The organism is Methanobrevibacter woesei (assembly GCF_003111605.1).
GTDB classification, from domain to species: Archaea; Methanobacteriota; Methanobacteria; order Methanobacteriales; family Methanobacteriaceae; genus Methanocatella; species Methanocatella woesei.
On record NZ_MZGU01000003.1, the window covers coordinates 1 to 57,671 of the forward strand.

Annotated in this window: 56 protein-coding genes and 1 rRNA gene (1 of these 57 running past the window's edge); 8 read left to right on the plus strand and 49 right to left on the minus strand. The window is 29.2% G+C overall.

Annotated elements, in window-relative coordinates; all coding sequences use genetic code 11:
• From MBBWO_RS01420 to MBBWO_RS01440, 6 genes are all read right to left on the minus strand, one after another.
• Nucleotides 1-114 (minus strand): 16S ribosomal RNA (locus MBBWO_RS01420); the annotation flags it as partial.
• Between the two features lie 108 nt (nt 115-222).
• Complete coding sequence (locus tag MBBWO_RS08070) at nt 223-402, minus strand: hypothetical protein (RefSeq protein WP_133241500.1); 180 nt, start codon at nt 400-402, stop codon at nt 223-225.
• 350 nt (nt 403-752) lie between these two features.
• Entirely contained in the window at nt 753-1,793 is a 1,041-nt protein-coding gene (locus tag MBBWO_RS01425) for a TIGR01177 family methyltransferase (protein WP_116669112.1), read from the minus strand.
• A gap of 9 nt (nt 1,794-1,802) precedes the next feature.
• Complete coding sequence (locus MBBWO_RS01430; RefSeq protein WP_116669113.1) at nt 1,803-3,002, minus strand: geranylgeranyl reductase family protein; 1,200 nt, start codon at nt 3,000-3,002, stop codon at nt 1,803-1,805.
• 18 nt (nt 3,003-3,020) lie between these two features.
• Nucleotides 3,021-4,232 carry a PH domain-containing protein gene (locus MBBWO_RS01435; protein ID WP_116669114.1) on the minus strand — a complete coding sequence of 404 codons (1,212 nt, stop codon included), beginning with the start codon at nt 4,230-4,232 and terminating at the stop codon, nt 3,021-3,023.
• Nucleotides 4,233-4,379: 147 nt separating this feature from the next.
• On the minus strand, nt 4,380-5,660 hold the full coding sequence (locus MBBWO_RS01440) for a proteasome-activating nucleotidase (protein WP_116669115.1): 1,281 nt from the start codon (nt 5,658-5,660) through the stop codon (nt 4,380-4,382).
• A gap of 225 nt (nt 5,661-5,885) precedes the next feature.
• Here MBBWO_RS01440 and MBBWO_RS01445 point away from each other — a divergent pair, with 225 nt between their 5' ends.
• Nucleotides 5,886-6,371: a multiprotein bridging factor aMBF1 gene (locus MBBWO_RS01445; protein WP_116669116.1), complete on the plus strand. Its 486-nt coding sequence runs from the start codon at nt 5,886-5,888 to the stop codon at nt 6,369-6,371.
• On the opposite strand, the gene MBBWO_RS01450 is transcribed toward MBBWO_RS01445, so the two are convergent.
• From MBBWO_RS01450 to nikR, 9 genes are all read right to left on the minus strand, one after another.
• Complete coding sequence (locus MBBWO_RS01450; protein WP_116669117.1) at nt 6,372-6,806, minus strand: DUF356 domain-containing protein; 435 nt, start codon at nt 6,804-6,806, stop codon at nt 6,372-6,374.
• Nucleotides 6,807-6,846: 40 nt separating this feature from the next.
• On the minus strand, nt 6,847-8,067 hold the full coding sequence (locus MBBWO_RS01455) for a hypothetical protein (RefSeq protein ID WP_116669286.1): 1,221 nt from the start codon (nt 8,065-8,067) through the stop codon (nt 6,847-6,849).
• Between the two features lie 48 nt (nt 8,068-8,115).
• Nucleotides 8,116-8,550, minus strand: a complete 435-nt coding sequence (locus tag MBBWO_RS01460; protein ID WP_116669118.1) for a hypothetical protein — start codon at nt 8,548-8,550, stop codon at nt 8,116-8,118.
• 169 nt (nt 8,551-8,719) lie between these two features.
• The gene (locus MBBWO_RS01465; protein ID WP_116669119.1) at nt 8,720-10,162 is read right to left on the minus strand and encodes a Mur ligase family protein; all 1,443 of its coding nucleotides are present in this window, start codon (nt 10,160-10,162) and stop codon (nt 8,720-8,722) included.
• Nucleotides 10,163-10,194: 32 nt separating this feature from the next.
• Complete coding sequence (locus MBBWO_RS01470) at nt 10,195-11,277, minus strand: glycosyltransferase family 4 protein (protein WP_116669120.1); 1,083 nt, start codon at nt 11,275-11,277, stop codon at nt 10,195-10,197.
• 88 nt (nt 11,278-11,365) lie between these two features.
• Nucleotides 11,366-12,472, minus strand: a complete 1,107-nt coding sequence (locus tag MBBWO_RS01475) for an ATP-grasp domain-containing protein (protein ID WP_116669121.1) — start codon at nt 12,470-12,472, stop codon at nt 11,366-11,368.
• Nucleotides 12,469-12,954: a hydrogenase maturation peptidase HycI gene (gene hycI / locus MBBWO_RS01480; RefSeq protein ID WP_243408449.1), complete on the minus strand. Its 486-nt coding sequence runs from the start codon at nt 12,952-12,954 to the stop codon at nt 12,469-12,471. The genes MBBWO_RS01475 and hycI overlap by 4 nt, the downstream gene beginning before the upstream one ends.
• The gene (locus MBBWO_RS01485) at nt 12,951-13,742 is read right to left on the minus strand and encodes a 50S ribosomal protein L11 methyltransferase (protein ID WP_116669122.1); all 792 of its coding nucleotides are present in this window, start codon (nt 13,740-13,742) and stop codon (nt 12,951-12,953) included. Before MBBWO_RS01485 ends, hycI begins: the two co-directional genes overlap by 4 nt.
• Before the next feature lie 11 nt (nt 13,743-13,753).
• Nucleotides 13,754-14,212, minus strand: a complete 459-nt coding sequence (gene nikR, locus MBBWO_RS01490; protein ID WP_116669123.1) for a nickel-responsive transcriptional regulator NikR — start codon at nt 14,210-14,212, stop codon at nt 13,754-13,756.
• Nucleotides 14,213-14,351: 139 nt separating this feature from the next.
• Between nikR and MBBWO_RS01495 the strand changes: the two genes are divergently transcribed.
• Nucleotides 14,352-15,140 carry an alpha/beta fold hydrolase gene (locus tag MBBWO_RS01495; protein WP_116669124.1) on the plus strand — a complete coding sequence of 263 codons (789 nt, stop codon included), beginning with the start codon at nt 14,352-14,354 and terminating at the stop codon, nt 15,138-15,140.
• On the opposite strand, the gene MBBWO_RS01500 is transcribed toward MBBWO_RS01495, so the two are convergent.
• From MBBWO_RS01500 to MBBWO_RS01525, 6 genes are all read right to left on the minus strand, one after another.
• Complete coding sequence (locus MBBWO_RS01500; protein WP_116669125.1) at nt 15,126-15,593, minus strand: hypothetical protein; 468 nt, start codon at nt 15,591-15,593, stop codon at nt 15,126-15,128. The two genes, MBBWO_RS01495 and MBBWO_RS01500, sit on opposite strands and share 15 nt — an antisense overlap.
• A 168-nt stretch (nt 15,594-15,761) precedes the next feature.
• The gene (locus MBBWO_RS01505) at nt 15,762-17,249 is read right to left on the minus strand and encodes a glutamate synthase-related protein (RefSeq protein WP_116669126.1); all 1,488 of its coding nucleotides are present in this window, start codon (nt 17,247-17,249) and stop codon (nt 15,762-15,764) included.
• Nucleotides 17,250-17,268: 19 nt separating this feature from the next.
• Nucleotides 17,269-17,943 carry a GltB/FmdC/FwdC-like GXGXG domain-containing protein gene (locus MBBWO_RS01510; RefSeq protein ID WP_116669288.1) on the minus strand — a complete coding sequence of 225 codons (675 nt, stop codon included), beginning with the start codon at nt 17,941-17,943 and terminating at the stop codon, nt 17,269-17,271.
• A 17-nt stretch (nt 17,944-17,960) separates the two neighbouring features.
• Nucleotides 17,961-18,878 (minus strand): class II glutamine amidotransferase domain-containing protein, encoded by a 918-nt coding sequence (locus MBBWO_RS01515; RefSeq protein ID WP_116669127.1) that lies wholly within the window; start codon nt 18,876-18,878, stop codon nt 17,961-17,963.
• Nucleotides 18,866-19,453 carry a pyridoxal 5'-phosphate synthase glutaminase subunit PdxT gene (pdxT, locus tag MBBWO_RS01520; RefSeq protein WP_116669128.1) on the minus strand — a complete coding sequence of 196 codons (588 nt, stop codon included), beginning with the start codon at nt 19,451-19,453 and terminating at the stop codon, nt 18,866-18,868. The genes MBBWO_RS01515 and pdxT overlap by 13 nt, the downstream gene beginning before the upstream one ends.
• Before the next feature lie 272 nt (nt 19,454-19,725).
• Nucleotides 19,726-20,196 (minus strand): HEAT repeat domain-containing protein, encoded by a 471-nt coding sequence (locus MBBWO_RS01525; protein WP_116669129.1) that lies wholly within the window; start codon nt 20,194-20,196, stop codon nt 19,726-19,728.
• A 138-nt stretch (nt 20,197-20,334) separates the two neighbouring features.
• Here MBBWO_RS01525 and aksF point away from each other — a divergent pair, with 138 nt between their 5' ends.
• Both aksF and MBBWO_RS01535 read left to right on the plus strand, forming a co-directional pair.
• Nucleotides 20,335-21,336, plus strand: a complete 1,002-nt coding sequence (gene aksF / locus MBBWO_RS01530) for a homoisocitrate dehydrogenase (protein WP_116669130.1) — start codon at nt 20,335-20,337, stop codon at nt 21,334-21,336.
• Nucleotides 21,337-22,818 (plus strand): class I adenylate-forming enzyme family protein, encoded by a 1,482-nt coding sequence (locus MBBWO_RS01535; RefSeq protein WP_116669131.1) that lies wholly within the window; start codon nt 21,337-21,339, stop codon nt 22,816-22,818.
• 2 nt (nt 22,819-22,820) lie between these two features.
• On the opposite strand, the gene MBBWO_RS01540 is transcribed toward MBBWO_RS01535, so the two are convergent.
• Entirely contained in the window at nt 22,821-26,897 is a 4,077-nt protein-coding gene (locus MBBWO_RS01540; RefSeq protein WP_116669132.1) for a UvrD-helicase domain-containing protein, read from the minus strand.
• 124 nt (nt 26,898-27,021) lie between these two features.
• A complete protein-coding gene (gene argB, locus MBBWO_RS01545; RefSeq protein WP_116669133.1) occupies nt 27,022-27,903 on the minus strand; it encodes an acetylglutamate kinase in 882 nt (293 codons plus the stop codon).
• Between the two features lie 142 nt (nt 27,904-28,045).
• Here argB and MBBWO_RS01550 point away from each other — a divergent pair, with 142 nt between their 5' ends.
• Together MBBWO_RS01550 and MBBWO_RS01555 are read left to right on the plus strand one after the other, a co-directional pair.
• Nucleotides 28,046-29,410, plus strand: coding sequence for an MATE family efflux transporter (locus MBBWO_RS01550; RefSeq protein ID WP_116669134.1), 1,365 nt, complete (start codon nt 28,046-28,048; stop codon nt 29,408-29,410).
• Between the two features lie 121 nt (nt 29,411-29,531).
• Nucleotides 29,532-30,140: a DedA family protein gene (locus MBBWO_RS01555; RefSeq protein WP_165807911.1), complete on the plus strand. Its 609-nt coding sequence runs from the start codon at nt 29,532-29,534 to the stop codon at nt 30,138-30,140.
• Nucleotides 30,141-30,143: 3 nt separating this feature from the next.
• On the opposite strand, the gene MBBWO_RS01560 is transcribed toward MBBWO_RS01555, so the two are convergent.
• The 12 genes from MBBWO_RS01560 to thsA form a co-directional block, all read right to left on the minus strand.
• On the minus strand, nt 30,144-31,166 hold the full coding sequence (locus MBBWO_RS01560; protein WP_116669136.1) for an alcohol dehydrogenase catalytic domain-containing protein: 1,023 nt from the start codon (nt 31,164-31,166) through the stop codon (nt 30,144-30,146).
• A complete protein-coding gene (locus tag MBBWO_RS01565; RefSeq protein ID WP_116669137.1) occupies nt 31,167-31,874 on the minus strand; it encodes an IspD/TarI family cytidylyltransferase in 708 nt (235 codons plus the stop codon).
• A 12-nt stretch (nt 31,875-31,886) separates the two neighbouring features.
• Nucleotides 31,887-32,510 (minus strand): class I SAM-dependent methyltransferase, encoded by a 624-nt coding sequence (locus MBBWO_RS01570; protein ID WP_116669138.1) that lies wholly within the window; start codon nt 32,508-32,510, stop codon nt 31,887-31,889.
• A gap of 443 nt (nt 32,511-32,953) precedes the next feature.
• On the minus strand, nt 32,954-34,174 hold the full coding sequence (argJ, locus tag MBBWO_RS01575; protein ID WP_116669139.1) for a bifunctional ornithine acetyltransferase/N-acetylglutamate synthase: 1,221 nt from the start codon (nt 34,172-34,174) through the stop codon (nt 32,954-32,956).
• 31 nt (nt 34,175-34,205) lie between these two features.
• Nucleotides 34,206-34,442 (minus strand): hypothetical protein, encoded by a 237-nt coding sequence (locus MBBWO_RS01580; protein ID WP_116669140.1) that lies wholly within the window; start codon nt 34,440-34,442, stop codon nt 34,206-34,208.
• Nucleotides 34,443-34,521: 79 nt separating this feature from the next.
• Nucleotides 34,522-35,724 (minus strand): hypothetical protein, encoded by a 1,203-nt coding sequence (locus MBBWO_RS01585; RefSeq protein WP_116669141.1) that lies wholly within the window; start codon nt 35,722-35,724, stop codon nt 34,522-34,524.
• The gene (locus tag MBBWO_RS01590) at nt 35,717-36,742 is read right to left on the minus strand and encodes an NYN domain-containing protein (RefSeq protein ID WP_116669142.1); all 1,026 of its coding nucleotides are present in this window, start codon (nt 36,740-36,742) and stop codon (nt 35,717-35,719) included. The genes MBBWO_RS01585 and MBBWO_RS01590 overlap by 8 nt, the downstream gene beginning before the upstream one ends.
• Before the next feature lie 145 nt (nt 36,743-36,887).
• The gene (locus MBBWO_RS01595; protein WP_116669143.1) at nt 36,888-37,631 is read right to left on the minus strand and encodes a metallophosphoesterase family protein; all 744 of its coding nucleotides are present in this window, start codon (nt 37,629-37,631) and stop codon (nt 36,888-36,890) included.
• A 6-nt stretch (nt 37,632-37,637) separates the two neighbouring features.
• Nucleotides 37,638-37,988: a nascent polypeptide-associated complex protein gene (locus MBBWO_RS01600; RefSeq protein WP_116669144.1), complete on the minus strand. Its 351-nt coding sequence runs from the start codon at nt 37,986-37,988 to the stop codon at nt 37,638-37,640.
• 130 nt (nt 37,989-38,118) lie between these two features.
• Nucleotides 38,119-41,640, minus strand: coding sequence for a C1 family peptidase (locus MBBWO_RS01605; RefSeq protein ID WP_116669145.1), 3,522 nt, complete (start codon nt 41,638-41,640; stop codon nt 38,119-38,121).
• A gap of 179 nt (nt 41,641-41,819) precedes the next feature.
• Nucleotides 41,820-42,587 (minus strand): DUF4013 domain-containing protein, encoded by a 768-nt coding sequence (locus tag MBBWO_RS01610; protein ID WP_116669146.1) that lies wholly within the window; start codon nt 42,585-42,587, stop codon nt 41,820-41,822.
• A gap of 175 nt (nt 42,588-42,762) precedes the next feature.
• Entirely contained in the window at nt 42,763-44,376 is a 1,614-nt protein-coding gene (gene thsA, locus MBBWO_RS01615) for a thermosome subunit alpha (RefSeq protein WP_116669147.1), read from the minus strand.
• 243 nt (nt 44,377-44,619) lie between these two features.
• Here thsA and MBBWO_RS01620 point away from each other — a divergent pair, with 243 nt between their 5' ends.
• Nucleotides 44,620-45,237: a cyclase family protein gene (locus MBBWO_RS01620; protein WP_116669148.1), complete on the plus strand. Its 618-nt coding sequence runs from the start codon at nt 44,620-44,622 to the stop codon at nt 45,235-45,237.
• 8 nt (nt 45,238-45,245) lie between these two features.
• On the opposite strand, the gene MBBWO_RS01625 is transcribed toward MBBWO_RS01620, so the two are convergent.
• From MBBWO_RS01625 to MBBWO_RS01675, 11 genes are all read right to left on the minus strand, one after another.
• On the minus strand, nt 45,246-46,082 hold the full coding sequence (locus MBBWO_RS01625) for a coiled-coil domain-containing protein (protein ID WP_116669149.1): 837 nt from the start codon (nt 46,080-46,082) through the stop codon (nt 45,246-45,248).
• A gap of 213 nt (nt 46,083-46,295) precedes the next feature.
• Nucleotides 46,296-47,345, minus strand: coding sequence for an aspartate-semialdehyde dehydrogenase (gene asd, locus MBBWO_RS01630; protein WP_116669150.1), 1,050 nt, complete (start codon nt 47,343-47,345; stop codon nt 46,296-46,298).
• Between the two features lie 9 nt (nt 47,346-47,354).
• Nucleotides 47,355-48,176 carry a 4-hydroxy-tetrahydrodipicolinate reductase gene (dapB, locus tag MBBWO_RS01635; RefSeq protein ID WP_116669151.1) on the minus strand — a complete coding sequence of 274 codons (822 nt, stop codon included), beginning with the start codon at nt 48,174-48,176 and terminating at the stop codon, nt 47,355-47,357.
• Nucleotides 48,177-48,188: 12 nt separating this feature from the next.
• Nucleotides 48,189-49,082 carry a 4-hydroxy-tetrahydrodipicolinate synthase gene (dapA, locus tag MBBWO_RS01640; protein WP_116669152.1) on the minus strand — a complete coding sequence of 298 codons (894 nt, stop codon included), beginning with the start codon at nt 49,080-49,082 and terminating at the stop codon, nt 48,189-48,191.
• On the minus strand, nt 49,079-50,299 hold the full coding sequence (locus MBBWO_RS01645; RefSeq protein WP_116669153.1) for an aspartate kinase: 1,221 nt from the start codon (nt 50,297-50,299) through the stop codon (nt 49,079-49,081). The genes dapA and MBBWO_RS01645 overlap by 4 nt, the downstream gene beginning before the upstream one ends.
• 179 nt (nt 50,300-50,478) lie before the next feature.
• A complete protein-coding gene (locus MBBWO_RS01650) occupies nt 50,479-50,676 on the minus strand; it encodes a 30S ribosomal protein S17e (protein ID WP_116669154.1) in 198 nt (65 codons plus the stop codon).
• Nucleotides 50,663-51,001: a chorismate mutase gene (locus tag MBBWO_RS01655; protein WP_116669155.1), complete on the minus strand. Its 339-nt coding sequence runs from the start codon at nt 50,999-51,001 to the stop codon at nt 50,663-50,665. The genes MBBWO_RS01650 and MBBWO_RS01655 overlap by 14 nt, the downstream gene beginning before the upstream one ends.
• A 177-nt stretch (nt 51,002-51,178) precedes the next feature.
• Nucleotides 51,179-52,045, minus strand: a complete 867-nt coding sequence (locus MBBWO_RS01660; protein ID WP_116669156.1) for a shikimate kinase — start codon at nt 52,043-52,045, stop codon at nt 51,179-51,181.
• An 8-nt stretch (nt 52,046-52,053) separates the two neighbouring features.
• Nucleotides 52,054-53,133 carry a glycosyltransferase gene (locus MBBWO_RS01665; RefSeq protein WP_116669157.1) on the minus strand — a complete coding sequence of 360 codons (1,080 nt, stop codon included), beginning with the start codon at nt 53,131-53,133 and terminating at the stop codon, nt 52,054-52,056.
• Nucleotides 53,134-53,142: 9 nt separating this feature from the next.
• Nucleotides 53,143-54,210, minus strand: a complete 1,068-nt coding sequence (gene cbiD / locus MBBWO_RS01670; protein WP_116669158.1) for a cobalt-precorrin-5B (C(1))-methyltransferase CbiD — start codon at nt 54,208-54,210, stop codon at nt 53,143-53,145.
• 58 nt (nt 54,211-54,268) lie between these two features.
• Nucleotides 54,269-54,529: a thioredoxin family protein gene (locus MBBWO_RS01675; protein ID WP_116669159.1), complete on the minus strand. Its 261-nt coding sequence runs from the start codon at nt 54,527-54,529 to the stop codon at nt 54,269-54,271.
• Nucleotides 54,530-54,739: 210 nt separating this feature from the next.
• Between MBBWO_RS01675 and MBBWO_RS01680 the strand changes: the two genes are divergently transcribed.
• Nucleotides 54,740-56,809, plus strand: coding sequence for a DEAD/DEAH box helicase (locus tag MBBWO_RS01680; RefSeq protein WP_116669160.1), 2,070 nt, complete (start codon nt 54,740-54,742; stop codon nt 56,807-56,809).
• Between the two features lie 17 nt (nt 56,810-56,826).
• Here the strand turns inward: MBBWO_RS01680 and MBBWO_RS01685 are convergent, their stop codons facing one another.
• The 3 genes in view from MBBWO_RS01685 to MBBWO_RS01695 are tightly spaced (at most 30 nt apart) and all read right to left on the minus strand, a layout consistent with a single transcriptional unit that may run on beyond the window.
• Nucleotides 56,827-57,309: a DUF308 domain-containing protein gene (locus MBBWO_RS01685; RefSeq protein WP_116669161.1), complete on the minus strand. Its 483-nt coding sequence runs from the start codon at nt 57,307-57,309 to the stop codon at nt 56,827-56,829.
• Between the two features lie 30 nt (nt 57,310-57,339).
• Nucleotides 57,340-57,642 carry a DUF2098 domain-containing protein gene (locus tag MBBWO_RS01690; protein ID WP_116669162.1) on the minus strand — a complete coding sequence of 101 codons (303 nt, stop codon included), beginning with the start codon at nt 57,640-57,642 and terminating at the stop codon, nt 57,340-57,342.
• 18 nt (nt 57,643-57,660) lie between these two features.
• Nucleotides 57,661-57,671 carry the final stretch of a PRC-barrel domain-containing protein gene (locus MBBWO_RS01695; RefSeq protein ID WP_116669163.1) on the minus strand. Its footprint extends 223 nt past the window's final position, so 11 of the gene's 234 nt are visible here — the last part of the coding sequence; the start codon falls outside the window, past its right edge; it ends in the stop codon at nt 57,661-57,663.

Sequence of the window (57,671 nt, forward strand, 5' to 3'; positions counted from 1 at the left end):
AAGGGTAGGTTATCCACGTGTTACTGAGCCGTACGCCACGAATCTAAATTCGTTCAACTTGCATGGCTTAATCGAATCCCAATAGCAGTAGCATCTGCCAGGATCAAACAGAATTGAAAAAAGCAGATTTACATACTAATGAAGTACAAAAACTACATAAAGTAATAGACAGGATAATGCACAAAATTTGTTAACAAAAATTGTAACCAAATTTCACCACATCTACAAAACCAACATCATACCTGAAAAAATCAAGTACTCATAAAAACATGCATTATAAAAGATATATTCAGTAATGAAAATATCTGTATAATCATAATTAACTATAGCTACATGCGGAAAAGCAACCATCATAGCCAAAATTGCATAACACAATAAGCTTAGGTCATCGCCATATAACACATAGCACATCTAATAGTGAGGGAAGTTTTATACACAAATTCATTTTAAAAATATTGCAAAAATATTTTAATAAAACTAATAGCTAATTATATTTTAATAAAGCATGAATTAAAAATAATCAATCACTATCTATAAAAAATAGTAAAAAAGAAATGAAGTTAGGATAATAATTTAATGTAAATAATTTTTTAAAAGAAAATTCTAACTTTAACAACAAAAAAATAAAATTAATCTTATTATAAATATCTGGCAACAATAAAACTTGAAATTACAAAATCATATATAAAGTTATCTATTTACTTATATAACTCTAAAAAAAATAGTGAAAAATAAAAAAAAGAATAAAAAAATTAGTCTTTCTTCTTTATAACTGAAATTACTCTTGTTAAACTTCTATGCATTTTAATATGATACTGTTCCATTAGTTGAAAACCAACTTCATCAATCATCGGTTGGAGATCAACATAATGAGGACTTGCCATGCATAAAAAAGCATCATCCTTCATATTACTGTAAATTGAATGGAAAAATTCATTGAAGATTTCATCCCCATCAATATCTCCAGTTGATGTTGAAATCCCATATGGTGGATCAGTTACTACAGAATCAACTTTCTCATACATTTTAAGCTCGCGAACATCAACATTAAAAGTTCTATAATTTTCAATTCCACAGTACTCTAAATTAATAGCTGTCCCATTTTTCATTTTCCAATTAACATCAGAACCTGCAACTTTACATCCTATAAGACCTGCTTCAATTAGTATTCCTCCAGTACCACAAAATGGATCCAATACTAAATCTCCTTCACAAACACGTGATAAATTTACCATACATCTTGCTAATTTTGGACTCATGGATCCTGGGTAAAAGAAAGGTCTTTTATGAGGTTTAATCTCTTCAAAATGTTTTTTATTTAATTTAAATCTTTCAATAGCTAAAAATATATTATCCTGATATGCAACCAATCTTACCAAGGAATTTGGATTTTCTAATTTAACTTTAATATCAGTATCATTAACATTAGATAAAATAAGTGACCCTACTTCCCTTTCACAGCCTACAGTGTCAATATCAGAGCTAAATCTTTTCAATCTAACAGCAAAGTTATCTTTAATATACTCTTGCCAGTTTACTTTTAGGATTTCCTCTTCAAGAGATTCATATTTAAACTTAGATATAACTTCATGTACTTCATGAGTGTATCCCAATCTTCTAACGAATAGCTTATAATATTTTTCTAAATTTTCATCTGAGATATCTCTAAGTATAACTAAACCTTCAGTTATTATATCTAAAGTTCCTTCAATATTTTCACACTCAATAACTGCTTTTAATTCAGCAATTGGTAATTTAGGATGTTCCTGAGACTGTATAAATAGTAATTCCATAAATTCACCTTAAAATCCAAAAATTTTTGATACTTTCTTAATAAAAAAACTAGGAATTATCTTAAATAATAATCCTCTTTTAATAATTTCTTTTACAAGTACTGACTGATTATCCATATCTCCATATTTTGAGATTAACTGTTCACAATTATTTTCTTTCAATTTAATGAAGAAGTAATCTAAATCTTCATTAGAAAATATATTTAAAGTTTTTTGAACTTTAAATTGATATTTCAATTCCTTAAGATATTTTTTATAAAATTTTTTAGGATACTCCTTTAATAAATCTATATTATCCTGATTAATAGCTTTTATAATAATATCAGAAGCAATTTTACATGCATCAAAGCCTAAAATTAAACCTCCACCAGTTGTAGGCTTTATTTCACAGGCTGCATCACCTACCAAAATCCCTCTTTTTTCAACTAATTTATGATTTTGACTAAAAATAGGGATTGCTCCTTTATATTTTTCTAATAGTGAAATATCTTTATTTTTAAAGTTATTTTCTAAAAATGAATTAAGTATTTGATTTTGCTGTTTATAATCATGATTTGAAAATAATCCTATTCTAAATAGATTATCTTCTGTAGGAATAATCCATAAAAACCCCGGAAAAATATCTTGATGAACATAAGTATCTACATAATCACTAAAATCTTCATTATTTGCTTGCCTATAACTGTTAATAGCTTCATCTGAAATTTTAACAAGCAACTGAGATGCATTAAATGTTTCAGGTGCATTTCCAAAAGATTTTGATACTTCAGATTTATAACCATCTGCACCAACAACAATTTTAGAAGATATTCTCTCATTATTGGCAAAAGTTATGATTCCATTATCTAAATCAACACCAGTAACTTTTTGATTTATAAATTGAACACCATTGTTAATAGCCCTTTTAAAAAGAAATTGATCATATGCAACACGATCTATTACATATGCAGCATCTTCTTCTTTTTGAACTTTTAAAATATTATTATCTGTATGTAAATAGGCTCCTTTAACTTTATTTATAATCAGTTCTTCAGGAATTTCATTAAAATTTATAATTGCCCTATTTACAATCCCTGCACATTGAAGAGGATAACCTATATTCTTCTTTTTATCAATAATGCAGATTTTTAAATTGTTATTAGAAGATAAATAATATGCTAAAGTAGACCCAATTGGTCCAGCACCTACAATAGCTATATCAAAATCCATGTTATACCTCAAGAAAAATTATTTTTTAAATTTATCAAAATGTCTTTGAACAATAGTGTTTCTATCATCAAAAGATTTATTTTTAGATTCTTTTTTAGAAAAATCATCCCTATTTTCTTCTAAATAATAATCCATTTCATCATAATCATTATAATAGGGTTCTGAATCTTCATATTCCTGATTATTATATTCCTCACTATAAGAGCTGGAATCATCATAATTATCATTATAACCTTCAAATTTATAAGAACCATCAAGATGCTTCATTGCACTATCAATATTCCTCTCTAAGTTATTATCTCCATCATAATACTCATAATCATATTTTTTATATTTTTTATGAGAGTTATTTTGATAATTTAAATCTTCAGGATAGTACTCATAATTATTTTGACCTTTTGAGTGATTTTGTTCCTTGTAATAATCATTAGCAGAAGAATATCCTCTTTCATATTTATTATCATATTGAGGTTCTTCATAATAATTTTCAGAATATTGGCGTTCATCATAATAATTATCTGGAATCTCTTCATTCATGTAAGGCCTGTATTCATCAGCATTATAACCTTCCTCTTCAAAAAGATTTCTGGGAGGATTATTCCTTTTATTGAACCTGGATTTATGTTTTTTAGAGGATTTTCTAAGGTTTCTAGGAGGCTGTTCTCCATATTGATTATTAAAATCATTGAATCCCCTATCATTAAATCTGAATCTGTTCATCTCATCAAATAGAATTTCTTCAACTTCACCAGGAGATGAAATATTGGCTATTTCCATTTGATTATTATCATATGCACTGAAAATACTTACAGTTCCAATATTTAAAAGCCTTTCAATAATATTTTGAGAAGTGTTGATATCCTGAATAGTATTATAGGGCATATAACTTTTTTTTGTGTTTAATAAACCTTTTTTAACAATGATTCTTCTATCAGTCAAGGTATAAGAAATAGAATACCATGAAAGCAGTTGCCATATAATATACAAAATAAGTATAAAAATAATTACAAAAAGTGCAATGGCAGTGTAATGGGTTAAACCAACATTAATATAAGAAATTAAGTAAACCTGCATATTTCCAATGTAAGAAATTACTGGAGATGCAACTGATAAAATAATAATTAATAAAATAATACCTAAAATAGCTTTTTTACAGCCTAAAATCATATTAGGTCTTGTTTCATAGATAATCCTTTCATTAGCTATTTTATCATTTTTATTAAACAACATAATTGTATATATTAGTTAACTTTATAATAAAGTTTTATGAAAAAAAGTAAATTTGAAAAATAAGCCTCAGCTCGCCCATCATTCATCACATATCAGAGCTCATAGGGTTCATCATTGGCTTATTTTATAGTATAAATATTTATTAACTTATCCAAACATTACCCCAGCTTCTTCTGGGAAGTTATCTTGATTTGAATCAACAACTTTATCAACAGCGTCCATAAAGTCAGCAACAGTTACTTTATCACGTTTTTCACGGATTGCAAACATACCTGCTTCAGTACAAACTGCTTTCAAATCAGCTCCAGAGAGACCGTCAGTTAATGAAGATAGTACATCAAGATCTGCTTCTTCATCTAAAGCCATTTTTTCTGTATGGATTTTTAAGATTTCTTTTCTTCCTTCATCATTAGGTAATGGAACTTCAATAAACCTGTCAAAACGTCCTGGTCTTAAAAGTGCAGGATCTAAAATATCTGGCCTATTAGTAGCACCGATAATTCCAATATCACCACGAGATTCAAATCCATCAAGTTCGGCTAATAGCTGCATTAAAGTTCTTTGAACTTCTCTATCTCCACTGGTTGAACTTTTAAGTCTTTTAGCTGCAACTGCATCAAGTTCATCAATGAATATAATAGCTGGTGCCTTTTCTTTTGCAAGCTCAAATACTTCACGAACAAGCCTTGCACCTTCACCAATATATTTTTTAACAAATTCAGATGCCACAATTTTAATAAAAGTAGCATTAGTTTCATTTGCTACAGCTTTAGCTAATAAAGTTTTACCAGTTCCTGGAGGTCCATATAATAAGATACCTTTTGGAGGGTCAATACCTATTTTTTCAAATAATTCTGGTTCTTTAAGAGGTAACTCTACAGTTTCTTTTACCTCTACAATTTGATCTTCAAGACCTCCAATGGTCTCATAAGTAACATCAGGTTTTGTTTCAATTTCCATACCTGAAACATTTTTATCTTTCTCTGATGGTAAAATTTCAACAATACCAAATGTTTGTTGATTTAAAGCAACCCTTGAACCTGGTACTAACAATTTTTCATCTAAAAATTTAGAGTATTTAACTAAAAAGCTTGGACCAGTGCTGCTTTTAACTGTCATTCTATTATCATCAAGGATTTCAGTAATAGTAGCTAATACAAGTGGAGGAGATCTAAATCTTTCTACTTCAGCTCTTAAAGATTTTGCTTCTCTTTCTAACCTAATTTTTTCATTTTCAATTAGAACTTTATCTTTTTCTAATTTTCTAACCTTCCACATTAGGTTACTTTTAGTACGAGCATTTTCATCTTTTAATGAGCTAATCTCGTCCCTCATTGAATCAATTTCATCAATTAAATCTTTTTTAGAAGAATTTTCCAAATTATTCTCTAAAATTTGGTTTTCTTCTACATCAATGTTATCTTCCATATAATCATCTCGAAATAATGATTTACAATAAATTTATTTAATTCAACTTTAATAACCATTAGTTATTTTAACTATTTAAAGTTATTTATTTTAATCATAACAAACAAAATACAAAATAAGTTATAAGTGAACCTTATAATAAATATTATGGTAACCTTTAAATGCCAAATTTAAATAATAATATCTAATAAAATATTTATTAACAAATTATAAAAAATGATTCATATGGAATGCGAAATTTGTGGAAAACCCGTTTCAGACAACCCAAAAAGAACAAAAATCGATGGTTCTGTAATGATAGTTTGTAATGAGTGTGCCAAATTCGGTAGAATTCAAAAAGCACCTCCTAAATCAAAATTTATAAAAACTAATAAAAAAGGTAAAAAACAACAGAATACCAAAAAACGTAACACAAGAGAAGAACCAACTGAAGAACTAATTGAAAACTACAACACAACAATTAGAAACAAAAGAGAATCTAAAAATTGGTCTAGAGAACAGTTAGGGCAAGCAATAAATGAAAAAGTATCTGTAATAACACGTATCGAATCTGGAAAAATGATTCCTGATATAAAATTAACTAAAAAACTAGAAAAAGCTTTAGATTTAACATTACTTGAAAAAACTGGAGAAATAGACTTAACTCAATTCCAAGGAAGTGATTCTGGAAAATTAACCCTTGGAAGCATAGTAAAAATTAAGAAAAAATAGCTATTTATGTGAATAGCTATTTAATTTTTTATTATCAATAACTTTAACTTCACCTTTTGTTTTATAATCCTTCATACCACTATTTTTTGCTTTGTGAGAATAATAACCTGAAAAATCAGGAGCTCTCTCTAATTTAAGTTTTAATTTATCATAAGCATCATATTCATCACTTACAATAACAACATGTGCTGGTGGATGAATTTTCTTAATCTGCATAATACTTAAAGTTGTATCTTCTTTAATAAAAAAAGCAGTCGCAACTTTAGATTTAGTTTTAAGTTTAGAATGTAAAATACCTTCAACTAATTTATCTGCAAATCTAGAATCGATCATTTTTGGTTTACATGCTAAATTTAAGTTACCATGCCTTTCCATATCTGCAATTGCATTAAGTAACTTTGAATTGTTTTCTCCTCTTATTAAGACTAATGCCATACAAATCCCTATTTAAAAATAAAAAAGATAGGTGAATAATTCACCGTTCTTGGAATGATTTAAGTAATCTACTTCTAAATACAACAAGCAATATTAAAATAATACCAATTACTGTCTGTATACTTCCTAAAATATTTAATACCATTGAATCGACAGGTAAATCCCATGATGGTGAAGTCCTATCTCCAAGCAAAGCAGTGAAATAAACACCAACAGCTTTTGATTCCTCTTTAACATTGATATCTTTTGGTTCAACGAAGTCAACACCAACCAAAACACCACTATTAATCGCCCTATTAATAGAACTAGCAATAGCTGTTGCATCATATCCATTATTATTAACAGCTGCTTTAACAACTTCAGTGGTTGTTGAAGCTAAACCTGGTGCTTCACTACCATAAACAGAGACAGTAACTGAATCACTAGTAACTGTTAATGAATTACCTAATGCTTCATATGCATAAATTGTTGTCAGTTCACTACCACAAACAGGACATACATTATAATTCTCTGCTGATGGGAAACCTAATGCCCAACCACATTCCGAACATGATTTAGAATATTCTTGGTCCATAGGATACCCTGTTTCATTCATTTCACTTGGAGTGAACATATCTCCAGTAGATAAACCAGAAACTAAGTTTACTCCACCTCCACCATATTTCTCACCTGAATCTCTAGCTACTTCGCCCATAGCTTCTGCAAGAATAGTGGTTGCTGGATATCCATCCCTAATCATTTTTCCAATGTTAACTGCTGTTTCTTGACGAACACTGTCTGCAGTACCATACAATGGATTTCCTGCAGTATTTCTCAAGTGAATAATAGCTCCTTTTTGACCAGGTTCTAAAGTAGCTAATCCACCACTGTAAGGTGTTACAGTAATAGTAGAATTATCACCAGAGTCAACTGTGATAACATATGCATCAAAAGAACCACCAACAGCAGCACCCATATGTGGTCCACCTACTACAAGACGAGCTCCAGTATATCCACTTGCAACAGAAGCTGCAGAGGCTGCAGAAGCATTGTTTTGCAAACTAGCAAGTGCTTCAATAATAGAATCTAACCTTGTATCAGAACTACCAGTACCCCCTGATAGTACTACATACTGCCCTTCTTTGGACATTAAAAAGGTAGATTGAAACATATTCTCTGCAAAAGACATACTTCCTGCAGCTGCACCATTAGGATCTTCACCTGTAGGATCAGTAATTACAATAATGTTACAAGTAGCAGAAACACTATTCATACATAGCATAATGAGAATAAAAAATACAAATAACGCCTTATATTTCAAATTATCCCTCTATTTTGTGCTATTTTCCATTTCAACAGTTGAAAAGTCTTCAATAACCGTAACTGTTACAATACCTGTGTTTTTATCCACTTGGACATCTGCAGCAGAAATAGGTTGCACAGATGTTCCCGGAACCGTTGACCGTTCAGCCATATCTTGAGCCGTCTCAATAGCATCTAACAGAGATACCTCCCGTATAGATGTTTGTAAAATATCCCCATAGATGACACTACCATCTCTTAACCCAGACTGCATAACATTTGCTCTTATAGTATCAATAGGAACTATATCATTTCCTTTAACAATAATTCCGGAGATAGGAACACCATCACTAACTTCAGCAGATGATGCATATGCAACATAAGTTATTAAACGACCACAAAGAATTAACATAAACGCTAATAATAGAATGATTAACGTGTCTCTTCTAATCTTAATAAACATGTTTTATCATCTTCCTCAAATCCATTTAAATATCCATCAAAGAAAACAGATTATTAAATGGGAAAATAAATTACACTACTATATTAAAATAACATAATATTTAATGTTTCCCACAAAAAATAATAAAAAATAAAAATAGCTATTTAAAAAAAAAGTTGAAATAAAAAAATTATAAAATATCTTTTAATAGTTCCTCAGCAGGATCCATTCCTTGAGCTCCAATTAATAAAATAACATCTTTTTTATCTGCATTATCATAAGTGTCTTTTAATGCATCAAACAAGTTATCAAAATGGATAAAAGGAACATTGTTTTTATTTAATACATCGAAAAATACATCTCTTTCATCATCTTCAACAAAGTTAAGAGAATTGACAACATCAACACTAGAAGACAATACAATATCCATGTTTTCAGTATAAGACTCAACTAATGCTTCAACATTATATTTATTAATGTCAACACCACGTGATCCTCTGATAGAACAAACAACAAACAATTTGTGATTTTCAGGCACTAATTTAACAGATTCTGAAATTGTTGCTTTAATACCATCTGGATTATGAGCAAAATCGTCAATGATTAAAGGATTTTTATTTAAAATAGAAAATCTTCTATTTAAAGATTTATAAGATTTAACCCCTTTTACAATACCTTCTTTTGAAATTCCTAAAGATATACAGCATCCAATAGCTGAGAGTATATTTTGAATAAAGTGACTGCTTCTAAATGGCAAGTCTTCTTCTTTTAAAAGCAATTCACCCCTACAAATAATTCCTTGTTTAGAAGAATCATAAAATACATCCTGTTTATCTTTCATTGAACAGAAAACAATGTTTTCATCATTTAAATCATCAGCTATTTTCTTAAGCAAATCATCATCATGATTTAATACAACAGTTTCATCAATAGCTTCTGGAACTTGATGAATTTCACTGTAAACTTCTTCAATTGAATTTACAAGACCAATGTGATCCATAGCAATATTTGTAATTACTCCAACTTTAGGATGAATAGCTTCAGACATTAAATATGCATGCCCTTTCATTAGATTACCTAGCCATCCTTGAACTTCAGAAACTTCAATAACTAAATAATCCAAAGAACCATTTTCTATGACTTCATCAGAAATTAATTTGGATACCATTGGATCAATTAATGTATTAAATTCAGATTCTGCATCAGTATTTGTGAAAACTTTATAACCATTTTCTTTTAAGATATGATAAATTAAATGAGAAGTGGTTGATTTACCATTAGTACCTGTTATAATAATATTTTCTGAATTAGGCGAATATTTATTAATAGTCCATTTAAGTGCAAAAGCATTAGCTAATTCAATCCTGTCAACAATGATTAATGGGAAATTAAGTTCTTCTGCTTTTTCAACTGCATTTTCTTTTGGAGTCTGAGTTATTAAACAAGCAACATCCTTTGAAGCAGCTATTTCAATACCTTTTCCATTAATCCAATGCCTTATAACAATATCTCCTTTTGTAGCATCATTTAATAACGTAAAACGTCCAATAAATCCCTCATTAAAAAAATAATCTGAATTTCCAACTATTTTACCTTCAACAAAACTAGCTAATTCATTAATATTAAAATCCATAAATAATCACCTAAAAAAAATAAAAAAAAAGATTAGAATAAAAAGACTTGTGCAACAAGTCCAATTATACATAATATTGCAGTAACAGCCCAATAGGTCAATACAATTTTAGTTTCAGACATACCATAATGGTTTAAAGTATGATGTAATGGCTCTACAGGCAATTTAATAATATTAGCCCTATGTAATAAACTTACAACAACTGAAAATATAGGTACACCTAATGCAAGAACTCCAAAGTATGGAACATCAGCTATAAGAACTGCTGCAGCATAACCAGTACCTAAAACAAAAGAACCAGTATCCCCCATAAATATAGATGCCGGATATTTATTAAATACTAAAAATCCTAAACAGAGCCCTGCTAAAACTATAAATGGAGGTAGAACATCCATATTTCCTATAACATAACCATAAACACAGCATGCAATAGATGCAATAGCTATAATACCTGCAGCTAAACCATCCATACCATCAATTAAGTTTACACTGTTAATAGAACCTAAAATAGCAATTACAACAACAGGAAACATTAACCATCCTAATTCAAAACCACCAAGAGTTGTAACAATTCCTGTTAAACCTAATAAGATACCTAATACAATTTGACATATAATTTTTTCAGATTCTTCAGGTTCTGTTTTAATAGGAACCTCACCGATAACTTCAACTTTTCCATCAGCTAAAAGCTTATCAACTTCAGATTTAGCTTTAGGAGTAGCTACTCTAACTTCTTCATTTGGTTCAACTTCTAATCTCCCTAAAGAAATAACTTTATTTGAGACATTTACAACAAGTTTTTGAACTTCTTTAACTTTAAGTCCAATTAAATCATCAACTAAACCTACAATTCCACCTGCAAGCATAATAAATGACATTATTAAAATTGGAGTGTTTTGATAGTAAATAGCTATTAATAAAAGGATGGTGAAAAGAAATGCAATTCCACCCATTGTAGGAGTTCCACTTTTATGCCTATGTTCACTAACAATAGGATTATCAGCTATTCTTGCCTTCAAAAGTATTCTCCTAACATAATATGTGAAAACTATTGAGGCAATTAAAGTAATTAAAAACAAGATTAACATGTCTGTATAATTCATTTTACCACACAAAAATTTTCAAATTATATAATAAATTTATAATCAGTAATATATATAATTATTAGATAGAGTATATAAGAAAAAAAAATAAAAAATAAGCTTAATTCAATAAACTATTTTTAAATTCATTAAGCTTTTCACTTGATTTAGCACGAATAGTAATCCTCTGATAACCTTCAGGCCCATGAACTACAAAATCATCTTTAGCAAAAGATTTTAGTGGTTCAGAATGTTTTGGTCCATTATAGTTACCAATTGGAATTTCAGTTGCATAGAATTCCTTTAATTTAGAATCAATATTTTCTTTACTGAATTCACCTATTGCCATGTTAATTAACTCATGTAATGAATTAACATCACAGGTAGCGGTTGTTAAATATCTTGTACCATTTGGCCTTGTATTAACTTCAATAGCATAAAGAGTGTCTTTAGAGTGAGAATACATAAAGTCCATTTCAAATATTCCATCAGAGTTAAGTTCACTAGCTACTTTCTCAGCAGCTTCAATTACCCTCTCATTGTCAAAACCTTCAATCTCACAAGGACCTAATTTTACTTTATTTAAAGGATGAGTACCTTCTAAAGTTGTTTCACCTTTATAAATAGGAATCAATGGTATAACTTCACCTTTAAATGCCAAAACCTCAATTGATATTTCAGACCCTTCAATAAATTCTTCACATAATGCTTTATCAAATTCCTGGAAGTACTCTCCAATATCTTCAATAGAATTAGCTATTTTAATATCTTTTCCACCCTGACCATAACCTTGTTTTAAAACAAGAGGAAAATCAATATTTAATTCATTTTTAAAGGTATCTTTTTCAAGTATTTGATAATTAGGGGTTGTAACACCAATTTCATTGTAAAATTTCTTTGTATTGATTTTATCTGAAGTTAATTCAACAGCTCTAACATTAGATGCTATAACAGGAATATTATATTCAGATTCAATTTCCTCTTTCATATGGGCAACATCTATTAAAGGAGGATCAATACCAATTAATGGAATAACTGCATCAACATTTTCTGAAATAGCTATTTGTTTAGGAGCATCCATTCCACGAGGTACAATTATTACTTTATCTGGTAAATTTAAGTTTATAGCATCTTCATTAGATTCTGTTAAAATACTTTCAATTCCTTTTTCCTTAACATAGTAATCTACATCATCATACAATCTTGAACCAATAAATAAAATTTTCATACAATCCCCTTTATAATTTTAATTAATTCTAATGCATTTTTTTCAACAACTTCAGTTAAATTCTCATTATAATCCATAGATTCAGGTTCAATACCAATAAAAATTATTTTAAAATCATGCTCTCTAGTTAAATACTTGACAAAATAAGAAAGAGACATTGAATGAGTTGAAATACCAATATTTACAAAATTCTCAGAGCTGACAACTTTAACAGTTCCAGGTTCTTCATCCATTAAACAGGCATCTAAAATAATAATATGGGAAGGATTATCCTTTTTTATTTTACCTGTAAAATTTTCAGGAACTGTTTCACCATTAATTAAAACTATATTATCCTCTGAAAGCTCTTTTTCTAATTTTTTAATAATGAACGGACCAACACCATCATCACATTTAAGTTCATTACCAACTCCCAAAATTAGTAACTTTTCATAGTCTTGTAAAAACTCAGATAAATCATTTTTAATTGAAATAAAAATCACCTTACATACTCAGTTTTAATTGTTTCAATTCCCTTACCCATTATATATTTTAAATTTAATCTAATTAAATCATTTCTTTTAACATTTAAGTTATCTAAAGGAATTAATAATGGTGGATTAAGCATAGGAGTTGGTCCACAAACAATATTCTCATTAAGTTTAGTAACAGTGGTAATTTTAACTCCGTTAATTTCACCATCATTTCTAATTTTGAAATCAAGAGTACCTTCAAATTTAGGATTAATATCTTCTAAGAAATTAATTTTAGAATATAATATTTCATTTGATAATGGTTTATAATTAATATTCTCTCCAACATCATCATAGTGAAAATATTCTCTCTCCATATTAACTAACTGGGCAAGATTAAAAATCCCTTGAGGAATAATCTCACCAGTATCCTTTAGATATTTCTTAACATTTTCTAAAACAGGCACCTGCTCCTCATCAATTAAAGCTGTGTCTAACATTTCACATATGATTAAATCTGCTTTTTTATTAAAAGAAATGGCTGTTGCATCATCATTAAAAAGAGAAATATTATCAAAATCATTTAGATTGTTTTTTGTACAATTAAATGTTTTAGAATCAATTTCACAAGAAAATATCTCTTTAAAAAAAGGTTGAGCAAAAAAAGATAGAACTCCACTACCACAGCCCACATCAAAAGCAATTAAATTATCTTTATTTTGATTTTTAACATAATCTAAAATAGCTTCATAAAAAACAGCCAATCTTTGCTCATCTTTTAATAAATTAAAATGATAAGAAGTAGTTTGAAATTTCATATAATCTTTAACTAATGGAAATGATCATGGTCATGGTGGTCATGGTCTGGATTATTTTTACTGAATTCCTCACCATTTGCAGTACTTGTAAGTTTTACGTGTTCTACACCTTTAAGTCTCATCATTTTTTCGGTTAATTCCCTAATCTCATTAATATCTCCATTAACAACAATAATTTCCATACAATACTTTTCAGTCATATGAATATGCATACTTGCATTGATTTCATTTCTAAAATTATGTTGTATCTCAGCTAAATTCTCCATAACTCCAGTATAATGATGATCATAGATTATAGTGATAATACCAATTCTTTCCCCTTCCATTTCATTCATCCATTGATATCTTACAATATAATCCTGTAAAGCATCTCTAATTCCTTTAGAACGGGACTGGTATCCTCTTTCTTTTAAAACATCATCAAAATCAGCTAATAATTTTTTAGGTAATGACATACTAATTCTCATCATAGAAAAAACCTTTATAATATCAATTACAATAACATATACAATTATTATATAGGCTTAGTTTTAATTTTAGAACTATATAAAATTTATTATAAAATCCATTTTTTTTAATACTCGATTAATAATAAAAAGGTAAAAAAATATGACTTTTATTAATATTAATGACAACACATTAAATTTTAATATTGAAGGTAATGGTTTTCCAGTAGTTTTAATTCATGGCTTTTCAGATGATTTAAATTACTGGAACTTTCTCTCAAATGAATTAAAAAAACATTTTACCGTAATAACACTTGATTTAAGAGGGCATGGAAAAACACCCCTTGGAGACAAACCTATTACAATTGAATTGCTTGGAGATGATGTTTACAAACTATTGGAAAAATTATACATAGACAAGTGCCATGTTATAGGATTTTCTCTTGGAGGCAATGTTGCTCTTGAATTAGCTTTAAACCATCCAAAAACTGTTAAAACACTTACTTTAATATCCAGCTATGCTCAAGCTGATGAAAATCTAAAAGAATGTTTTAAAGGATTCAATAAAGAATTAAAAAAATCTTTTAAGAATTACTTTGATGAGATAATACCATATATTTTACCTGAAGACTTATGTGAATCAAATAAAGAAGAATTTGAAAAGATTATTGAAAGTAAAGAAAAAACATGTAAATTAGATGATTTAAGAGAAGTTTTACATGCAGGTAAAAATTTCAATAGACTTAATGAATTGTCTAAAATTAATTGCAGAACCCTAATTATTGCATCTGAAGATGATGAGTTAACATTATGTGATTTATCTAAAAAAATGCATGAACAAATTCCAAATTCACAATTAGAACTTTTAGACTATGTTAAACATAATGTATTCATTGGAGAAAATATTCCTAAATTAAATAAGTTAATTCTTGAATTTTTAAGAAATAAGTAGATAATACTCTCCATCTTCTTTTTCAATACGTTTTAGAAGTCCTTTATTTTCAAGAGATAAAATAATATGATACATTCTAAAATTAGATAGTTTCAAATCACCATATAATAAATTACCTTCTAAAATATAACGTGAAACTAAATTATTATCATCAACTAATTCTTTAATTAAATTGTAAGACTCTTTCTCTTTTAAATTAAGTTCAATAGCTTCAACATCTTTTTTAGAGTTAACGGCATTAATTTCTTTTTCAGAATCAGTTAATAAAACAACATCATTATCAAATTGAATTAAATCTTTATCAGAAAGAGTATTTAATATCTGAATCAAATCATATTCATGAAAATCCACTTCTTTTCTAATTAATTCAATGGGAATACCATCGGAATATTCCTTAATAAAAATTTTAATCTGATTTAAAACAACTTCTTCTTTTTTTGTAATAGTAATCATACAAATCAATTAATAAATCTAGAAATTATTGTTTTTAAAATTTTTGAATGAAAAATAAATTATATCACATTAACTTGTAAGTAAAAAACAAAATAAAAATCTTAAATTCAGAGAAATTTAACAGAAAAAAACAGAATATTATGAAAAAAATAAGTAAGAAATGATAAGTTATTTACCATTTCCTGCCATTGGAACACCAGTTAAAATTGATGCTTCCATTGTTAATGCTCTTAAACTTTGTTTTTCAAGTTTATTAATATGTGTGTTACCAGCTTGTTGAACAAGCATACATGCCTCATCAGTCATTGCATTAATATAATTAGCTACATTTTTACCCATTTCTTTATAATCAAGTCTATGTCTTAAGGATAAATCCTGAGTAGCTATTCCTTTACGGCATGTACCAGTATAACACATTTGACAAACTCTACAACCAATAGAAATCAATGCTGCAGTAGCAATGTAAACTGCATCAGCACCAAGAGCAAGAGCCTTAGCTAAATCTGCACCAGAACGAATACCTCCTGCTGCAACTAAACTAACTTTGTCTCTTAATTTAACTTCTTTAAGTGCTTCATCAGCTTCTACAATTGCAGCTAATGAAGGAACACCAGAATGCTCCATAATTACATCAGGTCCTGCTCCAGTACCTCCCTGCATACCATCAACAACAATAATATCTGCTCCACCTTTAGCAGCAATCTTTACATCACTAGCTACTTTACCTGAAGCAAATTTAACAATAATTGGTACTTTCCAGTCGGTGATTTCTCTTAATTGTGAAATTTTCATACTTAAATCCTCAGGACCTACAATATCCATGTGTCTAGCTGGAGATAATGCATCAGATCCTTCAGGAATTCTTCTAATTCTTGATACCTCAGCAGTTACTTTTTCACCAAGTAAATGACCACCCATACCTGATTTTGCACCTTGCCCTATCTTAATTTCAACTGCATCACCTTTATTAAGGTAATCGGCAGATACTCCGAATCTTCCAGATGCATATTGTGCAATAAGTTTATCAGCTAGTTCACGTTCTTCAGGAAGCATTCCTCCTTCCCCAGTGTTTGTAACAGTTCCTGCAAGTGATGAACCAATAGCTAATGCCATTTTTGCTTCTTTACTTAATGCACCAAAAGACATTGCCCCAATCATTACAGGGGTTTTTAGTTTTAATGGGTTTTCTGCATATCTGTCCCCTAAAATAACATCTGTTCCACAAGGTTCCCTATATTTATCAAGAGGAGGTCTTGAAACTTGTGCAGGTATTACAACCAAATCATCAAAGTCTGGAATTTTTCTTAAAGCACCAGTACTTCTAATTTTATAGGATGCACTTTGTGATTTTCTTGTAATTTCCACAATGTCTGGAAATCCCCATGCTTCTCTTGCATCTTCTGGAATAGCATTAACTTCAATAGCTCTGCTAGGACACATTTCTAAACAAATCCTACAACCAACACATTTTTCTTGGTTTAATGGATATGGATCTCCTTGAATAATTTCATAAACACCATGAGGACAGTTATTATAACATGAAAAACATTTTCCACAGATTTTTTCATCCCTATCATCACATAGATACCAACAACAGCCCGGCCTGTCAAAATTTTTTTTACATAAATCTGGATTTCTCACAACTCTATATGGCATACTCTACCCTCCTCTTAATTTAGTGACCATAAAACGGCCTTTTACTTTCAGGAACTACTTTTTTAAAATCATCATATTCACTTTCATCTAAATCAAAGTCATAGCTGGATAATGTATCTTTAAGTTCTTTTTTATCTTCAGCAGTGATTTCACCGATTTTAGCATTGTATCCTAAGCTACTAATTTCACCTTTTACATAAATTTCTCCACGAATAATGGATTCAGCTAAATCTTCACCTACATCACCTAAAATGATGATTCTACCACCCATCATAAAGATACCAGTCATAAATCCGGAATTGCCTCCAATGATGATAGTTCCATTTTTCATGATTTCTCCAGTTCTTGAACCTACAGATTTGCGAACAACAACAGTTCCTCCATAAATTCCCTGACCTGCACCGTCTCCAGCACTTCCTTCAACAATAACTTCACCATCAGTTAAGTTATCTCCAACGAACCATCCTGCATTACCATTGATTTTGATTTTAGTTCCATCACACATGGTTCCAGCAAAGTATCCAACAGATCCGTCAAGTTCTATTTCTGTTTCATCAACAACTCCAGCAACTAGATAATGCATTGCATTAGGATTTCTTATAATAATTTTATCATAGCTAGATGCATATTGTTTAATTTGTGAATTTAATTCACGAGGTGTTAAGGAAGCTGCATCTAACTCTTTAATTTTAATATCACTCATCTAATCACCTAAATCTCATAAACCATTACTTCCCCTGGAGAAATTTGCTCAATATTATGTGTATCAACTACTTCCCTTAATGAGACTTCTTCAGAAGCAATAGCAAAAATATCATCAGTTTCAGCCATTACACCAGGACGTAATCCTAATTTATCTTTTGCAATACCAATACCTTTTGGAGTAGCTATAATATATGAAAATGGACCATCCATATCTTCAACAGACTGTTCTAAAGCCTCTTCTAAAGAATAACCACTGTCTAATTTATCTGCAATATAATGAACTAAACATTCAGTATCATTAAATGTTTCAAAAATATGTCCTTTTCTTTCCAATGGATCTCTTACTTTCCAATAATTAGTGATTTGACCATTATGAACTACAGAAACATCTTTAACAATGTAAGTTTGGAAAGGATGTGCATGATATCTATCTACACCACTTTCTGTTGAAAATCTTGTATGGCCAATAGCATGAGTTCCTTTTATATCTCTTACATTATATCTATCAGCTATTTCTAAAACAGAACCTACATCTTTAACCATTTCAAAATCTTGACTTCCATTAAGAACAATTACATCATCAATTGTATCTACTTGAGAAATAAGAGGCTTAAGAGATGAAAATTCATCTAATTCTATTTTACATTTGTAAATAAAGGAATCACCTACAGATGGAATGATCTCATCTTTTTTTATAGGAGTTACCATGTTGATTGCATCTTGAACTGTTTCAAGTAACCTATTTTGTTCTTTAACTTGAATTTTTAAGATGTATTCATTTTCTTTAAGCCCAGTTCCACCATAAATTGCATAACCTGCTGAGTCAGGACCTCTATGTTGAAGTTGATGCAACATATTTGTCATATCATATCCAGCATTATGCAGATTTTTGTCTTTATATACAATTCCTGCTATACCACACAATCTAAAATCTCCTGTATAAAGTATTCGTGGATACGTGTGTCATCAGTTAATTCTGGATGAAATGCGATAGCTATATTATGATCTTGTTTAATAGCTACAACTTTTCCATCTAATTCTGATAAAACTTGAATATTATCTTTTGATTTGTCATAATCTTTAACTGCAGGAGCTCTAATGAAAACTCCTAAGTAATCTTCATCTAAAAAAGACAACATACTCTCAAATGAGTCTTTTTGTCTACCAAAAGCATTTCTTTCAACATCAATATCCATAAGTCCTATTAATGGTTGGTCAAAATCGGTTTTTTTAGCAAGCAATACCATTCCTGCACATGTACCAAATACAGGAATATTATTTTCTTTAATAACTGTATCTATTCCTCTTCTTTGGATAATTTTACCAATTACAGTGCTTTCGCCACCGGAAATAATAATTCCATCACATTTAGCCACTTCATCTGCATATCTAACAGATTCAACTTTTGCTTCAATGTTCATGTTTTCAACAGCAGTTTTAGTGATATCATAATGTTCACTAACAGCACCTTGTACATTTAATATACCTATTTTTATCATAAAAATCCCAAATGTTAAAATATATTTAATTTAAAAGAATAGTTTTTAATTTAAACTCTATTAATTAAAGCTATTAAATACTCACTATTATATAATTATTTTTTCATAGTATATAAATATAATGGAAGTATACTTCCGACTATGAAAATTTTCTGAAAAATAATATCATATTAAGAATAAAAATAAATAATGTTCAAAAAAATGAGAAAAAAAGGTGAAAAATATGAAAAAAATAAAAATAGAAATAAAAAATGAAACTAAAAAATTATAATTTAATTTGCATTTTTAATATTTTGTATTGCGTTTTTAGCTCCTGCTTTTACAAAACCACTTTCATCATCAAGTAATTTTTCAAGAGGTTCAATAGCTTTTTCATCTTTTAAATTACCTAAAGCCCAAGCAGCCGCACCTCTTACTTTCCAGTCATCATCATCTAAAATGTTAATTAATGGATCAACAGCATCTTGACCAAAGCGAGCTAAAGCAGTGGATGCTTCCCTTCTAACTAATTTATTATGATCCCTTAAAGTATTGATTAATGGTTCAATAGCTGCACTGTTTCCAATAAAACCTAAAATTTTAGCAGCATTTAAACGTATATTTTTGTTCCTATTGGATAAAGCTTCAACTAATGCATCAAAAGATTCTTCAGCTTTCATTTCTAATAATCCAACTGCTTCTTCAACTACAAAATCATCTTTATCTCCTAAATCTTTAACCAACTCATTGATACTTTTTTCCATTATTAATGCCTCCTATAAATATAAAATAATATAAATCTAAAACATTAAATTATTAATTACATAATATTATAAAGTAATTCATATAAAAATATTTCGGTATTATACGAACATTATTATAAAAATTATCTAAGTGAAAAAATGTACAATATAAATTTAATAAGTGGAGACGGAATTGGAAGAGAAGTAATGGATGCAGGAGAATACCTCCTAGATAAAATTGATTTAGAATTCTCTTTTACTTATGGTCATGCAGGATATCACTGTTTTAAGAAAACTGGAACAACACTTCCTGAAGAAACTGTAAAAAAAGCAAAGAAATCTGATGCAATTTTGTTTGGAGCCATCACCAGTACTCCAGGACAACCAAGTCCAATAATAAACTTAAGACAAAAACTTGATATGTATGCAAACTTAAGACCAATAAAATCTTATGAAGGTGTAAACTGCCTTTATGATGATATCGATATTCTAATTGTACGTGAAAACACAGAAGGACTTTATTCACAAGTAGAATACGAAGAAGATGACAAAGTAATAGCTGAAAGAAGAATCACAAAAGAAGCTAGTGAGAAAATATCCAAAATAGCTTTTGAACAGTGCCAAAAACTAAATAAAAATAAGGTAACCTGTGTTCATAAAAGCAATGTATTAAAAAAGACTGACGGCGTTTTTAAAGATGCATTCTACAAAATAGGAGAACAATATCCTCAAATAGAAAAAAATGATTACTATGTAGATGCAGCAGCAATGTATCTTGTAACAAATCCTCAAAGATATGATGTTATTGTATCAACCAACCTATTTGGAGATATACTTTCCGATGAAGGAGCAGGACTTGTTGGAGGATTAGGGCTTGCACCTTCTGGAAATATTGGGGACAAATATGGATTATTCGAACCAGTTCATGGATCTGCTCCAGATATAACTGGTAAAAACATAGCAAATCCAGCATCTATGATTCTTTCAATAGCTATGATGTTAAATTACCTCGATGAGGAAGAATATGCCAAGAAGATAAATGATGCAACTGAAGCAGTATTAAAAGAAGGTAAAATAGTAACTCCTGATTTAGGTGGACAGGCTACAACAATGGAAATGACAAAAGAAATAACTAGGAAGATATTAGAAGGAGATAACTAAATGCTTAATATAACTACCTTCCTAGATGCAAACTCACTTAGATTAGATAAAAATGTTCTTTATGCACCAGATACAGGGGTTAAATATAATTCCTGCGAAATTCTCTCAATTGTTTCAGAGCTTGGAAGAATTTTAAAAAACAAAGGAATCGAAAAAGGAGATAGAGTACTAATATACTTAAATAACTCTCCAGAATATCTTTTCTCATTATTTGCAATATGGAGGATAGGTGCAGTAGCTATTCCAACAAATCGTATATATACCGCTAGTGAACTAGATTACATGATTACAGACTCTGATGCTAAGTTAATTATAACAGACCATGAAGCAGAAGACATTATAGAAGAATTAGATGTGGATGCATATATTCCTGAAAATATCGATGAATATAAAACATCTAAAATCCTACCTCCAGAACCAACAGACTGGGATGATTTATGCCAGCTCCAATACACTTCTGGAACAACAGGAAAACCAAAAGGTTCAATGTTAACTCATGGAAACTACTTTACAGCTATTCATAATGAATGTGATGTTTTAACACTAAAACAAGATGATGTCTTTTTAGGAATTTATCCAATGGCTCATGTAGGCTTATCCTGGGCAATAGCTGCCCTAAGATCAGCTGCACTTTACATTATGATGAGCCAGTACAATCTTAAAGATTATCTTAAGTTATGTAGGGAAAACAAGGTTACAGTACTTACTGCAATGCCACCAGTTATACATTCAATAACAACTCTTGAAAATGATGTAAAAGAAGAGCTTGGAAGTGTTCGTGAAATTATAAGTGGTGGAGGACCATTACATAGAAAAATATGGAAATTATTCCACAAAACTTATGGGATTCCAATTATCAATGCTTATGGACTATCTGAAACAATAGTTATTGGAACTGGAACAGCAATCCGACCAGAAGACTACAGAACAGCAGATAGATATGAAAGTGTAGGTCATCCAGTTTGTTTTTCACAGATTAAAATCGTTGATGAAGAAGACTGCACCAAAGAGTTAGGAAAATATGAAAATGGAGAAATAGCTCTTAGAGGTCCCGCTATTGCAAAAGGTTATTGGAAAAAACCACAAGCAACAAAAGAAACATTCCTTGAAGATGGATGGTTTTTAACTGGAGATATTGGATACCTTGATGAAGATAACCGTTTATTCATTACAGACCGTAAAAAAGATATGATTGTAATGAGTGGATGGAAAATTTACCCAACAGAAGTTGAAGAAATATTGATCAAACATCCTTCAGTTGATGAAATAGCTATTTTCAGTATTGAAGACTGTCACAAAGGTGAAATACCAGTAGCTGCAGTGATATGGAAAAATTCTCCTGATGAAGAAGGTTTACTTAATTATGCAAGAGAAAAACTCTCTAGATATAAAGTTCCAAGAAAAATATTCACCGTTGATGAACTTCCAAGAGTGAATGGCTGGAAATTACTTAGAAGAAAATTAAGAGAACAATATAGTTAATATTAACTATTTAACTTTTCAGTATAGTTACATCCCTTATTAGAACAACTATAACCATCACCATTCCTATTTAAGTGGACGATTCCATTTTTACACTTAGGACATAACTTATAGGAATCCTTTTCATAATATTTGGTAAAAGAACCTGTTTTCCAACCACACCGATTAGAGCAATTGAATGTATAATATTCCCCATTATTAGCTCTTCTTTTATTAATGACAATTTTCCCATAAGAATGTGGATTTTCTTTACACCTTGGACAGTCAATATTTGTTTCATATATTTTTTCTTCATTCTTTTTAGTAGGATATTTATCTAACTGAGGTTTCCAAAAATCCTTTTTAGAACCATTATTTTTAGTTGAATTGCTGCTATTTTGAGCATTACTTTTAATTAACATATTTTTATCTTTTTTAGAATTAATAATAAATTCTTCTAAATTTGGAGTTTCATCTACCAGATATTTAGTACCTTCTAACTCTGAAATAAAAGTAGAAGCATTACCATAATCAGATATCAAATAACATCTATTTTTAGTCCTTGTTAACGCTACATAAAATAATCTACGTTCTTCTGCATAAATATGCTCTTCTTTTTTCGGTGTTATGAATGATAACACAGAATCCTCTTCAATTTTGTTTGGAAAAGCTTTTACATCATCTTTAAGATCTAAAATAATAACATTTTCTGCTTCAAGTCCTTTAGCAGCATGTACTGTGAAAAATTGTATTTTTAAATCAGCCCTTTTTAGATAATGTATTATATATTTATTATCGGCAATTTGACCATTAGAGTTCATAATAGATTCAACTTCAAATTCAACCATTCTTTTAACAAAATCACAACTATGTTTATATCTCCCTAAAACCATGATTTCATTAGAAAATTCACTAATTTTATCAACATAATATTTAAAAGCATCACGTATATTGATTTTTGGTTTATTTTTAATATTAGATTTATCTTCATATTTTAAAGGTGAATTTAAATATACAATCCTTAAAGGACCATTAACATCCGTTGTTTTAGAGTTTAGCATTTTATCTGATTGCAAACTATTCTTCTTAATAAACTTAGATGAAACATCAATTAATGACTGAGGATTTCTGTAATTGTTTTCAAGAAGTACAGTTTCTAAACCATATTCCTCTTCAGCAAATTTATCTGACAGATTAACTTCTGAGCCAGCATAACGAAAAATAGACTGCCAATCATCTTCAACTAACATTATATTGCACTTTTTATTATGAAAAGCAGTTAACAAATCAAAAATAATCGGATTAGCATCCTGAAACTCATCAATAATTACATAATCATAATCACAACAACATTCATTGTTCACTTTTTTAGTGGCTTCAACAATACCATCCTGAAAATCAATACCTTTACTTTCAATTGAATCTTTAAAATAAAAATCTTTCATTGATTCATAATATGAATAAAAATCTTCCATTATCTCTAAAAATAAAATAAATCTATTTCTTTGAAAATTATTTTCACTTTTAGCATCCACTTCTTTAAAAAATTTTGAGAAATCAGTTTTAACAAAACCTCTAGATTTAAATATTGATAAAAAATTACTAACTAAATCATTAAACAATTTAAACTTATAATATGATTTACTATTTTCTAGCAATTCATTAAAAATCTTATCATAATCCTGTTTAATCTCAACACCTTTCTCTTTAAGTTTGGCTTCGAGTTTACTAACTAATATATTATCCCTAACATAATAAGAAAATGTTTCAATATATGAAATATCATACTCTTTAAAGAGATCCAATTTCCATTTTCTTTCATTTATATAATCGTTTTCGTGAGATTCATTTAACCAAGGAGCTCTATAATCTCCATCTAATCCAAAATGCTCTAAATAAATATCATAATCCGGTAAATAAAAATCTGGATGATATGCTTTACTATTGTCAAATTTATTCCTGTCAGGAGTTATATTTTTCTCTTTTTCAATTTTAGAAAAAGGAAATACTGGTTCATATTTATATCTTATTTGATGAATATACAAATAATTAGCAATTATTAATTCACCTAAACTTTTAACTTCTTCAGCCTTATTAAAAGTGTTATAACTATTTTTCCTATAATCTGAAAAATATAATGATTTGAGTGTCTTAATTTTTTCACCCAAATTATCATTAGCATCATTTTCTAATCTAACATCAATTGGAGGTTCTCTTAAATAATAAGAAAAATATTCAACTAATTTTTTAATTTTACTTTTATCATTTTTTAGTATATCCTCTACATAGTGATTAAAAATAAAATTAATAGATTTATTAAAATATCTGCTAAATCCTGCAACTGTCTTTGCAAATTTATGAATTGTAGAAATAAAGACTCCATCATTTCCAATTCTTCTTTTTAAATTATCAACTGCATCATTAGTATAAGAAATACATACAATTTTTTCAGGTGGGACTTTCTTAATATCAATTAAATATTTAACTTTAGCTACAATAGTAGAAGTTTTACCAGAACCTGCACCTGCAATTACCCTCAAAACATTAGGACTTCTAATAACTGCTTCTCTTTGTTCATCATTTAATCCCATTTCATCAAAATAACCCTTATTATTCCATAATTCATTTTGAACATAATTATTATTCCATTCCTTAAAGAATTTATCAAAATTTAGTAGTTTATAAAAATAAAAAGGATCTTTATCATCCTGAATAAAACCTTCACTATCTAAAATATTTCTAATAGAAGAAATTTTTGAAAATAAAGCATCATGTTCCTTTTTAAACTTATTTTGTTTATCATAATCAAAATAAAAACTAGGTTCATCACAATTGACTAAATCATAAACCATAGAAATACTTTTCAAGATTTCCTCTTTATTTAAATTAAGTTTATCTGAAATAATATTTATTAAATCATCTTTAACCTTATTAATTTTATTAATTTCATCTACAAATAGATCAAAAGAATAATCACTGCAAAAAGTATAATATGCCAAATAAAACTTATCTTTAGGAAAAACTAAGTCATTATTATCTAATTCAATATTAATTAAATTAGATTTAATGATAAACCATTTAAACTCAGTTTTAATTTCTTTTTTTTCATCTTGAGATAAAACTTTAGAAAAAGAGTTTAAATAATTATTAATTTCTGTTCTTGAAAAAAAATTACTAATAAAATCAGATAAATATTCTTTATTAATTTTTTTAATGTTAAAATAAAGACCTTCATATTCTTTTATAAATTTAAAATTATCTTCAGATAGCTTTTCAGTTCCAGTTGCATTATTTAAAAGTATTTTAAAATAAGACTGTGTAAACTCTTTTTTAAAGTAATCGATCTTAATGCTATCAAAATAAGAAGATTTCCTAAAATCATCCCACTTTTCAATAGAGACTTCTTTTAAAAGAAATGTATTTAGTTTACTTCTATAAGAATCATATGTTTGAACAAATTCATTTAACTTTGATATATTCTCTTTTTGACTTAAAGTCCCATAATAATTAGCTAAACTCAATATTTCTTTAACATCATAATACAACTCTGAAACATCAATTTTTAACCCGTATTTAAGTTTATCAATAAGTTCATTATTTTTAAATATATATCCAGTGTCATCTAAAGGTTCTTTTAATTCTTTGGAATATTTATGATAAGACTCCTGAAAAAAGATATTGTTATTAACTTTGAAAATGAAGTCATTGACTTTTTTTCTATTAAAATTTATAAGATTAATTAAAATTTTTGTTATTATTAACCTATTTAAGAAATCTTTTACTTCACCAATAAAATCTTGTATATCTTTTAAATCCTTATTTTCATTTTCTTTAATCCAATTTAGATAATCAAAAGCTTTTTCTTCACATTTTTTAGTAATTTGATTCTTTCTATAAAAATTATTTACAGAATCGTATAAATAATCCAAGATTTCTGATTTAGAGTTAAACTCTTTAGAAGTACATTTATGTAATTTATTTTCTTTAAAAAAAATTTTAAATTTCAAAGAGTTATTACATCCACAGAAATCTCTTGATAAATCGTTGAATTCTTTTTTACAAACTGGACAAACTTTTTTAATAGAACACAAACTATCCAAGGACAATCTCCCCTAATTTAGATAACAATACTATTATTATATCATAAACACATATTTAAAACAATACTATTAAGGGAAAAGAATAAACAAGAGATAATAAAAAAAGAAAAAAAGAGGAACTGATTTACTTGTGAATCATAGTTCCTATACCGTTTTTAGTAAATATTTCAAGTAAAATAGAATGTTTTTTACGTCCGTCAATAATGTGACAGGATTCTACTCCACCTTCAATAGCTTTAACACAAGTTTCTATTTTTGGAATCATTCCACCACTGATAACACCATCTTCTATTAACTGTGGAACTTCATCAATTTTTATTCTTTGTATTAGACTATCTGGATCTGAAGGATCTCTTAAAACACCCGGAACATCAGTTAAAATAATTAATTTTTCAGCATTAATAGCACTAGCTATTTCACCAGCTGCAGTATCTGCATTTAAATTTAAGCTTGTTCCATCTTCAGCAATACCTACAGGAGCAATTACTGGAATATAATCATTACTTGTAAACATTTCTAATAAATCAGTATTTACACAATTAATTTCACCAACAAGTCCTAAATCTATCTCTTCTTCAACTCCTGTTTCATCATTCCTAACTTTGTGAGCTGGTTTTTTATGAGCATAGATTAATTGACTGTCTTTACCAGATACTCCAATACCTTTACCATCATGATAACAGATTTGAGATACAATATTAGTACTTATTTTACCAACTAATACCATTTTAATAATTTCCATGGTTTCTTCATCAGTAACTCTTAGTCCTTTAATAAATTTAGGTTCTTTACCTAATTTATCCATGGATCTGGAAATTTCAGGCCCTCCTCCATGAACAACAAGAGGTTGCATACCTACATATTTTAAAAGAACTGTGTCTCTAGCTGTTGAAGCCATAGCATCATCATCAATCATTGCATGGCCACCATACTTAATCATAATCTTTTTATCATGAAACTTTTTAATGTAAGGTAATGCTTCAATTAAAATATTAACATCTTTCATGTAATCACGTAATTAAACTAACTATATACAATTTGATTTTAATCATTTATATAATATAAGGTCATAAATTAAGGGTTCACAGTAGATAGTTATATCTCATTTAAAAACAAAAATAAAATTATAATTTATATAAGAGGGTATTATGGCAAATAAAAATATTGAGTTAATGAGAGGAAATCCTGAAACGGCTGTTAGAAAACTAGCTATTCCAGTAATGATATCTATGCTTTTAACAGCATCCTACAACATCATTGATGGAATATGGATTACAGGACTTGGTGAAGCAGCTATTGCAGGTATTGGATTTGTAACACCTATATTTATGATTTTAAATGGTGTAAGTGTTGGTCTTGGAAGTGGAGCAACAAGCAGCATAAGTCGTTTTGTTGGAGCTCATGACAAAAATAGAGCCTCTGATTCAGCAGCACACTCAATCATAATCCTGTTTATAACATCAATCATTTTAACTTTAATATTTTTAGTGATTCAGGAACCATTACTTAGAATTTACGGAGCATCAGGAACTGCACTGGAAGAAGCATTATCTTACAGTACTCCCCTATTTTTAGGTTTGATTGGAATTATGTTTGCAAATGGTGCTAGTGGAATTCTTCGTGGAGAAGGAGATATGAAACGTGCAATGTATGCAGTTGTTGTTTCTGTTATTCTAAATGCAATCTTAGATCCGATATTTATTTACACATTTGGTTTAGGAGCAGCTGGTGCAGCTATTGCAACTGTTTTAAGCTCTTTAATATCAGCTATTGTAATTCTTTACTGGTTACTTGTTAAAAAAGACACTTATGTTGATATAAACTTAAGAAAATTTAAATTCAACTCAAAAATAACTAAAAACATATTAAAAGTAGGAATTCCAGCTTCCCTAGATATGTTTATCATGTCAATAGCCGTAGCATTGTATTTAATTTTCATTACAATCATTAGTGGAGATTATGGAGTTGCAGCTTATACTTCAGGCCAAAGGATTTATTTATTTGCAATTATGCCTTTAACAGCTATTGGAACTGCTGTAGTTGCTGTTTGTGGAAGTGCATTTGGAGCTGAAAATGGAGATTATCTATCAAGAGCACATAAATATGGTGCAAAATTTGGAATTCTATTTGGGCTAGCTGTTACAATTATTGTAGTGCTATTTGCAACACCAATTGCTTCAATATTTGCATATACTCCTGAAACAAGCCATTTAGTTTCTGGAATTGCATTATTCTTACAATTTGCATTTTTATCAATTCCACTTACAGGTGCTGGAATGGCATCTTCTTTCTTATATCAAGGAATCGGAAGAGGAGTTACAAGTCTCTTTTTCACAATATTTAGAGAGGTTATCTGTACAGTAATCCTAACTTATCTATTTGGAATTGTCCTTGAATGGGGATTAATTGGAATATGGATAGGATTAGCAGTTGGTAGATCAATTGCAAGTATTGTTAACTATATCTACGGTAGACACACAATTAAACAAATTAGAACAAAATTAGGAACTTAAATATTTAATTAAAAAATGTAATAAAGTATAAAACTAAGAAATGACTATTAATATTAAGTTTACATTCTAGGAAGTGGTTTCGATTATAGAATACATAACCAACATTGTAAATATGTTTTTCATGAATTATGGTGCATTAGGTGTGTTTATAGGTACAGTCATTGAAGAAATTATAGCACCTATTCCATCAACTGTTGTTATATTGGCTAGTAGTTTCTTTATGTTGCATTCTTTACCAATAAGTATTGAATCTGTTGGTTCTTTAGTTCTTTATATTGGACTTCCAGTAGGTTTCGGAATGGTTATTGGTTCTTCTGTAATATATGGATTATGTTATTATCTTGGAAAACCATTTGTTAGTAAATGGGGAAAATATCTAGGTCTTAAATGGGATGATATTGAAAAATTCAATAGAAAAATATCAAATCAAAAAAGAGATTCATTAGCCATCTATATCGCAAGAACCGCTCCTGTAATTCCAAGTGTAGCTATTAGTGGATTCTGTGGTGTTGTAAGATATGATTTTAAAAAATATGTTGTTTTAACATTCTTCGGAGGATTCAGCAGAGCATTAATATTAGGATTTATTGGATGGCAATTTGGTGCTTATTCCCAAGATATCTCAGCACACATGGATAACTTGGAAAACATCATAATAATTCTAGTTGTAATAGCTGTTATAGCTTACATTGGATATAAAAAAGTTTATAAAAAAAGAAATAAGGAATAAAAATTATTTATTCCATTTTAATACTATTTTTCCAAAATTAGATATGTGATCTCTATTAAATGCTTCTTTTAAATCATCTAAAGAGTTAATCTCAATAGTATCGATTATAAGATTGCTTAAATATTTAAATAAATTAGGATTATCCTGTAATAAAGATATAACTTCTATAAAATCTTCCCTTCCACTTCTACTATTACCTATAATAGCCAATCCTTTTTCTAAAACTAATCTTGTATTAATTGGAATTTGATATTCGCTTACACCAAATAAAGAGATTACTCCTTGCGGATTTAAACAATTGATAATCTGGTCAATAGCTAATTGAGCAGCTTGTGAACCAACACATTCAAATGCATGATCTATTTTTAAATCATTTGGAACTTCATTGATTTTGAAAATTTTATCTGTAAAAGAGAATAAGTTTAAATTTTCTATATGTTTTCCAAATACATAAATTTCTGAGTTAGGATATAATGTCTTTAAAAGAAGAGCAGTGATATAACCTAAGCTCCCATCACCCCAAACACCTAATTTATCCTTTTTTGTAGCAGCTATTTTTTCAAATCTATTAATTCCATGAAAAGCTACAGATATTAACTCAATAAAAGAGGATACTTCAAAATCAAAATTTTCTGGAAGTTTAACAAGCCTATCATTTTTAATATTAATCAAATCCGCAGTGAATCCATCATAACCACTAGCTCTAAATTTACTGGATTCAAGATAGTTTTCAGAGATGTATTCATCAGATTCCACAGGAGTGTTTGGAATCATTACAACTTTATCTCCAACATCAAACTCTCCATTGTTATCATAGACAACCTCACCAATACCCTCATGGATTAATGCCATTGGAAGTTTTTCATCAAGAACATCAGATGGACGTTCCCCCTGATAATATCTTTGATCAGCTTTACAAATTGACAAAAAGGTAGGTCTTACAACAACATCCTTATTAACATCTATTTCGTCGTAAGCCTCTTCAAACAGTTTAGGAGAAATCAAACGATATACAATATTAATCATCTAATATCCACCTTTTAAAATAGTGTTAGCTAATTTTAAATCATAAGGATATGTAATTTTAATATTAGTTACATCTCCTTCAACTAAAAAAACATCTTCATTGTTTAATGTGAAAATTTTAGCAGCATCTGTTAAAGAATCAATTTCCTCTTTAGAAAGATTATTGTAAAGAGAATCCAATTTATTAATTCTAAAAGACTGAGGAGTTTGACCCTGATAATAATGGTCTCTTAAAGGAATAGATGAAATTGTATCTCCATCTACACTTTCAACAATGGTGTCAGTTGCAGGAATAACAGTATCACAAGCCCCATATTCACTAGCCATTTTAATATTATCTTCAATAATTCTATGAGATACAAAAGGGCGGACAGAATCATGAGTAACAATTATTGAATTATCATCAATAGAGAAATTACTTTTTATATAACTTATAGCATTTCTAATTGTATCATTTCTAGTTTCTCCACCTTCTAAAACTATTATCTTATCAGTTTCCCCTTCAATATTTTTAATTAAATCAATAGTGGAATTTATAAAATTATTAGGAGTTAAAACCAAAATCTTATCAAATTTAGAATTAATAATGAACTTTTCAATAGTGTGAATAAGAATAGGTTTATCACCTAAATTCAAAAATTGTTTAGGAACATCAGAATTACCCATTCTTGAACCAACACCACCTGCAAGAATAGCTGCAAAAATCATACTATAACACCTTTATTTATATTCAAATACTACAAAATAATGAGATTTACCTTCAGGAATATCTTCACCAATATCCTCATTTAAATAAGTGATTTTAAGACCTTGTTTAGCAAAAACCTCTTCAATATCTTCTGGAGAACATCTAATCTGGAATGGAGGACCATGTTTTACATCTTGTTTTTTATAGTCCATAATAGCGATTCTCCCACCATTAGGTTTAATAATTCTTTTAAGCTCACTGCAAGCTTCATCCATTTTTCTCATTGCATTAAATCCATGAAATACATTGACAAGCAATACAACATCTAAAACATTATCATCAACATCTATTTTGTCTGCAATATCAGATTGTACTGGAATAAGATTACCAACATTGTTTTCAGATTTGTATTTTTCCATATCTTCAACAGATGGTCCATAAACATCTAATGCATAAACAACACCATCAGGAAGCAAATCCAAAGCTTTAATAGCTACATGACCATCTCCACATCCTGCATCCATTAAAGTTTCATCTCCCTTAAGATTCAACTCCCTTAAAATCTCATCAACATCTAAAAAGTCTTCACTTGATCTTCCTTGAATCCTGTGGCCATTAGCTGGCAATAAACCAGTGCTATTTCCCTTTTCAGCCATAAGTATCACTAAATAATATATTACTTAAAAGAATTATTTAATAATATTGATGTTACAACTCTTCACTACATAAAAAAAGTTTTAATAAAAAGTGTAATAATTAAAAAAAAAGATTACCTGAAAAAATATCGCTTTGATAATAGTTAATATAAAAAATAGTTAAAAAATAAACAAAAAAGAGTTAGGAAAAAGGATTATTTTTTCCAAGTTTGTTTTACTCCTCTTCCTCTTTTACTACCTGGTTTGGTATAACTTCTTTTTTGTCTGGTTCTTTTATTAGTTCCTTTAACTTTTGCCATTATTATTCCTCATTTAATTTTGTTAATAAAATATAAAATCCCTATAATATAGAATTCCTTATAAGTTTGAAATAAATTTTTATAGTAAAAATAGAATTTCTATAACATAAAGATATATAATCCTGAAAGTATTTATATTTTTTGTTATGTAGTATATTCTGCATTGATTTTTACATAATCATAAGTTAAATCACAACCCCAAGCAGTTGCAGATTTATCTCCTGAATTTAAATCAACATTAACAATAATTTCTTCACCACACATAATCTCTTCAGCTATTTTAAGATTATCTGTTCCTTCAAATGCTAAAATTTCTCCTTCTTTTACCAAATCCACTGAATCCTCTTTATTACTTAAAGCAACAGAAATAATGTCCTGATTCATTTCAACATCTGCATAACCTACAGCACAAACAATCCTTCCCCAATTTGGATCTCCTCCAAATACAGCTGCCTTAAATAATGATGAAGAAATAATTGACTTAGCTGCCTTCTTAGCATCTTCAATAGAACTTGCCCCACAGACATTAGCTTCAATAAACTTAGATGCTCCTTCACCATCTCTAACCTGCTTTTGAGCAAGCATTTTGCAGATATAATTTAATCCTTCTTGGAAATTTTTATCTATTTCACCATTATTTACAACATCAACATTGGATGAGCCATTTGCCATTAAAAGAGCAGTGTCATTGGTACTTTCATCACCATCAACAACAATCATATTAAAACTATCTTCAACAGCTATTTTTAAAGCTTTTTTAATGGATGAACCATCAATAACTGCATCAGTTGCTAAAAAACATAACATAGTTCCCATATTTGGAGCTATCATACCAGTTCCTTTAGTTATTCCACCAATATGAACAATTTCATTATTATCTAAAGTAATTTCAACTGCAAACTCTTTAGGAACAGTATCAGTTGTCATGATAGCTTTAGCTGCATCAAGTGAATTTTCAGGATTATTATCTAAATTAGAAAGAGCATTATATGCCACATCTTCAATTATATCCATAGGCATTTTTCTTCCAATAACCCCAGTAGATGCAATAGCTATCTCTTCTTTAGGATAATTTAAATCTTTAGAAATTAAATTAACTAAATATTTACAGTCTTCAATTCCTTGTTGGCCTGTAAAACAATTTGCATTTCCACTATTAACAAAAACAGCAGATATTTTACCATTTTTAATAACTTCTTTTGTATATTTTACTGGAGCTGCAGAAACTTTATTTGTTGTAAATACTGCAGAAGCAACACTATTTGGACAATCAATAATAGCTACACCATATTTTCCATTACGTGATCCAGCAACTTTAACACCATTAACTGCACATAACCCTCCAGAAATATCTTTAATAACCATATAAAATCACCAAAAAAGATTAATTATTATATCACTTCAAATACTTAGAATTATCTATTTCAGAGTTATAAGTTGTTTCATTTTTAACATAAGAATCAGAAGTCATCTCTTCAGTTACATTAACTACAGTTGGTGTATTGTTAGTAACATTATCGGCAGATGCATCTTCATTAATAGCTATATCAATACCTACACCAACACCAATTCCAAATGCAATCAATGCAATAACCATAAATGTTATAATAATACCATCATTTTTTTCTGACAAATAAACAACCTTTTTCTAATTTAATCTAAAAAACATATAACTTAACTTAATTATAATAAAATCTATTATAAATTTATTCCTATGAAATAACTGCATAAATAAGAGCGAATATTATCGCAACAAAACTAAATTCACCAAGCCCAATAACAGATAAAATGTAAGCAATTAAGAATACAAAGAAGAATACAGTAAATAATTCTCCTTTACGATTTTCAATTGAATCTATTAATGTTCTGAAGAATTCTGTTGGAACATTATATGCATATAAACCATTAGCTAATTCAAAAACCACTAAAGACAAAGGAGATGCAGAATTAATAGAATCAACTAACTGTGCTCTTTCACCAGCTTCTCTTCTACTTCTTCCAACTCCAGCCCTGATTTTAGCACCATTATCAAGTGCAAACCAAGCAGCATCTAAACCAGCGCGAATAGCTAAATCTTTTGATGGGAATCTAGCTATAAAATCATCCCCACCTTCCCTATAACCTTCTAATTCACCTTCACACTCAGTTTCAATGAAATTTTTAATACTTGTCATTAATTCAACAAGTGTGTCTCTTCCATTTTTACTGATAAATTTAGTTGAATCAATTAAATCAATGAAAAGATAATTTTGATATTCAGTAGCACTAGATTTTCTAAGTTTAAATGGAGAATCAAATACTAATGCATATTCACCACCAAGTTTAGTGAAAGCTATTCCTGGAAATTTACCTACTTCATTAGTATAATCTATAGATCTTTCAATTGATGCAGCACCAGTCATTCCTACAGCAGATATAATGTCTACTCCCCTTTCAAGACCAATACCAATAATCTCAACACCAACTCTAATAGCATCATTTTTACTTGGCATCTTTGCAACTAATTCTGTTGAGCTCTTCTCTACTATTTCACCATGTTCATTTTCAATGATTTTTACAAATATATTGATTAAATTAGAGGGATGAGGAAGCTCTACATAGAAGTAACGATCACTACCCATAATAATGTTACTTACTAATGCATATTCTTCAATCTTATTTTCAGCTGCTTTAAGTTCATAGAAATTATAATCTTCAGGTATATTTTCTTCACCAATATCACGTAAAAGATTTTTTAAAATACTATCAGTAGTTATCTCTGCTTTTTCAATTTCTAAAAGTGCTGTTTGAGTATAATTGAATAATTCAACATATTCAGTTTCAACCGGATTTGTTGGAAAAAACTTTGTACCTACACTAATAGGATTAAGTTTAGTATATAACTTAATCAAATTATTAGTTAAGCCATTAGCCATCCCAGTTTCCTCCTTTTTCAAGATCTATTTCAAATTGACCTGGTTTTTCAAGCATAATATCTGGTTTAACAGAAACAAAAGGAAATTTCCAAGACCCTAATCTTCCTGCAATAGTACTAGCTATATTTCTAGAGTTTTTCTTAATAAAAACCTCATCATAACGACTTACACGAATAACAATATTAAATGGTGCATTTTCAGTTACTTCATCTGCAACCATAATATTCAATTCAAAAGTTCCTGGCCTTGTAAATAAATCATTACGAACAGCAACTAATGGTTTCTTTTCAAGTTTTAATCTGTCTGCTACAGTAACAGAAATGCTTCCAGCATTTTTAACTACCATTTTATAATCTTTAGGGTGAACTAATACAAAAATTACATAAGGTGCAGCTACTTCCACATCATCTACCATGTCAACAATTTTGTTAAACATTGGTATTTTAGTGAAAATCTTTTCAATTTTTGAACTTACCTCACTTTCATTATCAATACGTATAATAGACTGCTTAGCTATGTTTAATGGGGAAATTTCTAACCCTTCTTTACCTTCATAAACTTCCCATTTTTTAAAATTCAATTCTTTAATAATCTCATCAGAAATATGTTGTAAAATGTTTTTATCTCTTTTTGGTCTTTTAGTTTTTCCAATAGATAATCTACCATTTTCAATTACAAAGGGAAGTCTAATAGCATTAATATTAGTGAATTCATCAGCATAATCCCTAAATTTATCATTAGATAAAATTCTTGCATTTTCATTAGAAGCTAATTCTAATATAAAATGATCTGCATCCATTCCTGCTGGAGCTTCCTCTACATTATCACTTTCCAGCAATTTTTCATACTTCTCTTTATCATCTATTTCATGACGAAGTGATGCATCAGCAATAATTACAAATTCATCACCACTTTCCTCTAATGCCTTAACTGCAGCCAAAATATTAGACATTAAAGGTTTAGAATCTTCTTTTTTATTAGCATGAGCTACATTAGACGCATCGATAACAACTTTCATAAAAATCACCTAATAAACCTTTATGTGGCTAAAATAGTTAATTAAAGATTATATTAAATGTTATATATATTAGTTTAATCATATATTTAAATCTAATCAAAATATGAGAAAATTAGAAAAAATTAGAAAAAAAGAATTAAAATAATTAAAGAATGTTGCGTGGGTATTCACCCAACAATATTTTATCTCCAGCAACCCTATTAAGAACAACTTTAATAGATTCATCATCAATAAAATAAGTATTATATGAATTAGTGTCTTTACCTCTAAGCTTTTTAGAACAAAGAGAACCCGCATTAACAAATAATGTATTATTCATTTTCCATATATTAGGAACATGTTTATGTCCTGCTAAAACCATATCTACTTCATGGTTCACTAAAGTTTTAAGAATGTCTCCTGCATCAGATAAAACATTACGTTCACGACCAGTCTCTGGAATTGGAATTACATGATGATGAAGGGCAACAACAGAAAATCTTTCATTGACAACACAGTCATCCAATATATGATCCATCCATAATTGTTGAGGCCTTCCAATGTTTCCACTATCAACATCCGGAGTACTACTATCTAAACCAATAACAACAAAATCATCATCTTTTGTTAATTTCCAACTTCTTTCACCAATTAACTCTTCAAAAGTTTGATGACCCAAATTACGAGAGTCATGATTCCCAGGGACTGCAAATAAAGGTGATTCAAATCTACTTAAATAATCTTTAACAAGAAGATAATCACGATAATAACCTTGATCTGTTAAATCACCAGTTAAAACAATCATATCTGGTTGAAGATTATTGATTTCATCTACAGCCTGAAAGAAAACATCTTCATCAAACTCTGTGTGACTTACATGTAAATCTGAGATATGTGCAATGATAGTCATATTACCCTATTGATTTAATTTTAAAATAGCTTCAGCTAAATCCCCATTAGTATCAATTAATGCTTGTTCAGCTTCATCTTTAGAAACACCAGCTTGATTAGCTACCATTTCAATATCTTCATCAGGAATAATTAATTCTTCCTCAATTTCTACTTCTTGAGCTTTACCAGTTACTTGGTAAGTCTCCTGACCCATAACATTCATTAAACTAACTTCAGCATTAGGAATGATTAATTCTTTATCTTCTAAACGAATGATAACTTCTTTAACATTTTTAAGTTCTTTCATATCCATTCCCATTTTTTTCATTTGCCTTTGCATTTGTTTCATTTGTTTTGGATTCATTCCAGGTATCATAATTAAACTCCAATAATAATTTATTCATTAAGTTTTTTATTAATAATACTTATTAAATATTTAGTTTAATTATAAAAGAAGTAGAGTTTATAAAAAATATAAAAAATAAAAAAATAAGGTTAAAATTAATTTAACCTTGAACTGTTATTGTTTTTGAAATGGTGCAGCCATTAGCCACTGCAGTTACAATATATTCTCCCATAGAAAGATTAAGATTATCAAATACTGCGATACCTTCATCATTACTTATTGCTTCTGTGAAAACACCATTAATGTTAATAGTAACCCTTTGATTAGCTAATCTTTCACCAGTTTCGCTTAAAACAATAGCATTAATCTCATCAGAAGTATTATTGTAATCCATAATCTCCAAGGTAGGTAAAACAGTAATATTATTACTTACATGTAAACCATTGTAAGATATAGCTGTAACAATATAGTTACCAGGATTTAAATTAATATTCAAAGTAGCAAGCCCATTATCATCACTAACTCTAATATAAAATACACCATTAATATTAAAAGTAACAGCAGAATTAGCTAAAGCCTTACCCTCACCATCTAAAACAGAAACAACATACTGAGTACCATTTCTATAATATTTAACAATGTTTTCACCAGACATAGTAGGTAAAACAGTTATATTATTACCAATGCTTAAACCATTAGGAGCATATGTAGTAATAATATACTCACCAGGATTTAAGTTAATATTCAAAGTAGCAAATCCATTATCATCACTAACTCTAGTATAAAATACACCATTAATATTAAAAGTAACAGCAGAATTAGCTAAAGCCTTACCCTCACCATCTAAAACAGAAACAACAAATTGACTTCCATTTCTATAATATTTAACAAGATCCTCACTAGTTATAGTAGATAAAACGTTAACATTGAAAGTGTAAGTTTTGTTATCCACTGGACTGAAAACAGTCAATACATAATTTCCTGGATTTAAATTAATATTCATATTAATTATACCATTTTCATTACTTGTACGTTGATATGTAACTCCATTAACAGTAATATTAACAGTAACATTGCTTAAAGGAGTGCCATAATTATCTACAATTGTTGCACTAAATTGAGACTCGTTTTTATAGTATTTTTCTAAATCATCAGCAACAACAGAAGAAGTTACAGTATAAACTTTTATACATGCAGTAATATTCTCATCTTTTAAATCTATCCATTCTCCAGAAGTTTTATCATACAAAAATGAAACCCCCTCAGGAAGATAAGTATTGAAATATCCTGAAAATGGGAAATATTCTTTTGTTACTACAACTTCAAATACATCTCCTGTATTAATCTGGATTGGATTATCTAATTTAATAGTGTTAAAACCAGTAAAGGCACTTTCACCACTTTGTGTATGAATTAATTGATTATTTACATAAATATCAATAGTATAATTCTCATTGTTAAAGAAGTAAGTACCTACAGCACTAATAAGCTCATCTTTAATGGAAATAAACCTATTAGAATAAGATGTATTCATTGATTGAGCATTAGTAAATCCGCTAAAATCATATTGATAATTCCTATCATAAGTATCATTAGTAATTAGATATGCAACTGAAAATGCAGTAGCTAATGAAACATCATAATAGGAAATATAGAAATATCCATCTTCACCATAACTAGAACCCCAACTATTTCTTAATATAAATGCACCATCACCCGGTGGAGTAACAGCAAAATTATCTTTACTATAATTATCATCCCAGCCTACAATAGAAACATAATGATTACCCATAGGCTGATCATAATTATAATAAGAAGAAGTGTTAGCATTATAATAATTTGATTGTTCTTCAGCAGTTGTTGCTGCATAATAATATACAGTTACATAACCATATTTCATTATTGCTTCTTTAAGAGCATCATTATCAGTGAAATTATCTCTAACAGGAATGAAAACTGCATTTTGTACATGAACATTAAAGTAACTCATAAGATATGGTGAAATTTTTCCTAATTCATCATAACTATCATCTTCAGTAGGAAATGCACCCAACCATGCCAAGATATAAGCAGCCCCACTAATACCTGATCCTCCTTCACTTAACAATTTATTACCAAAAAGAGAATACATAATCATTGAATTCTGCATATTGTTTTCTGAAAAGTCATATTCGACACCAGTAGCTTTTAATAGAGCAGATTCAAATGCAGCCATTGAACCAAAAGCCCAACAAGCACCCATACTGCCCTGATTACGAATAGGTAATACAACACCATAATCACGTAAATCAAAACTATCTAAAGAAATATTTACTGGAACAGTACTATTAATAAGTTCTAATGTAATTCCCCTTCCATCAACTACCATATAATAAACTGTGTTATTTAAAGAAACAGTATCATTATTAAAATTATTATCTATAAGAGTCACATTATTATCAAAAACAGAATAAAAATTACTATTGTCTAAAAATGTTGAATTCATAATCAATGCATTAGAACTGTATGAATAAACAGAACCCCCATTAATTAAAGCAACATTATTCTCAAAATAAGTGTTATTAACTATAACATTACTATAATCCACATATAATGCAGCACCATTTCCAGATAATTCAGTGATTTCAGAAGTAGAATCTCCTAAAGCCACATTACCTATAAATTGAGAATCAATGATATTTAAATCATCAAAAGATGCATAAACAGCACCACCATTATATAATGCATAATTATCAATAAATTTTGTATTGGTAATATTAACCCCTGAACTTAGAGCCATTACAGCTCCACCAAATTCAGAATCACAATCTTCAAAGGAAGAATTAATTATATAAATTTGAGATGTACTTGAACTTCCAAATGTAGAACCATCCACATAAATAGCTCCTCCATTTTTAGAAGCAGATGAATTTTTAAAGTTAGAATTTACAACAATGGCATTACCTATTTTTACACCAATAGCACCCGCAGTTTTATTAGCATATAAGTTAGTAAAATTTGAGTTATAAACTGCTAAATTACCCTGAGTCATATAAATAGCACTTGAATAGTTAGAATTTATCCTATCAAAAACAGTATTGTTAACAACTAAATAACCTCCTGAAGAATAAATTTCAGCCCAGTGCACATTATTATTCATAAAAGTTGAATCACCAATATAAGTAACTCCTCCTTGTGAGTAAATACTTGATCCAGAAGATGTAGCGGAATTTCCTGTGAATGTGGAATTGACCACTTTTAGTTCACCAATATTTACAATTGCTCCACCCACACCAGGACCTGTATGAGCATTATTAGAATTACCATTTAACAGGGTTACATTATTTAAGGTTAGGGAACCTCCAACTATAACAAATAACCTAGCAGAGTTATCTCCATCGATAACCCCATTTGAAATAGATACTGATTTATTAATTCGAATACCATCAACTAAAGAAATATCTTCATCTCCAGTTGCATTCCACTTAACAGTAGACCCATTTAAGTCGATAACAACAGGAGTATCTGTTTCATGAATTTTATTACTGATATCTTTAAATTCATAGACCTCGATATCATCAATAGGTTCATTTGCAATATCATCTACAATAGCTGTACTATTATCAACATCTTCAGCAGAAACAGCAGCTATTGAAAAAAGAGATATAACAAAAAAGATTATAAAAGCTTTTTTAAAATCCATTTTTTCCTCAATCTCCTTGAGAGTTATAATAGAAAAAATTATTCTACATTGAATTATCTTCAATACAAAGTATAAGTAATTACCTAAAATAAAATAAAAATAATAATTATTAGAATAATATTTGATTAAAAATTATTAAACTGAATAAATAATAAAAAAAAGAAAAAAAAAGAAATTAATTAGTTGGAATATATCAAACCGGTCGCTCTAGAAGCAAATATTGTTATAAATGAATATATGATGAGTATGCTAATGATATATCCAATATAAGGAACAGCTGAAATAAACACACTAATTAAAATTAATATTACAGAAATAATAGCTAAAACTATCCACCATGCAATAAATGACCCAACACCTATTCTTTTAAAATCACCAATTATCTCAGAAAATGCAAAACCTTGAGAAAAGCTTCCAGTATTTGCTAATCTACACATAGCTATTGTAGAAAATAATGAAAAGATAATAAATAGGATTAAACTTATTATAAGAGTAATTCCAAGAGAACCAACAAAACCAAGAGCTAAATCAGAAGGTACAGTGGTAGCACCACCCATAGTTAAATTAATTATTTCAATAAAAGCTTCTGCAGCTCCAGTCACAATTAAAAGTGCAAAAAATACAATTACTGGAATAATTGAATAAACAATACTTAAAATAAGTACTTTAATACCATCAACAATATTCTCTACAATATCAAAATTTGGAAGCTGATCCTGACCATGAATTGTATCTCTAACAATTGCTAAACTATAACCACTAACAATAAGTCCTGCTACAAGAGCAATTATTGATGTGATTATTGAAGCTGCCCCCAAATCTATTCCAAAAGAAATTAAAACAGAAGATAATCCACCAAGAATAAGTAAAATACCTAAAACTAACCATTTTTCCATATTTCCAAAAGGAAATCTAAAAGCATTATTAAAAATTGAACTAATTGACATATTATCATCCAAACTTAATCAATATGCCTACTATAAACCTACCAATATTTAAATATACTTATAAAAAACAGCAAAATAATTATAAAAATAGTGGTATTAAACTGTGAATTATTAAAATTATAAAAAAAAGAGAAAAAGAAAAAGAGTAATTAAACTCTTTAAATAATGTTTAAACTTACATCATTGGAGGCATTCCGCCCATAGCAGATGGGTCCATACCATCAGGAGCATCACTACCACTAGATGCAATTACATCATCGATTCTTAAAATCATTTCAGCTGCTTCAGAAGCGGATTGAATAGCTTGTTTTTTGACACGTTTAGGTTCAATTACACCAGCATCTTTCATATCCATTACTTCACCAGTGAATACATTTAATCCCATGTAAGCGTTGTCTTCATGAGCTGCTCTTAAATCTACTAAAGAATCAATACTGTCTAAACCTGCATTTTCAGCTAAAGTTTTAGGAACAATTTCTAAAGCTTCTGCAAATGCAGTAACTGCTAATTGTTCTCTTCCACTGATAGATTCAGCATAATCTTTGAGTTTTTTAGCCATAGCGATTTCTGGAGCTCCTCCACCAGCTACAACTTGGTCATCTTCTACGGTAGCTGCTACAACACCAATTGCATCTTCAATTGCTCTTACAATTTCATCTACAATGTGTTTGGTACTTCCTCTTACAAATAAGGTTACAGCTTTTGCAGATTTACATTCTTCTACAAAGATCATGTCTTCGCCAGATACTTTTCTTTCTTCTACAATACCTGCTTCACCTAAATCGCTTGCTTCTAAGTCATCTAAGTTAGATACAACAGTAGCACCAGTTGCTCTAGCTAATTTTTCAATGTCAGATTTTTTGACTCTTCTTACAGCCATAATACCTGCTTTAGATAAGTAGTGTTGTGCTAAGTCATCGATACCTTTTTGAGCGAATAAAACATCAGCACCAGAATCAGCTATTTTGTTAACCATTTCTTTGACCATGTTTTCTTCTTGTTCAATGAAAGCTTGCATTTGAGCAGGATCAGTTATTCTAATTTCAGCATCAACTTCAGTTTCTTTTACTTCAAGAGGAGAGTTGACTAAAGCGATTTTAGCATCTTTTACTTCAGATGGCATACCTGGGTGTACTTTTTCTTTGTCTACAATTACACCTTCAACTAATGTTGAGTCTTCTACTACAGCACCATCTTTTTTCTCAATTTTAATGTGATCAATATCAACTTTACCGTCTTCAGCTACTTTTTGTACAGCATCAACGATTAATTCAGCTAAAGGTTCACGAGCTGCTTCAGTTCCTTTACCAGTCATAGCAGTCATAGCAACTTTGATTAAAGTGTTTTTATCTACAGAATCAATTGCGATTTCATCTAAAATTTCTTGTGCTTTTTCAGCTGCTTGTCTGTAACCCATAGCTACAATAGTAGGGTGGATATCTAAATCTAATAAAGATTCGGAATTTTTTAATAATTCACCAGCAATAATTACTGCAGTAGTAGTTCCGTCTCCAACTTCATCTTCTTGGGTTTTAGCTACTTCTACAAGCATTTTTGCTGCAGGATGTTCAATATCCATTTCTTTTAAGATAGTAACTCCATCGTTAGTTACTACAATATCACCAAGTCCGTCTACTAACATTTTGTCCATACCTTTAGGACCTAAAGTAGTTCTTACAGTTTCTGCAAGTACTTTACCTGCTAAGATGTTATTTCTTTGTGCATCTCTACCAAGTAATCTGTTGGTTCCTTCAGGTAAAACGAAAATAGGTTGTCCACCTTGTGCCATCTAATCACCTTGTTAATAATTTAATTTTTTTGAATAAAATAAATAAATGACCAATATCAAAAATAAATTAATAAACACATACATTCCTGTTTATTAACATCTAACTTATTGACATGTCATACAATACATAAATGAGTTTGAAGTTATATAAATAGTTTATGGTATATTTCTATACATTAAAAAAATAGCTATCTAATAATATAACATTCATAGCATATAAAACTTACCAAAGGTTATGAAAAAATGAGAATTATAGATCTTACCTATCCTTTAACAAATGAAATAAAAGAATATCCTGGAGACCCTAAATTAGAAATTAAATATTTTAAAAAAGCAGACAAAAAAGATAGCTGCACATTATTTGAATTTAAAAGTGGTTTACATACTGGAACCCACCTAGACGCCCCCTACCATTATATAATTAATGGAAAGAAAATAAAGGATTTTAAGATTGATTCTTTTATTGGGACTACAACTATTCTTAAATCAGATACACATAATAAAATCAAATTAAAAAATTTAGATGATACAAATAACATCCAAGATATTGTAATAATAAATACAGGGTGGGGCAATAAATGGAACAGTAATGATTACTTCTATGATTATCCACATATCTCCAGTGAATTAGCTGAATTCTTAATTGAAAATAATATAAAAGGAATAGCTATAGACACATGTTCAGTTGATAAACATGATGAAAATAAAATACATAAAATGTTTTTAAAAAATGAAATATGGATTGTTGAAAATATAGCTAATTTGGATAAAATAAATAAAAAAGAGTATAATGGATATTTTATCCCATTAAATATTGAAGCTGAAGCCTCTTTTGTAAGGGCATTTTTAGAAGAAAAATAAGTAAAATATTATTTTTTGTCTAATCTAAATGGAGGCGTATTATCTTGAGTAGTGAAAGCATTACTTTCTTGTTGTAACTCATTAAAGAACTCATTAAGTTCTTCTAACCTTTTAATTCTATTATCTCTTTTAGTTAACTCTTCCCTTAAATTAATATATTGATCTTTAGGAACAGACCTTTCTTTAACAATATTTAATTCATTATCTCTTTTAGTTAACTCTTCCCTTAAATTAATATATTGATCTTTAGGAACAGAGCTCTCTTTAACAATATTTAATTCATTATCTTTTCTATATAATTCCTGATTTTTAATCTCAAGTTCTTTTTCTAAAGCCATAATCTTATTTTGACTTTCAACATCATTTTCTAATTTAACAATTTCAAGTTTAAACTCATCGATTTGTCTAGAAAGTGAATTAATATATGCATCTTTTTCAGCCAATTGTTTAAAAGTTTTATTTAACCTTTCATTAACTTCAGCCAATTCTCTTTCTTTATAAGACCTTAATTGTTCAGCAAAATATTCTTTAACCTCATCTAAAGAAGTACTAACATAATTTAACTCGTAAATTTTGCCTTCTTTTTCTTTAATGATTTTATCCTTTTCATTTAATTGATTATGTAAACTTTTAATTTCTTCTTCAGCTTTAAATTTAATAACAGAAACTTCTTTTTCTTTATCCAAAATAAGATTTTCAAGCTCTTGAATTTTATCAGGAGTTTTATCCATTTGTTTTTGAAATTCAAGCTCAGTGAGATCATATTTAAGTTTATTAAGTTCTAATAAACAAGATTTAATTAAAGATTGTAAAGTTTCTTTCTCACTATCCATCCCTAATTCCATTTTATCCACTTATTTTAATTTTTTTAAAAAAATTATGCCCTAAATTTTAAAATATTATCATTAATTTCTATAATTAACAATATGTAACTAATAATTAATTTAATACTTTATAGTATTTAAATTAATCCCTAAAAAGAACCATAAAACCAAATAAAAAAACAATTAAAGAAATAGTGAAAAATTAAGAAAAAAAGAAAAAAAAGATAAAGCTACTCAGAGTATTTTATCATTAATAAGTTCAGCATTTAAAACTGAAGCTCCAGCAGCACCACGTATTGTATTATGTCCAACAAGAACATATTTAAGACTGTTATCAAATACTTGGTCTTTTCTAACCCTACCTACAGTAACAGACATACCATTACCTGCATTTCTATCCATTCTAGGTTGTGGCCTGTCTTCTTCCTCTTTAACAATAACTGGATTTTCAGGAGCAGAAAATAGATTTAATTTTTGAGGCAAACCTTTAAATGATGCCATTTTACTTTTAACATCTTCAATATCAAAGTCATCATCAAAATCAATGAAAACTGCTTCAGTATGGCCATCAATAACAGGAACTCTATGACAAGATGCACTTAATTTAAATTGAGCAGGTTTAACTTCAGAGCCATCATAATCTCCTAAAAGATGTAATGTTTCACTTTCCATCTTTTCTTCCTCATTACCAATGTAAGGTACTAAATTATCCACAATAGCCATTGAAGGTACACCATTATAACCTGCACCAGATACTGCCTGCATTGTAGAAACTCTAATAGATTCAATATTAAAATTATCAACAATAGGCTTTAAAGATAAAGTTAAAGCAATTGTAGAGCAATTAGGATTTGTTACAATAAATCCATCCCAGTTATTTTCCTTTTGTTGAGCTTCAATCATGTCTAAGTACTCTGGATTAACTTCAGGAATTACTAAAGGAATATTTTTCTTCATCCTGTGAGCACTAGCATTAGATGCTACAACATAATCTTTTGCAAATTCTTTTTCAACTTTAGCTGCAAAATCAGTGGGAAGAGATGAAAATACAATATCCACATCATTTGACATTGCTTCAGGAGATGTTTCAGTAACTACAATATCTTTAACAGATTCTGGCATTTCTTCAGCAAGATACCAAGTAGTAGCATCTTCATATCTTTTACCTGCAGATCTAGAAGAAGCAGCTAATGCAGTAACATCAAAATCAGGATGATTTTCTAATAATTGAATGAATCTTTGACCAACCATCCCAGTTGCACCAAGAACACCAACATTAACCATATTCAACACCTATTCTAATCCAAGAACATCATTCATACTGCTAACAACACCTTTTTCAGCAGTAGGAACATATCTAATAGCCCTAATAACACCAGCAATAAATACTTCCCTAGTGTGTGCTCTGTGAGTGAATTCTATTCTTTCACCATCACCAATAAACATTGCAGTATGGTCTCCAACAATATCTCCACCACGGATAGCATGAACACCAATTTCTTGTTTAGTTCTTTGTCCAACCATACCTTTTCTTCCAAATACTCCAACTTCTTCTGGATCACGTTCAAGTGCTTCAGCTATTGTTTCAAATGCAGTCATAGCAGTTCCAGAAGGAGCATCCTTTTTCTGATTATGGTGTGCTTCAATAATTTCAATATCAAAATCATTTAAAATTGGAGCTAATTTTTTAAGAGTGTTGAAAAATACATTTACTCCAATTGCCATATTGGATGAAATTACTGCACCAATATTATTATCTTTAACTGCTTGGATGTTGCTTTCCATTTGTTCATCTGAAAAACCAGTAGTTCCAACAACTAAGTTAACACCACATGAAGCAGCTTTTTTAACTGTTTCAGCAGCTGCATGAGCAATAGTAAAATCAACTAATACATCAGGATTAGTTTCTTTTAGAGTTTCTTCTAATTTTTCAGCACCTGTAATTTTTACACCTATTTCACCAATACCTGCCCTAACACCTGCATCTTCACCTGCTAAAGGAGTTTCTGGTATTTCAATAGCTGCAACAACTTCCATATCATCTTGTTCTGTAATTTTTCTAATTATTCCAGAGCCCATCCTACCTGCAGCTCCGGTAACTGCTACTTTTATCATATTATAACCTATTTAAATTAAATTAGAATCTTTTAAAGCTTTTTTAAGAATTTCAACATTATCTTCTTTCATTTCAGCTAATGGTTGTCTAAGTGGTCCAGAAGGAAGTCCCATTATCCTCATTGCTGTTTTAGCAGGTACAGGATTACTTTCAACAAACAATGCTTTAATTAAATTAATCATTTCATAATGAAGCTCTTGTGCTCTTTGGTAATCCTCATTTAACATGCTGTCAACCATTAAAACCATTCTTCTTGGGTCTACATTAGCTGATGCACTAATAACACCAGTTCCTCCTAATGCCATAATAGGTAAAGTTAATCCATCTTCACCAGAAAGAATGTTAAAATCTTCTTCTAATCCTTCTAATGAAAGAGCTTTGTAAATTTCAGAAATTTTATCAATACTTCCACTAGCTTCTTTAATAGCATCCACATTATCAATTTTAGCTAATTCCACAATTGTATCCACATCTAAATTAACACCCGTACGGGATGGAACATTATAAGCAATTATTGGAATGTCAGAGGCATCACTAATAACTTGATAATGATCTATCAAACCATGTTGCTGAGGTTTATTGTAATAGGGAGTAATTACTAAAGCTGCATCAGCACCGGCATCTTCAGAGAATTTCACTAAATCAATAGCTTCTTTAGTGGAATTACTGCCTGCTCCAGCTAATGTTTCTACACGACCATCAACTTCATCAATTAATATTTCAATGACCTTTTTATGTTCATCGTGAGATAAAGTAGCTGATTCACCAGTAGTTCCAGCAGCAAGCAAACCATTAACTCCATTATCAATTAAGAAGTTAATATTTGACCTAAATCCTTCTTCATCAATTTCTTCATCTTTTGTGAATGGGGTTACCATTGCAACATATGTTCCTTCGAAATTCATTTTAAAACCTCTTTTACTAATTCATGTGCTTTTTCACCATCTTTCCATTCCACAAAAACAACAACTGCAGTTTGTGAGGAAGATATTTCAACAATATTAATATTATTTTTCCTTAATGGTTCAGTTATATTAGATATGATGCCTGGAGTGTCAATAAACTCTGGACTTACTAATGTAATCATAGCTATATCCTTTCCTAAAGATAATGAACTTAATATATCGCATTCAATTACTAAATTATGTAATAAGTGATATGCTTTATCAGCTTCATTTTTATTTACAAAGATAGTTATTGAATTTTGACCTGCTGAAATGCCAAATATATTAATATTATCTTCTGCAAGACAAGCTGTTAAATCTGCAAGAATGCCTGGTTTATTAAGCATATCTTCTCCAACAATAGCTATAACTGAAATTGGACTATCATGTAATGAAGCAATTTTCATCATGTCTCCTTCAAAAGGGCCAACAATTTTAGTTCCTTTACTTGATAAGTCACCATTTTTAAAGTTTATAATCTTAGCATTGATTAATGGATCTTTATACTTTAATGCATGAGGATGTAAAACTTGTGCACCATGAGTAGCTAAGTCCCTCATTTCTTCAACTGATATTTTATCCAGTAATTCTGCTTCTTCTATCTTATTTGGATCTGTAGACATTACTCCATCAACATCAGTAACAATAACTACTTCCTTAGCATTTAAACAATGCCCTAATAAGAATGCAGTGACATCACTTCCTCCTCTTCCAAGAGTGGTAATTTCACCACTAGGCCCTTTTCCTAAAAATCCACATACAACTGGAATTATTCCTTGATTAAGCAAATCTTTAATTCCTTTAGCTTTTTTAGTTGTAGTTGAAAAATCAATTTTAGCCTCTAATGGATTACTATCTGTTACAATAGGCCATAATTCATTATAAGGATCAATGAATTCAGATTTTACTCCAAGAGATTCAATAGTTGCAGCAAATAATCTAATACTAGTTAATTCACCCATTGCCATTATTTCAGCCTTTTGCTTATCAGTTAATCCTTTTCCAACTGCCTTGTCAGATAAATCAATTAACTCATCAGTTGTCTTGTTAACAGCTGAAACAACAACTAATACTTGATTACCTTTCATATATTCGTTTACAACAGATTGCGCCGCTTTTCTAATTCTTTCTCCATTTCCTACCGAAGTTCCGCCAAATTTGGCTACTACTAAATCCATTAATATTCACACCTATTTAGATTAAATGTGTTAATAAATTTTTATTAAACAAAAATTTTCTATATATTTATTTAAATATTCATATTAATAAACTTTTTAGAAAAAGCAGCAATAAAACTGAAAAATAAAAAAACAAAACAAAATAATAAAAAAAAGTTAAAAAAAAGATAGAAATAAATTTATTCTTGAGTTTGTTCTAATCTTACAAGTCTGGTTACATAACCTGCAATTTTATTTCTTAAATGTTTAGTACTAACAGTAGAATATTCCATTACTAATTTTTTATTTTCTTCAAAATCATTGGTGAAAACACCTTTATGGGTTTCTACTAATTCTTTTGCTAAACGTTTAACAAATGAAGTTCTAATATTTCCCATCGTCATGCCTCCTTAAAATTTTTCTTTGTTCATTTTTACTTAAAATAGCTAACATGTCTATAATTTGATTAAGAATATCTTTATCAATATTTTTCTCAATAGCTAATTTATCAACTTTATCATGAATAGATTTTTCTCTATTTTTATCATAAATTTCCATACCGAGATATACTTTAGCAGAAACTATATCTTTTGCAAGAGAAGTTCTACGAGATATTAAATCAACTAATTCATTATCAATATCATCAATTAGCTGTCTAGAATGTTCAAGAAGATTTCTTGCATCATCTTCATTTTTAAAATTATACTCTGTATATTCATTCATGACAAATTACCTCAGTAAGCTAGAATAATGATAATAATATAATATATATTCTTATAATATTTAAATAATTAGGTTAAACCTTTGTAAAAAAAGATGTTTAAAATAATAATAAAAAAATATTAAAGATATAGCTTAATATTTAGCAATTCTTATTTTTATATCTTGCCATAGACATAGCTAAATAAAGCTGCAACCTTCATTATCACTAAAGGTTTCAATAACACGCCCATCCAATAAAGACCATGCTTCCTTAATATCATCAATTTTATCTTCTTCACATATTGCAACAAATGATGATCCAGTTCCAGACAATCCTGATGCCAAAGCTCCAGCATTTAAAGCTTCAATAGCTATTGAAGAATCAAAACCTAATGCCGCTGCATAAATTAATCCATTAAGATTAAGTGCTTTAAAGTAATCTTTATTTTTAGCTATTTCAAAAGCAGTTTCAACAAGAGGAGCCATTAATTTCATTTTATTAACATCAGAACTTCCAGATTTAGATATAAAATTAGGCATGTAAACTAAAACAGGTAACTCTTCCATTGGCTCTTTAATCAGAATTTTCCTTGCACCATTATCAGTTACTGTAACTCCTCCAAAATAAGAAGCAGTTGCATCATCAAAAGCTCCAGTAATAGTAACTTTTGCTTTAAGAGAAGATTCAATAGCTAAATTAATAATATCAAAATCACTAAGAGGTTCTAGATTAAATTCTTCAGAAATTATTTTTGAACAAATAGCTGTAACAGCATTTGAAAGAGCACTGCTACTTGATAGACCAGAAGCCATTGGAAGTTCTGAAGTAGTTTTAATATCTAAACCAAATTCATCAGTATTAATATTATAATAATCAAAAACATTGCTTACACAAAGTTCCATTAAAGAAGTATCTGCTCCTACATCATTAGAACAGGTTATTGAATGAGATTGTGTCTTTGCATTACAAACAATATCCAATCCAATTCCAAATGCAGAACCAAAACCAGTAGCTATTGCATTTATAATAGTGGCAGAACCTGGAGAACGTACAACTTTTTTCAAATTATCACCTATTTTAACTCTTTGTAAGGTATATTTATATTTGCAAAATCCATAGCCCTATTTCTTGCATGAGCTTTATAATAATCATATTCACCTGAAAACAAGATTTTATCAATAGCTGATACCACAGTCTTATCATCATGAGGATTTATTAAAAGACCCACCTGAGGAGTGATAATTTCTTGGATTCCACCAACTTTACTTCCAATAACTGGTTTTCCACAAGCCAAAGCCTCAATTAAAACTAAACCAAAACTTTCTGAAAATGAAGGAAGCACAAGAACATCACAGCTTGGAATAATCTTTTCAACATCACTTCTAGATCCAGTGAAAAAGACATCAGAAATATTTTCCTTTTGAACTTTTTCTTTTAAACCATTTAATAAAGGACCATCCCCTACAATAACAAGCTGATAATCATTATTTGAATGTTTTTTAGCTTCAATTAATAAATCAACATTTTTTCTTTTAATTATATTTCCAACGAAAAGGACAACTGGTTTATCAGATAAGTTTAACTCTTTTCTAAAGCTATCGTCTGGATTTTCATTAAATTTATTTACATCAACAGAATTCCAACATAAATCTATTTTATTTTCAATTCCATCAACACCAGTAGCGATTATTTCATCTTTCAATGCATTACTTACAGCAAGAATATGATCAGCATTTTTTAATATCTTTTTAATAGGACTTCTCATAAAAAACTGTTTTTTATACAATTCAAACATATCTGAACCATGAGCAGTTACATATGTTGTAATCCCATATTTTTTTCCAACTTCTACAGCAGCTGCTCCTGCAGGGAAGAGATAATGGCCATGAATAATATCAATGTCCACTTTTTTAATTAAGTCTTTTAATGCTTTTTTAGCATTTCTTTTAAACATTAAACCCCTAAGACCAGGAATATCAATTCCTTTTGTCCCAATAACATGAATTCCATCAATATCTGCTAAATTTTTATGAGGGTAAGTAACTACATAAACTTCATGCCCTTTTTTAACAAGTTCACGAGCTAAAGTGTGAATATGAACTCCAACACCACCAACATGAGGTGGAAACTGACCAACCATTGCAATTTTCATTATTAAACCTCAAAAATTATCATTTAAATAATTTCCTTCCATATCAACAAGAATAACTTTAATATCCAAATCAAATCTTAATTTACACCTTTCAGAAATCGCATCAGCTAAACTGTTACATACTTTAAGTTTTAAATTTGCATTATCTAAAATATCCAGCATATCTTCAGTTGTTTTTGACTCATATAATTTTTTAATAACATCTAAATTAGCACCATTTAATGCAGCATGAGTAATCATTATTTCTTTACGCCCATCTGCAACTGCATGCTTTGTATTGAAAATTCCACCAGCAACTTTAATGACTTTTCCAATATGGCCAAAAAATAAAAAAGAATCAATTCCTCTCTTTTTAGCTTCTTCAAACATGAAACCAATATAATTGCCTGTTTGAATAATTTCTTCTTTAGAAACATCTAATTTTTTAATAGCTAATTTTTCACCAATATTACCAGGTACAAAAACTAAATTTTTAATTTCAGACGCAATAGCCACATCAATTTGAGTTACAATTGAATCCTTATATGCTTTAGAAGACATTGAACGGGCAATGCCCTTGGTTCCAAGTATTGAAATTCCCCCAACAATACCTAATTTAGGATTCATGGTTTTTTTAGCTATTTCTTCACCTTCAGGGACACTTATTTTCACTTTAACCATTTTACCTTCAGGAATAAGTGGGAAAAGATTATTTTTTATCATTTCACGAGGAACTGGATTAATTGCATGCTGTCCAGGTTCAATTTGAAGACCAGGTTTTGTAATTTTGCCAACACCTTTTCCACCAGTTATAACAACATCATCAGACCCTTCTTTATCAAGCAATTGAACTTCTGACTGAATAGTTAAATTAACTGTAACATCAGGATCATTATAAGGGCATTTATGAGAATAAGAAATAGCTGAATTTTCACCAACAATATCTGTTTTATCAATAAAGATATTCAAAGATGTATCAGGCGCATCTATCATAACTGAATTAAATGTTTTACCAGAGATAATAGCTTTTAAAGCAGCTAAAGAACAGGCAGTAGCTATAGAACCTGTAGTAACTCCTGTGAAATTTTGATTTGACATTTAAATACAACTTATTTGTAAAAATAATAAAAATAGAAGTTAATTAAAGGTAATTAACTTAAATAGATTTTAATTTTGCAACAAATTCTTCTTTAGAAGGAGCACCAATGAATTCAACTTGACCATCAATAACAATTGTAGGAACAGCCATAATTTGATAATCAATTGCTCTTTTTCTGTTCTCATCAGTGTTTATATTTACAACTTCTAACTCAATATCTAAATCAGTTAAATCAGCTTTTGCTTCTTCTGCAACTTTAACAGCCCCAGGACAGTGAGGACATGAATCAGATGAAAATACTTCTACTTTAATTGCCATTATTACATCTCTCCATTAATTTAATATTTTTATGAAATAAGTTTATAATTCCTTATATATATAATGTTCGCACATATACAAAGTTAAAAAAGCAATGAACCAAATTTAAGAAATTAAAATAAAAATTGATTATAAATAATAGATTTATTAATATAACATCTAATTCAATATAATATTAATTTTATTAAAAACTTAATTTTGAGGATAAATATGGAAAATATACCATCTGATATAAAAGAAATAATAAATGATGCTTATCCATATATTAAAGAATTTAATCCTGCACAAAAAGCAGTTATTGAAAGTGGATATTTAGAAAATAATGAAAACTACATCATATGTATACCTACAGCTAGTGGAAAAACTGTGCTAGGAGTTATGGCTGCTCTACAAACAATTTTAGATGGTGGAAAAGCCGTCTATTTAGCCCCATTACTCTCAATTCAAAATGAAAAGGTTAAAGAATTTAAAAAATTCGAAGAAAATGACATAAGTGTTGGGAAGTACCCTTCAAACTGTGATTTATCAGTAATGGTTTTTGAATCATTTGACAGACTTACAAGATTATCATGGAACCATCTAAGAGAAGTAGATACATTAATTATTGATGAATTCCATATGATTGGAGAGTTTACAAGAGGCCCTACTCTTGAGGCAGCAATTACAAGAGCAAAAATAATAAACCCTTCAATGAGAATAATTTCACTTTCAGCAACTCTAAAAAACATAGAAGAAATTGAAGAATGGATGGATGGAACCTGTATTGAACATGATTACAGACCAATTCCTTTAAATAAAGAGGTTCTTGATATTGAGATGCTAGGAACTAAAAATAAAAATGATGCAATTGTTAAGATTCTTGACAAGGTTATATCAGATGATGCTCAAGCATTAAGCTTTGTTTCAACAAGAAGATTTACAGAAAGTTTAGCTACACATATTGCTAAAAAAATCTCAAAGAAAATTACAAAAGAACAAAGAGAAACCTTTAAAGAAGTATCTGAAAAACTCCTTGAAGTTCCAAAGAAAAAAGGTTCCCTTGCAACAAGCACCTGTTTAAAATTAGCTGAATGTGCTGAAAAAGGAGTGGTTTTCCACCATGCAGGTCTTTTTAATGAACAGAAGGAAATTATTGAAGATGAATTCAGAAAAGGCAATATTTTAATGATAACTGCCACTCCAAGTTTAATGTATGGAGTTAATTTACCTTCAAAATATGTCATAATACGTGATTATACCCGTTGGACAAGTAATGGACCTCAATCAATACCTGTTTTTGATTATGAACAAATGTCTGGAAGAGCAGGAAGACCTCAATTTGATAGTGTTGGTTATTCTTACTTAATAGCTAAAACCTTTGATGAAGCTTATGACCTTCAAGAGAGATATGTTGAAGGAGACATTGAAACAACCAACTCAAAATTAGTTGATAATAAAGATGCCGTTTATAAACAGATTATTGCTCAAATAGACAGTGGACTTTCAAAAGATATTAATGATTTGAAAGAATTCTTTGAAAAAACATTTTACGGTTTCCAAATGCAGAACAATCCTTCAATGTCACTATTTGCAGCAGACAGCATCCAATGGGAGTTAGAATCCTCATTAGAATTTTTACTTAAAAATGATATAATAAATGCAACTCCTGGAGGATTTAGAACTACTGAATTTGGAAAATTAATAGCTAGATCAGATTATGCTGTGAAAACTGCTGTTAAAATTAGAGAATATCTTTCACATATAGATAGCTTCAATGATTCAGAACTTATCTATGCATTATCACAAACTCCAGATATGCCTTTAATTTCATTTAAAGGAAGAAAAAGTAAAGATCCTACACGTGAAAAATTATCTAAAGAAGGACTGTTTGCAGTTAATATTGGTAATGAAGAAGCAACCACAGTTTCTTTAATTGAATGGATTAATGAGAGAACAGAATATGAAATTGAAGTTGCATACCATGTTTATTCTGCATCAACAAGAAGATCAGCTTATGAGGCGTCTCGCTTAGTTAAATTTGTTAAAGAGACATTGGAAGTTCTTGAAGATTACAGATTCCTTAAAGACTGTGACTATTTATCAGCCAGATTATACTATGGTGTTAAAGAAGATATAATACCATTAGTAGTTGGTGTTAAACGCCTTGGAAGAAAAAGAGCTAGAGATCTAGTTAAAACCTTCGGTAATGATTTAACATCAGTTTCAGAAAAAGAACTTCAAAAAATAGATGGAATTGGACCAAAATTAGCAGCAAATATTAAAAAATTTGTAGAAAATTAAAAAAAAAGAGTAGAGATTTAAAAGTCTCTACTAATTAACAAATCAATACCTTCAGCAATTACAGAAATACCAATAAGAATAGCTACATAAACTGGACTTAATAATGCAAAAGCACCTAAAATTATCATCAAAATACCGAGAATTATTGATAATAAAGAAGCTGATTTTACACTAGAAGTTATTAATCTTATAATACCTGAAATTAATAACATAAATCCAACTAAATAGAAGTAGAATCCAACAAATATTTCAAATCCTAAAATACTGAACATTAAATTTAAAGCAAGAATTACAGACAGTATACCTATCAACAGATAGATAACAGAACTAGCTTTAGAGTATTTCCAAAAACTGCAACCTATCATTAAATAATATATTCCTAAAATAAGGAAAGAAATTCCTAAAAGTACTGAGAAAATAAAGTTACTTGCAAGAGGGAATGCTATTATTAAAATACCTAAAATAATAGATATAATACCCAAAATTGTCTTATTATCCATTTTTATCACCTATAAGAAAAAGAAAGAAGATTAACCTCCTCCTTCTGCAACATTTGAATCTAATTCGACATTTTCTAAATCTTCTTTGAATTTTTTAATATCTTCAATGTCTACATCTTTACTGTTTTCTTTATAGGAAGTTGTTTCTTTCATATCTTTTTCATCTAAGACTTCAACTAAATCAGAAACATACCACATACCAGTTTTATCAATTTTAACCCAGGTAGCATTATTTTCTTCTTTAATCTCTAAAACTTCACCAATAGTTCCAGTTTCAGTGTAGCGAACTTGATTTCCTACATTAATTTCTTTTTCCCTTGCATCTACTACCATAAGGAAAACCTCAATTAATTAATCATCCG

Coding starts and splice junctions, on each gene's coding strand:
- MBBWO_RS01555 (WP_165807911.1), top strand. CDS start 29,532: ATGAATTATGGTGCATTAGGTGTGTTTATAGGTACAGTCATTGAAGAA.
- MBBWO_RS01550 (WP_116669134.1), top strand. CDS start 28,046: ATGGCAAATAAAAATATTGAGTTAATGAGAGGAAATCCTGAAACGGCT.
- MBBWO_RS01620 (WP_116669148.1), top strand. CDS start 44,620: ATGAGAATTATAGATCTTACCTATCCTTTAACAAATGAAATAAAAGAA.
- MBBWO_RS01455 (WP_116669286.1), bottom strand. CDS start 8,067: ATGCTATGTATGAATAGTGTTTCTGCTACTTGTAACATTATTGTAATT.
- thsA (WP_116669147.1), bottom strand. CDS start 44,376: ATGGCACAAGGTGGACAACCTATTTTCGTTTTACCTGAAGGAACCAAC.
- asd (WP_116669150.1), bottom strand. CDS start 47,345: ATGGTTAATGTTGGTGTTCTTGGTGCAACTGGGATGGTTGGTCAAAGA.
- cbiD (WP_116669158.1), bottom strand. CDS start 54,210: ATGTCAAATCAAAATTTCACAGGAGTTACTACAGGTTCTATAGCTACT.
- MBBWO_RS01590 (WP_116669142.1), bottom strand. CDS start 36,742: ATGAAAGTTGTTATCGATGCGTCTAATGTAGCTCATGCTAATAAAAAA.
- MBBWO_RS01425 (WP_116669112.1), bottom strand. CDS start 1,793: ATGGAATTACTATTTATACAGTCTCAGGAACATCCTAAATTACCAATT.
- MBBWO_RS01675 (WP_116669159.1), bottom strand. CDS start 54,529: ATGGCAATTAAAGTAGAAGTATTTTCATCTGATTCATGTCCTCACTGT.
- MBBWO_RS01595 (WP_116669143.1), bottom strand. CDS start 37,631: ATGACTATCATTGCACATATCTCAGATTTACATGTAAGTCACACAGAG.
- MBBWO_RS01605 (WP_116669145.1), bottom strand. CDS start 41,640: ATGGATTTTAAAAAAGCTTTTATAATCTTTTTTGTTATATCTCTTTTT.
- dapA (WP_116669152.1), bottom strand. CDS start 49,082: ATGAATTTCGAAGGAACATATGTTGCAATGGTAACCCCATTCACAAAA.
- MBBWO_RS01440 (WP_116669115.1), bottom strand. CDS start 5,660: ATGGAAGATAACATTGATGTAGAAGAAAACCAAATTTTAGAGAATAAT.
- MBBWO_RS01600 (WP_116669144.1), bottom strand. CDS start 37,988: ATGATACCTGGAATGAATCCAAAACAAATGAAACAAATGCAAAGGCAA.
- MBBWO_RS01585 (WP_116669141.1), bottom strand. CDS start 35,724: ATGGCTAATGGCTTAACTAATAATTTGATTAAGTTATATACTAAACTT.
- MBBWO_RS01435 (WP_116669114.1), bottom strand. CDS start 4,232: ATGTTGTTTAATAAAAATGATAAAATAGCTAATGAAAGGATTATCTAT.
- MBBWO_RS01500 (WP_116669125.1), bottom strand. CDS start 15,593: ATGATTACTATTACAAAAAAAGAAGAAGTTGTTTTAAATCAGATTAAA.
- MBBWO_RS01690 (WP_116669162.1), bottom strand. CDS start 57,642: ATGGTAGTAGATGCAAGGGAAAAAGAAATTAATGTAGGAAATCAAGTT.
- pdxT (WP_116669128.1), bottom strand. CDS start 19,453: ATGATAAAAATAGGTATATTAAATGTACAAGGTGCTGTTAGTGAACAT.
- MBBWO_RS01460 (WP_116669118.1), bottom strand. CDS start 8,550: ATGTTTATTAAGATTAGAAGAGACACGTTAATCATTCTATTATTAGCG.
- MBBWO_RS01645 (WP_116669153.1), bottom strand. CDS start 50,299: ATGGATTTAGTAGTAGCCAAATTTGGCGGAACTTCGGTAGGAAATGGA.
- MBBWO_RS01610 (WP_116669146.1), bottom strand. CDS start 42,587: ATGTCAATTAGTTCAATTTTTAATAATGCTTTTAGATTTCCTTTTGGA.
- argJ (WP_116669139.1), bottom strand. CDS start 34,174: ATGGTTATTAAAGATATTTCTGGAGGGTTATGTGCAGTTAATGGTGTT.
- MBBWO_RS01525 (WP_116669129.1), bottom strand. CDS start 20,196: ATGGAAAAAAGTATCAATGAGTTGGTTAAAGATTTAGGAGATAAAGAT.
- MBBWO_RS01570 (WP_116669138.1), bottom strand. CDS start 32,510: ATGGCTGAAAAGGGAAATAGCACTGGTTTATTGCCAGCTAATGGCCAC.
- MBBWO_RS01560 (WP_116669136.1), bottom strand. CDS start 31,166: ATGATTAATATTGTATATCGTTTGATTTCTCCTAAACTGTTTGAAGAG.
- aksF (WP_116669130.1), top strand. CDS start 20,335: ATGTACAATATAAATTTAATAAGTGGAGACGGAATTGGAAGAGAAGTA.
- MBBWO_RS01465 (WP_116669119.1), bottom strand. CDS start 10,162: ATGGATTTTAATATTAATGAATTAGCTAGTTTTGTTGAAGGTAAAATA.
- MBBWO_RS01650 (WP_116669154.1), bottom strand. CDS start 50,676: ATGGGAAATATTAGAACTTCATTTGTTAAACGTTTAGCAAAAGAATTA.
- dapB (WP_116669151.1), bottom strand. CDS start 48,176: ATGATAAAAGTAGCAGTTACCGGAGCTGCAGGTAGGATGGGCTCTGGA.
- MBBWO_RS01485 (WP_116669122.1), bottom strand. CDS start 13,742: ATGAAATTTCAAACTACTTCTTATCATTTTAATTTATTAAAAGATGAG.
- MBBWO_RS01505 (WP_116669126.1), bottom strand. CDS start 17,249: ATGCCATATAGAGTTGTGAGAAATCCAGATTTATGTAAAAAAAATTTT.
- MBBWO_RS01475 (WP_116669121.1), bottom strand. CDS start 12,472: ATGAAAATTTTATTTATTGGTTCAAGATTGTATGATGATGTAGATTAC.
- argB (WP_116669133.1), bottom strand. CDS start 27,903: ATGAAAGATGTTAATATTTTAATTGAAGCATTACCTTACATTAAAAAG.
- MBBWO_RS01655 (WP_116669155.1), bottom strand. CDS start 51,001: ATGAATGAATATACAGAGTATAATTTTAAAAATGAAGATGATGCAAGA.
- MBBWO_RS01565 (WP_116669137.1), bottom strand. CDS start 31,874: ATGATTTTTGCAGCTATTCTTGCAGGTGGTGTTGGTTCAAGAATGGGT.
- MBBWO_RS01495 (WP_116669124.1), top strand. CDS start 14,352: ATGACTTTTATTAATATTAATGACAACACATTAAATTTTAATATTGAA.
- MBBWO_RS01680 (WP_116669160.1), top strand. CDS start 54,740: ATGGAAAATATACCATCTGATATAAAAGAAATAATAAATGATGCTTAT.
- MBBWO_RS01625 (WP_116669149.1), bottom strand. CDS start 46,082: ATGGAATTAGGGATGGATAGTGAGAAAGAAACTTTACAATCTTTAATT.
- MBBWO_RS01685 (WP_116669161.1), bottom strand. CDS start 57,309: ATGGATAATAAGACAATTTTGGGTATTATATCTATTATTTTAGGTATT.
- MBBWO_RS01445 (WP_116669116.1), top strand. CDS start 5,886: ATGGAATGCGAAATTTGTGGAAAACCCGTTTCAGACAACCCAAAAAGA.
- nikR (WP_116669123.1), bottom strand. CDS start 14,212: ATGATGAGAATTAGTATGTCATTACCTAAAAAATTATTAGCTGATTTT.
- MBBWO_RS01535 (WP_116669131.1), top strand. CDS start 21,337: ATGCTTAATATAACTACCTTCCTAGATGCAAACTCACTTAGATTAGAT.
- MBBWO_RS01450 (WP_116669117.1), bottom strand. CDS start 6,806: ATGGCATTAGTCTTAATAAGAGGAGAAAACAATTCAAAGTTACTTAAT.
- MBBWO_RS01665 (WP_116669157.1), bottom strand. CDS start 53,133: ATGAAAATTGCAATGGTTGGTCAGTTTCCACCTCATGTTGGTGGTGTT.
- MBBWO_RS01430 (WP_116669113.1), bottom strand. CDS start 3,002: ATGGATTTTGATATAGCTATTGTAGGTGCTGGACCAATTGGGTCTACT.